This window comes from Pseudomonas sp. NPDC090233, from assembly GCF_044772285.1.
GTDB lineage: Bacteria > Pseudomonadota > Gammaproteobacteria > Pseudomonadales > Pseudomonadaceae > Aquipseudomonas.
The window spans coordinates 1-55,233 of sequence record NZ_JBIVYQ010000003.1 but is presented as its reverse complement, the minus strand read 5'-3'; the positions used below and the strand labels follow the sequence as shown (position 1 = coordinate 55,233).

54 protein-coding genes and 1 tRNA gene (1 of these 55 only partly in view) are annotated in these 55,233 nt (G+C 63.1%); 32 read left to right on the top strand and 23 right to left on the bottom strand.

Annotated elements, in window-relative coordinates:
* On the top strand, positions 1–149 hold the 3' end of the coding sequence (locus ACIQUF_RS08325) for a YdgA family protein (protein WP_403130476.1). Its footprint begins 1,360 nt before the window's first position; only the last 149 of its 1,509 coding nucleotides appear in the window; the start codon falls outside the window, past its left edge; it ends in the stop codon at positions 147–149.
* Between the two features lie 274 nt (positions 150–423).
* A complete protein-coding gene (gene nadA / locus ACIQUF_RS08320) occupies positions 424–1,482 on the top strand; it encodes a quinolinate synthase NadA (RefSeq protein WP_403130473.1) in 1,059 nt (352 codons plus the stop codon).
* Positions 1,483–1,522: 40 nt separating this feature from the next.
* Here nadA and ACIQUF_RS08315 read toward each other — a convergent pair whose 3' ends face one another.
* Positions 1,523–2,959: a M48 family metalloprotease gene (locus ACIQUF_RS08315; RefSeq protein ID WP_403130470.1), complete on the bottom strand. Its 1,437-nt coding sequence runs from the start codon at positions 2,957–2,959 to the stop codon at positions 1,523–1,525.
* Positions 2,960–3,080: 121 nt separating this feature from the next.
* On the opposite strand from ACIQUF_RS08315, the gene ACIQUF_RS08310 reads away from it, so the two are divergent.
* A complete protein-coding gene (locus ACIQUF_RS08310) occupies positions 3,081–3,320 on the top strand; it encodes a sulfurtransferase TusA family protein (protein ID WP_016488641.1) in 240 nt (79 codons plus the stop codon).
* A gap of 21 nt (positions 3,321–3,341) precedes the next feature.
* Complete coding sequence (locus tag ACIQUF_RS08305) at positions 3,342–4,412, top strand: AI-2E family transporter (RefSeq protein WP_403130466.1); 1,071 nt, start codon at positions 3,342–3,344, stop codon at positions 4,410–4,412.
* Between the two features lie 34 nt (positions 4,413–4,446).
* Here ACIQUF_RS08305 and ACIQUF_RS08300 read toward each other — a convergent pair whose 3' ends face one another.
* Positions 4,447–4,920 (bottom strand): peroxiredoxin, encoded by a 474-nt coding sequence (locus ACIQUF_RS08300; RefSeq protein WP_403130465.1) that lies wholly within the window; start codon positions 4,918–4,920, stop codon positions 4,447–4,449.
* Positions 4,921–4,931: 11 nt separating this feature from the next.
* Positions 4,932–5,492, bottom strand: a complete 561-nt coding sequence (locus ACIQUF_RS08295; protein ID WP_400795831.1) for a glycine cleavage system protein R — start codon at positions 5,490–5,492, stop codon at positions 4,932–4,934.
* Between the two features lie 260 nt (positions 5,493–5,752).
* Here ACIQUF_RS08295 and dapA point away from each other — a divergent pair, with 260 nt between their 5' ends.
* From dapA to ACIQUF_RS08270, 5 genes are all read left to right on the top strand, one after another.
* On the top strand, positions 5,753–6,640 hold the full coding sequence (dapA, locus tag ACIQUF_RS08290; RefSeq protein WP_403130463.1) for a 4-hydroxy-tetrahydrodipicolinate synthase: 888 nt from the start codon (positions 5,753–5,755) through the stop codon (positions 6,638–6,640).
* A gap of 17 nt (positions 6,641–6,657) precedes the next feature.
* Complete coding sequence (gene bamC, locus ACIQUF_RS08285) at positions 6,658–7,776, top strand: outer membrane protein assembly factor BamC (RefSeq protein WP_400795825.1); 1,119 nt, start codon at positions 6,658–6,660, stop codon at positions 7,774–7,776.
* Positions 7,777–8,535, top strand: a complete 759-nt coding sequence (locus ACIQUF_RS08280; protein WP_400795822.1) for an MBL fold metallo-hydrolase — start codon at positions 7,777–7,779, stop codon at positions 8,533–8,535.
* A gap of 30 nt (positions 8,536–8,565) precedes the next feature.
* Positions 8,566–9,276 (top strand): phosphoribosylaminoimidazolesuccinocarboxamide synthase, encoded by a 711-nt coding sequence (gene purC, locus ACIQUF_RS08275; protein WP_008097517.1) that lies wholly within the window; start codon positions 8,566–8,568, stop codon positions 9,274–9,276.
* A gap of 92 nt (positions 9,277–9,368) precedes the next feature.
* Positions 9,369–9,458, top strand: a tRNA-Ser gene (locus ACIQUF_RS08270).
* Between the two features lie 53 nt (positions 9,459–9,511).
* On the opposite strand, the gene ACIQUF_RS08265 is transcribed toward ACIQUF_RS08270, so the two are convergent.
* The 3 genes from ACIQUF_RS08265 to ACIQUF_RS08255 form a co-directional block, all read right to left on the bottom strand.
* A complete protein-coding gene (locus ACIQUF_RS08265) occupies positions 9,512–9,718 on the bottom strand; it encodes a hypothetical protein (RefSeq protein WP_403130460.1) in 207 nt (68 codons plus the stop codon).
* Positions 9,719–9,754: 36 nt separating this feature from the next.
* A complete protein-coding gene (locus ACIQUF_RS08260; protein ID WP_403130457.1) occupies positions 9,755–10,048 on the bottom strand; it encodes a DUF3077 domain-containing protein in 294 nt (97 codons plus the stop codon).
* Positions 10,049–10,195: 147 nt separating this feature from the next.
* Positions 10,196–10,459, bottom strand: a complete 264-nt coding sequence (locus ACIQUF_RS08255) for a hypothetical protein (protein ID WP_403130455.1) — start codon at positions 10,457–10,459, stop codon at positions 10,196–10,198.
* 644 nt (positions 10,460–11,103) lie between these two features.
* Between ACIQUF_RS08255 and ACIQUF_RS08250 the strand changes: the two genes are divergently transcribed.
* From ACIQUF_RS08250 to ACIQUF_RS08240, 3 genes are read left to right on the top strand one after another with little or no spacing between them, the layout of a single operon-like run.
* Positions 11,104–11,958, top strand: coding sequence for an SH3 domain-containing protein (locus ACIQUF_RS08250; protein ID WP_403130453.1), 855 nt, complete (start codon positions 11,104–11,106; stop codon positions 11,956–11,958).
* Between the two features lie 8 nt (positions 11,959–11,966).
* Positions 11,967–13,826 carry a hypothetical protein gene (locus tag ACIQUF_RS08245; RefSeq protein ID WP_403130451.1) on the top strand — a complete coding sequence of 620 codons (1,860 nt, stop codon included), beginning with the start codon at positions 11,967–11,969 and terminating at the stop codon, positions 13,824–13,826.
* Between the two features lie 10 nt (positions 13,827–13,836).
* Positions 13,837–15,051, top strand: coding sequence for a hypothetical protein (locus ACIQUF_RS08240; RefSeq protein ID WP_403130449.1), 1,215 nt, complete (start codon positions 13,837–13,839; stop codon positions 15,049–15,051).
* 126 nt (positions 15,052–15,177) lie between these two features.
* Here ACIQUF_RS08240 and ACIQUF_RS08235 read toward each other — a convergent pair whose 3' ends face one another.
* Positions 15,178–16,047: a LysR family transcriptional regulator gene (locus tag ACIQUF_RS08235; protein WP_403130447.1), complete on the bottom strand. Its 870-nt coding sequence runs from the start codon at positions 16,045–16,047 to the stop codon at positions 15,178–15,180.
* Between the two features lie 60 nt (positions 16,048–16,107).
* Complete coding sequence (locus ACIQUF_RS08230; RefSeq protein ID WP_403130444.1) at positions 16,108–17,160, bottom strand: proline racemase family protein; 1,053 nt, start codon at positions 17,158–17,160, stop codon at positions 16,108–16,110.
* 217 nt (positions 17,161–17,377) lie between these two features.
* Between ACIQUF_RS08230 and ACIQUF_RS08225 the strand changes: the two genes are divergently transcribed.
* Both ACIQUF_RS08225 and mqo read left to right on the top strand, forming a co-directional pair.
* Complete coding sequence (locus ACIQUF_RS08225; RefSeq protein WP_008097338.1) at positions 17,378–17,569, top strand: DUF4223 family protein; 192 nt, start codon at positions 17,378–17,380, stop codon at positions 17,567–17,569.
* A gap of 328 nt (positions 17,570–17,897) precedes the next feature.
* Entirely contained in the window at positions 17,898–19,535 is a 1,638-nt protein-coding gene (gene mqo / locus ACIQUF_RS08220; protein WP_403130441.1) for a malate dehydrogenase (quinone), read from the top strand.
* A gap of 116 nt (positions 19,536–19,651) precedes the next feature.
* Here the strand turns inward: mqo and ACIQUF_RS08215 are convergent, their stop codons facing one another.
* The gene (locus tag ACIQUF_RS08215; protein ID WP_403130439.1) at positions 19,652–19,987 is read right to left on the bottom strand and encodes an ArsR/SmtB family transcription factor; all 336 of its coding nucleotides are present in this window, start codon (positions 19,985–19,987) and stop codon (positions 19,652–19,654) included.
* Positions 19,988–20,037: 50 nt separating this feature from the next.
* On the opposite strand from ACIQUF_RS08215, the gene xenA reads away from it, so the two are divergent.
* Complete coding sequence (xenA, locus tag ACIQUF_RS08210; RefSeq protein ID WP_403130436.1) at positions 20,038–21,129, top strand: xenobiotic reductase XenA; 1,092 nt, start codon at positions 20,038–20,040, stop codon at positions 21,127–21,129.
* 25 nt (positions 21,130–21,154) lie between these two features.
* Here xenA and ACIQUF_RS08205 read toward each other — a convergent pair whose 3' ends face one another.
* Positions 21,155–22,252, bottom strand: coding sequence for a P1 family peptidase (locus ACIQUF_RS08205; RefSeq protein WP_403130433.1), 1,098 nt, complete (start codon positions 22,250–22,252; stop codon positions 21,155–21,157).
* Between the two features lie 16 nt (positions 22,253–22,268).
* Complete coding sequence (locus ACIQUF_RS08200) at positions 22,269–23,618, bottom strand: APC family permease (RefSeq protein ID WP_403130431.1); 1,350 nt, start codon at positions 23,616–23,618, stop codon at positions 22,269–22,271.
* 192 nt (positions 23,619–23,810) lie between these two features.
* Between ACIQUF_RS08200 and ACIQUF_RS08195 the strand changes: the two genes are divergently transcribed.
* The gene (locus ACIQUF_RS08195) at positions 23,811–24,611 is read left to right on the top strand and encodes a response regulator transcription factor (RefSeq protein WP_403130428.1); all 801 of its coding nucleotides are present in this window, start codon (positions 23,811–23,813) and stop codon (positions 24,609–24,611) included.
* Positions 24,612–24,700: 89 nt separating this feature from the next.
* Here ACIQUF_RS08195 and ACIQUF_RS08190 read toward each other — a convergent pair whose 3' ends face one another.
* The 5 genes from ACIQUF_RS08190 to ACIQUF_RS08170 all read right to left on the bottom strand — a co-directional run bounded on the left by ACIQUF_RS08190 (position 24,701) and on the right by ACIQUF_RS08170 (position 31,226).
* Positions 24,701–25,945 carry an NAD(P)/FAD-dependent oxidoreductase gene (locus ACIQUF_RS08190; protein ID WP_403130426.1) on the bottom strand — a complete coding sequence of 415 codons (1,245 nt, stop codon included), beginning with the start codon at positions 25,943–25,945 and terminating at the stop codon, positions 24,701–24,703.
* Positions 25,946–25,948: 3 nt separating this feature from the next.
* Positions 25,949–27,526, bottom strand: a complete 1,578-nt coding sequence (locus ACIQUF_RS08185) for an aldehyde dehydrogenase (NADP(+)) (RefSeq protein WP_403130423.1) — start codon at positions 27,524–27,526, stop codon at positions 25,949–25,951.
* Between the two features lie 145 nt (positions 27,527–27,671).
* Positions 27,672–28,619 (bottom strand): dihydrodipicolinate synthase family protein, encoded by a 948-nt coding sequence (locus tag ACIQUF_RS08180; protein ID WP_403130421.1) that lies wholly within the window; start codon positions 28,617–28,619, stop codon positions 27,672–27,674.
* A gap of 41 nt (positions 28,620–28,660) precedes the next feature.
* Positions 28,661–29,587, bottom strand: a complete 927-nt coding sequence (locus ACIQUF_RS08175) for a 4-hydroxyproline epimerase (protein WP_403130418.1) — start codon at positions 29,585–29,587, stop codon at positions 28,661–28,663.
* Between the two features lie 22 nt (positions 29,588–29,609).
* Positions 29,610–31,226: an APC family permease gene (locus tag ACIQUF_RS08170; RefSeq protein WP_403130415.1), complete on the bottom strand. Its 1,617-nt coding sequence runs from the start codon at positions 31,224–31,226 to the stop codon at positions 29,610–29,612.
* Positions 31,227–31,484: 258 nt separating this feature from the next.
* On the opposite strand from ACIQUF_RS08170, the gene ACIQUF_RS08165 reads away from it, so the two are divergent.
* Positions 31,485–32,261 carry a helix-turn-helix domain-containing protein gene (locus ACIQUF_RS08165; protein ID WP_403130412.1) on the top strand — a complete coding sequence of 259 codons (777 nt, stop codon included), beginning with the start codon at positions 31,485–31,487 and terminating at the stop codon, positions 32,259–32,261.
* Here ACIQUF_RS08165 and ACIQUF_RS08160 read toward each other — a convergent pair.
* The 3 genes from ACIQUF_RS08160 to moaA form a co-directional block, all read right to left on the bottom strand.
* Positions 32,249–33,136, bottom strand: a complete 888-nt coding sequence (locus ACIQUF_RS08160; protein WP_403130409.1) for a LysR family transcriptional regulator — start codon at positions 33,134–33,136, stop codon at positions 32,249–32,251. The genes ACIQUF_RS08165 and ACIQUF_RS08160 overlap by 13 nt on opposite strands.
* Positions 33,137–33,233: 97 nt before the next feature.
* On the bottom strand, positions 33,234–34,133 hold the full coding sequence (locus ACIQUF_RS08155; protein ID WP_403130407.1) for a bestrophin family protein: 900 nt from the start codon (positions 34,131–34,133) through the stop codon (positions 33,234–33,236).
* 20 nt (positions 34,134–34,153) lie between these two features.
* Positions 34,154–35,158, bottom strand: a complete 1,005-nt coding sequence (gene moaA, locus ACIQUF_RS08150) for a GTP 3',8-cyclase MoaA (protein WP_403130404.1) — start codon at positions 35,156–35,158, stop codon at positions 34,154–34,156.
* Positions 35,159–35,426: 268 nt separating this feature from the next.
* On the opposite strand from moaA, the gene ACIQUF_RS08145 reads away from it, so the two are divergent.
* Positions 35,427–37,757, top strand: a complete 2,331-nt coding sequence (locus ACIQUF_RS08145) for an FdhF/YdeP family oxidoreductase (protein ID WP_403130402.1) — start codon at positions 35,427–35,429, stop codon at positions 37,755–37,757.
* A gap of 100 nt (positions 37,758–37,857) precedes the next feature.
* Here the strand turns inward: ACIQUF_RS08145 and ACIQUF_RS08140 are convergent, their stop codons facing one another.
* Positions 37,858–38,319 (bottom strand): Lrp/AsnC family transcriptional regulator, encoded by a 462-nt coding sequence (locus ACIQUF_RS08140; protein ID WP_403130399.1) that lies wholly within the window; start codon positions 38,317–38,319, stop codon positions 37,858–37,860.
* 114 nt (positions 38,320–38,433) lie between these two features.
* Between ACIQUF_RS08140 and ACIQUF_RS08135 the strand changes: the two genes are divergently transcribed.
* Positions 38,434–39,618, top strand: coding sequence for a trans-sulfuration enzyme family protein (locus ACIQUF_RS08135; RefSeq protein WP_403130395.1), 1,185 nt, complete (start codon positions 38,434–38,436; stop codon positions 39,616–39,618).
* A 103-nt stretch (positions 39,619–39,721) separates the two neighbouring features.
* Here the strand turns inward: ACIQUF_RS08135 and ACIQUF_RS08130 are convergent, their stop codons facing one another.
* A complete protein-coding gene (locus ACIQUF_RS08130) occupies positions 39,722–39,961 on the bottom strand; it encodes a YdcH family protein (protein WP_403130392.1) in 240 nt (79 codons plus the stop codon).
* 115 nt (positions 39,962–40,076) lie between these two features.
* Between ACIQUF_RS08130 and ACIQUF_RS08125 the strand changes: the two genes are divergently transcribed.
* From ACIQUF_RS08125 to ACIQUF_RS08105, 5 genes are all read left to right on the top strand, one after another.
* Positions 40,077–40,442: a 5-carboxymethyl-2-hydroxymuconate Delta-isomerase gene (locus tag ACIQUF_RS08125; protein WP_403130389.1), complete on the top strand. Its 366-nt coding sequence runs from the start codon at positions 40,077–40,079 to the stop codon at positions 40,440–40,442.
* A 164-nt stretch (positions 40,443–40,606) separates the two neighbouring features.
* Entirely contained in the window at positions 40,607–42,244 is a 1,638-nt protein-coding gene (locus tag ACIQUF_RS08120; protein WP_403130386.1) for a phosphoethanolamine transferase, read from the top strand.
* 105 nt (positions 42,245–42,349) lie between these two features.
* Complete coding sequence (gene rnd / locus ACIQUF_RS08115) at positions 42,350–43,483, top strand: ribonuclease D (protein WP_403130383.1); 1,134 nt, start codon at positions 42,350–42,352, stop codon at positions 43,481–43,483.
* Complete coding sequence (locus tag ACIQUF_RS08110) at positions 43,480–43,773, top strand: YcgL domain-containing protein (RefSeq protein ID WP_403130380.1); 294 nt, start codon at positions 43,480–43,482, stop codon at positions 43,771–43,773. The genes rnd and ACIQUF_RS08110 overlap by 4 nt, the downstream gene beginning before the upstream one ends.
* Before the next feature lie 2 nt (positions 43,774–43,775).
* Complete coding sequence (locus ACIQUF_RS08105; RefSeq protein ID WP_403130376.1) at positions 43,776–44,708, top strand: D-2-hydroxyacid dehydrogenase; 933 nt, start codon at positions 43,776–43,778, stop codon at positions 44,706–44,708.
* Positions 44,709–44,808: 100 nt separating this feature from the next.
* On the opposite strand, the gene ACIQUF_RS08100 is transcribed toward ACIQUF_RS08105, so the two are convergent.
* Entirely contained in the window at positions 44,809–45,402 is a 594-nt protein-coding gene (locus tag ACIQUF_RS08100) for a nitroreductase family protein (RefSeq protein WP_403130374.1), read from the bottom strand.
* Between the two features lie 146 nt (positions 45,403–45,548).
* Between ACIQUF_RS08100 and ACIQUF_RS08095 the strand changes: the two genes are divergently transcribed.
* Positions 45,549–45,998: a YcgN family cysteine cluster protein gene (locus ACIQUF_RS08095; RefSeq protein WP_403130371.1), complete on the top strand. Its 450-nt coding sequence runs from the start codon at positions 45,549–45,551 to the stop codon at positions 45,996–45,998.
* 37 nt (positions 45,999–46,035) lie between these two features.
* The gene (locus tag ACIQUF_RS08090; protein WP_403130368.1) at positions 46,036–47,244 is read left to right on the top strand and encodes a hypothetical protein; all 1,209 of its coding nucleotides are present in this window, start codon (positions 46,036–46,038) and stop codon (positions 47,242–47,244) included.
* A 105-nt stretch (positions 47,245–47,349) separates the two neighbouring features.
* On the opposite strand, the gene ACIQUF_RS08085 is transcribed toward ACIQUF_RS08090, so the two are convergent.
* Entirely contained in the window at positions 47,350–47,691 is a 342-nt protein-coding gene (locus ACIQUF_RS08085) for a DUF2892 domain-containing protein (RefSeq protein WP_403130366.1), read from the bottom strand.
* A 271-nt stretch (positions 47,692–47,962) separates the two neighbouring features.
* Between ACIQUF_RS08085 and gabP the strand changes: the two genes are divergently transcribed.
* From gabP to ACIQUF_RS08055, 6 genes are all read left to right on the top strand, one after another.
* Positions 47,963–49,360, top strand: a complete 1,398-nt coding sequence (gene gabP, locus ACIQUF_RS08080; RefSeq protein ID WP_403130363.1) for a GABA permease — start codon at positions 47,963–47,965, stop codon at positions 49,358–49,360.
* A gap of 284 nt (positions 49,361–49,644) precedes the next feature.
* Entirely contained in the window at positions 49,645–50,361 is a 717-nt protein-coding gene (locus ACIQUF_RS08075; protein ID WP_403130361.1) for a GntR family transcriptional regulator, read from the top strand.
* 61 nt (positions 50,362–50,422) lie between these two features.
* Positions 50,423–51,742 (top strand): NAD(P)/FAD-dependent oxidoreductase, encoded by a 1,320-nt coding sequence (locus ACIQUF_RS08070; RefSeq protein ID WP_403130358.1) that lies wholly within the window; start codon positions 50,423–50,425, stop codon positions 51,740–51,742.
* A gap of 182 nt (positions 51,743–51,924) precedes the next feature.
* Complete coding sequence (locus ACIQUF_RS08065) at positions 51,925–53,253, top strand: MFS transporter (RefSeq protein WP_403130355.1); 1,329 nt, start codon at positions 51,925–51,927, stop codon at positions 53,251–53,253.
* Positions 53,254–53,327: 74 nt separating this feature from the next.
* Positions 53,328–54,221 (top strand): dihydrodipicolinate synthase family protein, encoded by an 894-nt coding sequence (locus ACIQUF_RS08060; RefSeq protein WP_403130351.1) that lies wholly within the window; start codon positions 53,328–53,330, stop codon positions 54,219–54,221.
* A gap of 11 nt (positions 54,222–54,232) precedes the next feature.
* Positions 54,233–55,233, top strand: a 1,001-nt coding sequence (locus tag ACIQUF_RS08055) for an aldehyde dehydrogenase family protein (protein ID WP_403130348.1), incomplete at its 3' end; no start/stop codon positions are given.

Here is a 55,233-nt window from a genome sequence, read left to right as displayed (position 1 = left end):
GTGGCATGGCCACGGTGCAGGGCAATGATGTGGTATCGAGCCTGCACTATGCCGATGGTATGGTCGATTTTAACGGCAAGAAGATGACCGTCGAGCAGTTCGCCATGATCCTCGCGGCGCACTTCGCGGCGATGCAGCCGCAGGGCTGATTCTCCAAGCCTGTGCTGGCCTCTTCGCGGCTAAAGCCGCTCCCACTGAACCCCGCCCTGTGGGAGCGGCTTTAGCCGCGAAGAGGCCAGCACAGGCTCAACAAAAACCGCTTTTGAATTGTCACGATTGTCTGTAGCCTTCGGCGTCCGATAACAATCCGCGCCCGCAGAGGGCCGTGGCGGCATGCCTGCCGTCCGGCACCCTTAGCCGATCTGTCAGGGCCGGGTGATACACTCGATTTGACGCGCACGCGCGCCTGCAGGTCCAGCGATCATGACCCAGATTTCCGAACGCCTGTTGGTTCAGGCCCACCTCGACGCCAAGCAGCCCAACCCGCTGACAGCCGAGCAGGAGGCCGAGTACCGTGCGGCCATCGCTGCCGAGCTCAAGGCACAGAACGCCGTATTGGTTGCCCACTACTACTGTGACCCGGTGATCCAGGCACTGGCCGAAGAAACTGGCGGCTGCGTGTCCGACTCGCTGGAAATGGCCCGTTTCGGCAAGAACCACCCCGCTGAAACGGTAATCGTTGCCGGCGTGCGCTTCATGGGCGAAACCGCCAAGATTCTCACCCCTGAAAAGCGCGTGCTGATGCCGACCCTGGAAGCCACCTGCTCGCTCGACCTGGGTTGCCCGGTCGAAGAGTTCTCGGCCTTCTGCGACCAGCACCCCGAGCGCACAGTGGTGGTCTATGCCAACACCTCGGCGGCGGTCAAAGCCCGCGCCGACTGGGTAGTGACGTCCAGCTGCGCGCTGGAGATCGTCGAAAGCCTGATGGACAACGGCGAGACCATCATCTGGGGGCCTGACCAGCATCTGGGCCGTTACATCCAGAAGCAGACCGGCGCCGACATGCTGCTGTGGGACGGTGCCTGCATCGTTCACGAAGAGTTCAAGTCGCGCCAGTTGGCCGACATGAAGGCGCTGTACCCGGATGCGGCAATTCTGGTGCACCCCGAATCGCCTGAGTCGGTGATCGATCTGGCCGACGCGGTGGGTTCCACCAGTCAGTTGATCAAAGCCGCGCAGACCCTGCCGAACAAGACTTTCATCGTCGCCACTGACCGCGGCATCTTCTACAAGATGCAGCAGTTGTGCCCGGACAAGGAATTCGTCGAAGCGCCGACGGCCGGTAATGGCGCGGCTTGCCGCAGTTGTGCGCACTGCCCGTGGATGGCGATGAATACTCTGGAGCGGGTGTTGGATTGTCTGCGTAATGGGACTAATGAAATCTTTGTGGACCCGGCGCTGGTGCCCAAGGCGATCAAACCGTTGAACCGCATGTTGGACTTTACTCAGGCGGCTCGGCTCAAGTTGTCCGGTAACGCCTGATTTCGCCGGGGCCGCTTTGCGGCCCTTTCGCAGGCATACCCTAGCGCCCCATCATTTCCTGCACCATGCGCCGTTGCTCCATGATCTCACGCTGGCGCTGGTCGATCTGCGACGCCAGCGGGAAGTTGCTCCCCGCTCGGCGCTTGGCGTAATCCAGCTGCTGGATCGCCTGGTCAAAATCCCCCACCAGGGTGAAGTACTCGGCACGCGCTCGGTGCAGGCCGATGGTGTTGCCCGACAAACCGCGCACCTCGGCCATGTCGTACCACACGTCCGGGTCATCCGGCCGGCTTTTGAGCAGGTCGTTGAGCACCTTCTCGGCCTCGGCCGGCTTGTTCTGCTTGACCAGCAAATCGGCGCGCACCTGTTTCAGCGGATAGTTGCCCGGATACAACCCCTGCATGCGCTCAGCCCGCTGCTGCGCATCGGCCAGGCGGTTGTTGGTGATGTCCAGGTCGATCTGCGCCAGGTTATAGGTGATGTCGTTGGGCGCCTTGGCCAGCAGCGGCTTGAGGTTCTCACGCGCTTCGTTCAGTTGGCCGCCTTTGATCTGTGCCAGGGCCAGGCCATAACGCGCGGCATCCAACTTGGGGTCTTCGTCGAGCTGCGCGCGAAAACGCTTGGCTGCCAAGCCCGGAGTACCTTCGTAGGTGAGGGCCACGCGGGCGCGAATAAGCTGGTAGCGCTGGCTATCCTCGACCCCGCCCTTGGGTGCCTGTTCGGCGCGGTTGCGGGTGTCGGCGATACGCGATTCGGTCACCGGGTGAGTCAGCAGGAATTCCGGAGGCTTGGCGTCAAAACGGTACTGGCGCGCCAGGCGCTCGAACATGGTCGGCATGTTGCGAGGGTCGTAACCGGCCTTTTCCAGGTTCTGGATGCCGACGCGGTCGGCTTCCTGCTCGTTCTGCCGCGAGAAGCGCCGTTGCTCCTGGATTGCCGCCGCCTGGGTGCCGGCAATCATGCCGATGCCGGCATCACCGGCACCGCCCGCCGCCAGCACGATACCGGCCAGCAGCGCGGCCATCATCGGCAGTTGCATGCGTTGCTGGGCTTCGACGCCACGGGCGAAGTGGCGCTGGGACAAGTGCGCCAGTTCGTGGGCCAGTACCGAGGCATACTCGCCTTCGGTCTGGGCATTGAGGAACAGCCCGCCGTTGACCCCGACGATGCCGCCGGGGGCGGCGAAGGCGTTGAGTTCGCGGCTGTCGATCAGGATGAATTCCAGGCGCCGGTCCTGCAGCTGGCTGGTTTCGGCCAGGCGATACACAGTGGTCTCGACGTAGTCTTTGAGCTGTGGGTCGTTCAGCTGGTTGACCTGGCCGCGCAGCAGGCTCAGCCAGGCGCGCCCCAGGTCGTGTTCCTGTTTCGGCGAGACGATCGCGGAGCTGGCGTCGCCCAAGGACGGCAGGTCGTCAGCATGGCCGGGGAGGGCCATCAGGCAGGCCAGCGTCAGCAGGGTAGGGCGCAGTAGATTCATGCACGAAGCTCGCGTCGGATCAAAGCCCCTACTGTAGCCCGCTCGCACGTTGGCGACCAGTGGCGGTATCCTAGCGGACCTGTTACCAGACACGTCTGCCCCACGGGCTGGAGAATCTTCGATGAGTGACACCCTGACCTGCGACGCCGAACTCGACGCCAGCGGGCTGAACTGCCCGTTGCCGCTGCTCAAGGCGAAAATGGAGCTCAACCGCCTGGCCAGTGGCGCGGTGCTCAAGGTGATCGCCACCGACGCAGGCTCCCAGCGCGACTTCCGCACTTTTGCCAAGCTGGCCGGTCATACGCTGCTGCAGGAAACGGCCGATGCCGGCACCTATACCTACTGGCTGCGCAAGGCCTGAGCTCCAACCTAAGGATCGTCAATGTTCAAAGTGCTTCGCGACTGGATGCATCGCTACTTCTCCGATGAGGAAGCAGTGGTGCTGGCGGTCCTGCTGTTTCTGGCCTTTACCGCGGTCCTTACCCTCGGCGGCATGCTTGCACCCGTGCTGGCGGGCATGGTGCTGGCCTTTTTGATGCAGGGGCTGGTCAATGCCCTGGAGCGCCTGCGGGTGCCGACGCGGCTGGCGGTGATGCTGGTATTCGCGCTGTTCATGGGCGCGCTGGCGGTGTTCCTGCTGGTGTTGGTGCCGTTGCTCTGGCATCAGCTGATTACCCTGTTCAACGAACTGCCGGGCATGCTTGGCAAGTGGCAGTCGCTGCTGTTGCTGTTGCCGGAGCGCTACCCACACCTGGTCTCGGACGAGCAGGTGCTGCACGCCATCGAGTCGGTGCGCGGCGAGATCGGCAAGTTCGGCCAATGGGCGCTTACGTTCTCTCTGTCGAGCCTGCCGCTATTGGTCAACGCCATGATCTACCTGGTGCTGGTGCCGATCCTGGTGTTCTTCTTCCTGAAGGATCGCGAGCTGATCGGCCGCTGGGTCAGCGGCTACCTGCCGCGCCAGCGCACCCTGCTGAACCGAGTGGGCAGCGAGATGAACCGACAGATCGCCAACTACATTCGTGGCAAGGGCATCGAAATTCTGATCTGTGGGATCGCCACCTATATTGCCTTCATCACCCTGGGGCTCAACTACGCGGCATTGCTGGCGCTGCTGGTGGGCTTGTCGGTGGTGGTGCCGTATGTGGGGGCGGTTGTGGTGACTGTGCCGGTGACGCTGATTGCGCTGTTCCAGTGGGGCTGGGGTGACCAGTTCATCTACCTGATGACGGTGTACGCGATCATTCAGGCGCTGGACGGCAACGTGCTTGTGCCGCTGCTGTTCTCCGAGGCGGTCAGCCTGCATCCGGTGGCGATCATTTGCGCGGTGTTGCTGTTCGGCGGGTTGTGGGGCTTCTGGGGGATCTTCTTCGCGATCCCGCTGGCGACGCTGATCAAGGCGGTGCTGGATGCCTGGCCGCGGCAGGAGCTGAGCGTTTCACCGATGCTCTGATGTGAATGGGGCTGCAAAGCAGCCCCATTCAATCTCAAGCCTTGTTCAGGTCCTGGGCCGCCGCCAACACGGCATCCACATGCCCGGGCACCTTCACTCCGCGCCATTCCTGGCGCAGTACACCGTCCTTGTCGATCAGGAACGTGCTGCGGTCCACGCCCATGTATTCCTTGCCATACAGCTTCTTCAGCTTGATCACGTCGAACAGCTGGCACAGCGCTTCGTCCTTGTCGCTGATCAGCTCGAATGGGAAGCCCTGCTTGGCCTTGAAGTTCTCGTGCGACTTGATGCCGTCACGCGATACCCCGAACACTACGGTGTTGGCCGCTTCGAAGGCCGCATGCTGGTCGCGGAAACCCTGGCCCTCGGTGGTGCAGCCTGGAGTGCTGTCTTTGGGGTAGAAGTACACCACTACTTGGCGGCCCTTGAGCTCGGCCAGGCTGACCGTCTGGCCGCTGGTGGCCTGGGCCTGGAAGTCGGCGACGGGTTGCTGGAGTGCTACGGCCATGGGGGCTTTCCTTATACGGGGTTCTGTGGGCGCCAAGGTTCGATCAGCGCGTCCAGGTTGAGGGCGTCGGCAAAATCGAGGAACTGGTCGCGCAGCCAGCTGATCTGGGTGCCGGCCGGCAGGATCACGGTGAACTGGGCGTTGAGCATGCTGCTGCCGGTCTGCGGCGCCAGGTAGGTGTCGCAGGTCATCGCTTCCAGCTCGACGCGGTGGTCGAGGAAGAACTGGCACAGCTCGTTGATGATGTCCGGGCGATAGGCGGCGCTGACGTAGGCCACATAAGGCAGGGCCTGCGGGCGCACCTCCTGGTCGGCGCTGCGCACCACGTCGAGGGTCAGGCCGTGCTTCTTGCCCAGGCCCGGCAGGGTGGCTTCGAAGCGTGCCAGGGCATCCCAGCTGCCGCCAACCTGCAAGACAAGGGCGCTGGTCTCGCCATGGCGGCTCAGGCGCGAGGTGACGACCGCACAGCGGTTTTCGAAGGCAGCGCGGCTGAGGACGTTGGCCAGCTCCATCGGGTTGGGGCCCAAGGCACTGATGACAAGGAATTGTTCGCGGACGGTGGGGGTGGACATGCAGCATTCCTAAAGCGATGAGCGGTCGGTACAGGACGGGCGAAAGCCTCCTGTCGGCAGGGCCCGGGGCTCGCATGCGAGGACGTGGACGCTGGCCGGGGAGCAAGGTCGACGGCCCGGCGGGCCGCGCTGCACCGATCAAAGGGTCAAGGGTAGCGAAATAAGGCGCCGAGGGGAATGCTCCGCCCGCCTGCTTCGCTTGTGCAAGGCCGATGCCCCCAGTACCATTACCGCTCTCTTTTTCCGGCAGGAGCAGTTACATGATTGCGGGCAGTATGGTGGCATTGGTCACACCCATGGATGCACAAGGGCGTCTTGATTGGGGCAGCCTCGACAAACTTGTAGACTTCCACCTGGAAAATGGCACCCACGCGATCGTCGCTGTCGGCACCACCGGTGAGTCCGCCACCCTGGATGTCGAAGAACACATCCTGGTCATCAAGCACGTGGTCGAGCGCGTCAAGCACAGCGGGAAGCCGATCCCAGTGATCGCCGGCACCGGCGCCAACTCCACCGCCGAAGCCGTGCACCTGACCCAGAACGCCAAGAATGCCGGCGCCGACGCCTGCCTGCTGGTAGTGCCGTACTACAACAAGCCGACCCAGGAAGGCCTGTACCAGCACTTCAAGCACATCGCCGAAGCCGTCGACATCCCGCAGATCCTCTACAACGTACCCGGCCGCACCTCCTGCGACATGCAGGCCGAGACCGTGATCCGCCTGTCGACTGTGCCGAACATCATCGGCATCAAGGAAGCCACCGGCGACCTGGTGCGCGCCAAGGCCATCCTCGATGGCGTCAGCAAAGACTTCATCGTCCTGTCCGGCGATGACCCGACTGCGGTCGAGCTGATCCTGATGGGTGGCAAAGGCAACATCTCCGTCACTGCCAACGTCGCCCCGCGCGAAATGGCCGACCTGTGCGAGGCCGCCCTTGAGGGCAATGCCGAGAAGGCCCGCGCAATCAACGAAAAACTCATGCCGCTGCACAAAGACCTGTTCTGCGAAGCCAACCCGATTCCGGTGAAGTGGGCGCTGGTGGAAATGGGCCTGATGCACAAAGGTATTCGCCTGCCGCTGACCTGGCTGAGCGAAGGCTGTCACGAAAAAGTCCGTACTGCCTTGCGCCAGTCCGGCGTACTGGTTTAATCGAGGAAGTACACCGCATGAAGCGACTGGCTGGTCTTTCCGCGCTCGCCCTGATCATTTCCAGCACCAGTGGGTGTGGCTGGCTGTGGGGCGAGGATGGCTATTTCCGCGACCGCGGCAGCGATTACCTGCAGGCGCACCCAACCGCGCCGATGCAGCTGCCGCCGGACGCCAGCAACGTCAAGCGTCTTGACCCGCTGCTGCCGATCCCGCGCAACGTCGCCGACGACAGCGCCACGGGCGAATTCGAAGTGCCGCGTCCGCAACCCCTGACCGGCGGTGCCGAAGTCAGCGATTTCAGCCTGCAGCGCAGCGGTAACAGCCGTTGGGTGCTGGCCCAGCGTTCGCCTGCCGAAGTCTGGCCGGTGGCGCACCAGTTCTTCGAGGACAACGGTTTCCGTATCGCCGAAGAGCGCCCGCAAACCGGCGAATTCACCACCACCTGGCAGCGTTTCGACGAACTGTCGGCCTCGCTCGGCCAGCGCCTGGCGAGCACCGCCAGCAGCGGCGACAGCGAAGTGCGCGTGCGTGTTCGCATGGAACCCGGCGTGCAGCGCAACACCTCCGAGGTGTACGTCGTCAGCGTCGAGCGCCCGGCCGGCAGCACCGCCGACACGGCATTCCCGTCCACCTCAAGCAACACCGGCGCCGATGCGCTGCTGGTCGACGAAATGCTCGCCAGCATGAATCGCAACGCCGAGAAGGGCGGTTCGGTGTCCCTGCTGGCCGCGCGCGATTTCGATGCGCCAAGCCGCGTCAGCCTGAGTGAAGACGGCAGCGGCAACCCCGTGCTGTTCCTCGGCTCCGACCTGGATCGTGCCTGGTCCGGCGTTGGCCGTGCGCTGGAGCAGGGTGGTGAATGGCGCGTCGAAGACATCAACCGCAGCCTGGGCCTGTACTACATCAACCTGTCGGAAAAGCCTGACGACAAGCAGAACCAGCCTGGCTTCTTCAGCCGCCTGTTCGGCAGCGAGCCGACCAAGGAAGAGCGCGAAGCCCGTGCCGAGCGTTACCAGGTGCGCCTGAGCAAGGTTGGCGAGAGCGTGCAGGTGACGGTCGAGAAAAACATCAACACCGTGGCCCCGGCCGATGTCGCCCGCCGCGTGCTGAGCGCCATTCAGGACCACCTGGGTTAAGTGCGCTTCGCGGTACTCGGAAGCGGCAGCCAGGGAAATGGCACGCTGATCGCTAGCGGTGACACGTTCATCCTGGTCGATTGCGGGTTTTCCCTGCGTGAAACCGAGCGGCGCCTGGCGCTGCTCGGGGTGTCGGCAGCGCAACTGAGCGCCGTGCTGGTCACCCACGAACATGCCGACCACGTGCATGGGGTGGGCTTGCTGTCACGGCGCTACAATGTACCGGTCTACCTCAGCCAAGGGACTTTGCGCGGCCTGCGCAAGCCGGTGGAGGTGGCCGGTTTTCTCGCTTGTGGCGAGCGCCTGCAGATCGGCGCCCTGGAAGTGAGTGCGGCGCGGGTCGAGCACGATGCCTATGAGCCGCTGCAGTACGTCATCAGCGACGGCCGCCGGCGCTTCGGCATGCTCACCGACCTGGGCTCGTACGACGCACTGCTGCTGGAGCGTTACCAGGGCCTGGACGCACTGCTGATCGAAGCCAACCACTGCCGCGATTTGCTGGCACGCGGTCACTACCCGGTTTTCCTGAAGCAGCGGGTAGGTGGCATGCAAGGACATTTGAACAACCACCAGGCCGCGCGCCTGGTGCAAGAGTTGGGCTGGAACAACCTGCAACACCTGGTGCTGGCCCACCTCAGCAGCAAGAACAACCTGCCACATCTGGCCCGCCAGTGCTTCGTCGACACCCTTGGGTGCGACCCGGACTGGCTCCAGGTGGCGAATCAGGAACACGGGCTCGACTGGCGCGAAATCGCCTAGCCCAACCACTCAAGCAAGCGGAGCCCAATCATGGAAAAACGCGAAGAACTCTACCGCGGCAAAGCCAAATCGGTTTACAAGACCGACGACGCCGACCGCTTGATCCTGCTGTTCCGCAACGACACCTCGGCGTTCGACGGCAAGCGCATCGAACAGCTCGACCGCAAAGGCATGGTGAACAACAAGTTCAACGCCTTCATCATGCAGAAACTCGAAGAAGCCGGCGTGCCGACCCAGTTCGACAAGCTGCTGGGCGACAACGAGTGCCTGGTCAAAAAACTGGACATGATCCCGGTCGAGTGCGTAGTGCGTAACTATGCCGCCGGCAGCCTGGTCAAGCGCCTGGGCGTGGAAGAGGGTATCAAGCTCGAACCGTCCACCTTCGAACTGTTCCTGAAGAACGACGAGAAGGGCGACCCGTTCATCAACGAATCCCACGTTGTCGCCTTCGGCTGGGGCACCGCCGAACAGCTGGTCGAGATGAAAAAGCTGTCGCTGAAGGTCAACGAAGTGCTGAACAAGCTGTTCGATGACGCAGGCCTGCTGCTGGTCGATTTCAAGCTGGAGTTCGGCGTATTCCACGGCCAGATCGTCCTGGGCGACGAGTTCAGCCCGGACGGCTGCCGCCTGTGGGACAAGGAAACCCGCAAGAAGATGGACAAGGACCGCTTCCGTCAGGGCCTGGGCGATGTGATCGAAGCCTACGAAGAAGTTGCCAAGCGCCTGGGCGTGCCGCTGTAAGCGGCCTGTTCACGCAAGCGCCTGATACCACGCGATTTTTTTTGAAATAAAGGTTTGCGTTTTCAAAATTCGCTGGTATGATGCGCGGCATTGGAGAGATGCCGGAGTGGTCGAACGGGACGGATTCGAAATCCGTTGTACTGGCAACAGTACCTAGGGTTCAAATCCCTATCTCTCCGCCATACAAGATGAAGCCCCTGGAAGCGAAAGCTTCCGGGGGCTTTTTCGTTGTGGGTTATCCGTCCTGATGTAGGCCTTTGGCCTTCGCCAACTCTCCAAGGGCGATCTTCAGGATCTGAGTATTCTGATCCGCCATTGCTTCTGCGAGAAACACGCTAATCGTTACCGGGTGATCAAGGAATCGGTAGGCTTCAAAAGGCTTGGTGTGAGTCAAATCCAGATCGAGAATTGGCATGTCTTCTGGTTTGGCTGTTTTGCTCATCATCAACTCCTCGATAGTGCCCTGAAGGCGTTAGCCTCAATGGGCCGGCGAATCATGGCCTTTTTGTTTCATCCCTAGCTCCGCATCATCCAGCAGTGCTTTGGCCATGGCGCTCAAATAGTGTGCGGCCCAGATCAGCTTTTCATCCCGCTCCATCACACCGGTCAAGGTCATGTCTCGTACATAGCCCATGAGCTCGGATGCCTGTTCACGGGCGGCTTGGCAGGGGATGCCTGGTTCGATTCGGAATAGCGGTTGGGTCTGGCCTTCTGCTTGGTAGAAGCGGGTTTTGCCAACTGTGGTGTGGTGCTGGGTGTCGTCTGTGGTCATCGTTTTTTCTCCCTGAAATTCTTGTGGCCTGTGCCGGCCTCTTCGCGGGGCAAGCCCGCTCCCACAGGTTGGGGGGGGCGCCGCAGGACCTGTGGGAGCGGGCTTGCCCCGCGAAGAGGCCGGCATGAGCAGCCCATCACTTGAGCCTTAGTGCAACGATCTTGGTTCCGTCGGCAACTGCACTTGGCGCTGCAGCTGCCTCAGCGCTGATTCCACCAGTGCATGGGCAACTTCCATTTCATGGATGACCGCCTGCATTACGATCGAGCTGGGGGAGGTGGGTTTCAATTGCACCGATTGGCGGGCGACAGACAAGGCACAGGTGACGTATTCCGAGGTCTGGACCAGGGTGTCCTGCAATATGTAAGAGGAATCAAAGGAGCTGGGTGGATCGGGGACAATCTTGCGCATACACATCTCCAGGATCAGTGGTGCTGCCGCAAGCTTGCTGTCAAACAAGAGGGTGGCAGCTGTACATGGGTTGACAGACCGAGGATCCCGGAGCAACTCGGCGCACACGAATGTGCCCCATGAACAGCCGCCATAAGCTGTAGATGCGCGCGGGAATGGTATCGGCCTGTCAAAGCCGGTCGTTGATTTGGCAACGACGGACCGAGCCTAGGCCCCAACGCGCGCACTCGCAATGGTTTGGCAGCGCCCGCAGTATGATTCGGAATTGGACTACAAGGAATGGGAAAAAACTGAGTTAAAAGATGTAGGACCTACACCTTCTTCCCGCTTTCAACTCCATTTTTTGCCTTGTATTGCCAATGTAACCATGCGTTACAATGCAGCGGCAAAACGCCACTCTCGTCCGGACCCTCTGCCGTAATGACTACGCGCACTGGACGATGACCTTCTTCTGACATGGATTGGTTGGATGTTCCCCGTCGTACTCGCTCCACGCCCTCAGCTCGCAGGGTGGAGCCGCCCCTCACAGCCTCGACCGCTGCAGCCTGCCATTGGCTGCGGTATGCGTGTGCCTGTCGATCTTTCACAACTCAACCAGGCCTCTGCCCCGGGCAGAGTGACCCAGCGGAAATGGAGTGTTCCACTTGCGTAAGAAATTCGTCGCGTCCCTCCTGGCGGTTGCCATCGCCACGACCACCGCCTGTGCCCAGCTCGGGATCAGCAAAGAGCAGGCGGGCACCGTGATCGGTGGCCTGGCCGGTGTGGCCATCGGCTCGACCATGGGCAGTGGCAACGGCAAGATCGCCGCGGCATTGATCGCCGGTGGTATCGGTGCCTATGTCGGCAACCGCATCGGCCACATGCTCGATGAGAAGGACCAGCAGGCGCTGGCCCTGCGTACCCAGGAAGTGTTGAGCCAGCCGACCGCCGGTGCCCAGCCGGTGACCTGGAAATCCGACCACTCCGGTGCCACGGCGCAGATCACCCCCGGCAAGGAATACACCCAGACCAAGAAGGTCGAGGTCAAGCGCGCGCCGAAGATCCAGGCGGTGCCGTCGATGAAGCTGATCAACGAGCCGTACGTGACCATCAGTGACAACCTCAACGTGCGTGCTGCGCCCAGCCAGAGTGGCGAGAAGGTCGGCAGCCTGAAGAGTCACACCGAGTTTACCGCAGTGGGCTCCACCGGTGACTGGATCCTGGTGGGCCGCAAGGGCGTGACGGTCGGCTACGTGCACAAGAATTACGTCGAGCCCAAGGCGCAAGCCATTGCCAAGCGCGCTGCACCTGCGGTGAACCTGGACGATCTGGACGTCGCTGCGAACAAGGAAACTCAAGGCTTCGACCTCGACTCCTTGCAGTCGCTGCCGACCGAGACCGTCGCCGCCGAGGCCGCGTGCCGCCCGGTCACCGTCAGCCTGAAGTCGCAAAGCGGCCAGACCGAGCAGGAGCAGAACACCTTCTGCAAACAAGCCAATGGCACCTGGGAACTGATCTGAGGACCTCCATGAAAAAACATGCGCTCGCGCTTGCAGTCATCGGCGCTTGCGGTCTGGTACCGCATGCGTTCGGTCACGAGCTGGCCTATTCGAAAAAAGACAACATCAAGGTAGAGGTTCCCGGTGACGCCAGTAACTGGTGCAAGCCGGATGTCGAACTGACCATCACTCGCCCAGCCTGGGATAACCAGCAGTTGCTCTCGGGCCTGCTGACCAAGCTGCCGTTTGTCTTCGCCAAAGATTGCGCCACCGCCAAGGTGACGTGGAAGGCAGTCGATGCAACCGGAAACCTCTACGCCAGTGGCTCGGGCACGGCCTCGAACCTGGGCCTGATAACGCTGGCGGCGGGACCTGCGGCTCCAGCCCCAGCTCCAGCCCCAGCCCCAGCGGCGCCGGCTCAAGCAGAGGCGCCTGCACCCGTAGCGGCGCCAGCGCCGGAACCAGCCCCTGCGCCGGTAGCCGCAGCTGAGCCGGCGAAGGTCGAGCCTGCTCCAGCGCCTGTGGCAGAAGTCGCAGCCGCCCCGGCTCCAGCCGCTGAAGCGCCAGTGCCGGTAGCACCCGCACCTGCTCCGGTAATCCCGGCACCCACCGCAGCCATTGCCGCAGCCGCTACCGGCGACTACGGCCGCTCCTTGGTCCTGCAGAACCCGCAGTTGATGCAAGTGACCGACGGCGCAGGCTGCAAGTGGGTGCTCAGCACCTCGATCATCAGCGACGGCGACACCCTGTCGTTCGGCACCACGCCGGCCATGCCGTGCCCCGCGTCCGGTTTTGGCCAGGGCAGCTTCGAGAAAATCAGCTGGAAGGCCGTCGGCACCTACCGTGGCGATAACTGGAACCGTGTCTACGTCCACCCGAGCGCGCTGGTATTCACCAAAAACCTGGAGGCAGCGGTGAAGGACAAGGCGGTTGCCTACCTCACCCCGCAAGCCGACCAGGCGGCGTTTCTGGTCGGCGAAATCCCCAACCGGAAGATGAAGGTGTACCTGGTGTTCAGCCGCTCCAGCTATGGCGTGTTGAAGCCATTCGGCAGCGACCCGTCCTATGTGGCGGTCACGCCTGACGAGTCGTTCGCGCTGGACGCGGCCACCTACAAGGAAGCCGCGCTGGAGATCTTCGACCTGATCAAGACCACCTCGCCAAGCACCACCGATGTGAACACCCTGTTCATCGTCAAAGACCTGTCGGCGATTTCCAACAACATCTGGGGCAATGACGCGCAGAAGATTGTCCGCAACCGCATCGGTATCAACCGCCAAGGCCTGTTCTTCGATGTGCGCGATGGGGCGAACTGGGCGGTTCAGCGTGAGCAGCAGCGTGTGCGTGAGATGCGTCAGCGCCAACAGGAGCTGGCCCGCACCCACAGCCGCGTGTTGGAGCGTTACGAGGAGCTGCAAGCGGGCATGAGCGAGTTCAAGGGCCGCGAAACCGAAGCTTTGGCGCAGATGGCCGGCATCAAGGTGCGCTTCGCCTCGCCGCTGGCGCTGCAAGACCCATCGTCCTCGGCTGCTGTGTCGCCGATGATGGTGCATGTCACCGGCAAGCAGGGCGACTTCTACACCCTCGACTTCCCGAGCAAGGGCCGCCTGGTCGCGGATGAGGACTACAGCGAAGGCTGGTACGTCGCCCAGGTGGCGAACGCCACGCCGTACTACCCGCTGGAAGACGGCCTGGCGATCACCACCTACCGCGCTTACAGCGCCGGTGAGCCCGAGGCCTGCAAGCAGGAGCGCTGCGCTGACCGCGTGTCGTTCGGCGCGGTGTTGGCCAAGGAATTCCCCAACGCCGACATCGACTTCAGCTGGACCCCCGAGGTCTCCCAACAGTACGTGAACGACTGGAAGAACGCTTCCGCCCAGGTCCAGTGAGGCATACCCGATGATCAAACAGATGAACAAGAAGCAGCTGCTGATTGGCGGTGCCGCCGCAGCGGTGCTGGTGCTGGGCGGCGGCTATGCGATGCTGGCAAGCTCCGGCAAGAAGGCTGCGCTGAGTTACTACGAGCAGTTTAAGGAACGTTACTTCCTTGAGGACGTGCTGTCCGAAGGCGAGGTCTCGTATTCGGCCTTTTCCGGCAACTTGACCGTGGCCGACCCCGAGATCCGCATGGCGACCGCGCAGACCAACGGGGCCATGAATTTCCTGCGCGGCATGATGGGGTCGTTCAACCTCGATCCCGGTGGTTCCGGTGAGTCGGGCCTGGCCAACTGGGCCAAGTACCAGCTCAGCGCTGTCTCTGGCCGAAACGTGGCGGGTGTCTACCTGAAAGCCGACGCGTTGAAGATTGCCCAAAGCGGCGACAGCAAGGCTGGGGAGATCCACATTCAGCTGCTCGGCCTGCAGATGGGTAACCCGTACATCTCCAACAAGGGTGCTGAAGTGGTGCTGGTCTCTGACGTGAACGACGAGATTCAGCCGCGTAGCGAGTTGTTGGCCAATGGTCGGGCCACCGCCTCGGACTTCGCCTGGGGTAGCAACCTGGCCGTGCGCCAGCCGGTGACTGGCGCGTTCCTGGTCAATAGCACCGGTGCTTACGGCACCCAGGTAGACCTGGATTTCACCCTCGAACGCTCCAGCGATGGTGAAGGCACGATGAAGTTCGTGGTGACCCACCGCAACGACGGTTCCAAGGTAGGTGAAATCGTCCGTACGGCTGAGTTCGCCTCGTTGCCTGAACTCGACGACGTCGAGGGCGCGCTGAAAAACGCGTTGAGCGGGTTCATCCTAGGGGCGTATCAGTCTTACGCCGGCCAGGCCGTGCTGACGGGTGCTGTCAGCAATTTTGCGCGGGTGGCCAAGGTCGAGCGTTATGCCGTCACCTACAAGGGTTTCAAACCGTTGAAAGAAGCCTACGGCAGCTACCAGCAGAGCGCACCCAAAGCCAAGTTCGAGGCCTTCTGTGACGAGGTGGGGCTGTCGATGTGGTCCAGCGACTTTGGCGCGAAAGGTAAGAACCACAGCGACTCGGAATGCGCGATCAGCCGCAAGCTGGTGGAAAAAGGCAGTTTCGAGGAGGACTACACGTTCAAGGAAGGCAAGAGCCTGTTCGCCGCGATCTTCGTGAGCAAGGCGTACGAGCTGGAAAGCAATTGATTCGCTGACCACGCCTACTCAGTGGGAGCGGCTTTAGCCGCGAAGCAAGCGACGCGCTGGATGGCACCGGCGTCGCCGGTGTTCGCGGCTAAAGCCGCTCCTACGGGGGCCGGGTGGCTGCTCCATTTAGCTGAAGCACGTGCCCTGCTGGTAGAAGGGGATCGACTTGAGCCCCTCTACAGCCTTCAGTGTTTCCGGCGAACGCTCGCGCAAGGTGGAAAACGCCAGGTAGGTCCGCACGCTGAGTGCCGGCGCCCCGGCCACGGCATGCAGACGCCCGTCGGCCAGCAAGTCCTTGACCATGAACTGCGAAAAATACGCCGAACCACCGTGCTTGAGGATGTACTCAAGCGCGATGGTTTCCTGGGTGATGGACAGCCGATGGCGGCGGGTGCCGGGAAAGGCGTCGTTGTGCTGCTCGCTGAACGAGCGCCCCCAGCTGATGTACACGTAACCTTCGCCATGCCCGTCGAACACCGTACCTGCCTGGGTCGACACCAGTTGCAGCGGCTCTTCGAGAAACGGTTCAAGGATCACATCGGGCCAGTGGTGCGGTTCATAGAGAATCGCCAGGTCCAGCAAGCCTTCGCGCAGTTCGTTCATCAGCAGTATTGAATAATCCGACTGCACCTGGGTGGCGACGCGCGGCTGGTGCTGCTCCATCCAGGCGACCCAGTCGGCGGTGATACTGCCCCAGTGATTCATCGGCAAACCGAGGCTGACGGTGCTGCGCATCTCGTTGGGCAAGGCGACGTCCTGCTGGGCGCGCTCCCATGCGCTGATCACCGAAACCGCATGGCGGTAGAACAGGTTGCCGCCGGAGGTCAACGTGACGCCGTGGCGGCTGCGGCTGAACAGTGGGCGGTTGAGGCGCTCTTCCAGTGCCTTGATCCGTGCGCTGACCGAGGATTGGGTGATGTGCAGGCGTTCAGCGGCCTTGTGGAAGCTGCCGCTGGCGGCCACTTCGATGAAGGCCCGCAGGTGCTCGATGTTCATGGCGTGCGACCTTCGTCAACAGGCGAGCCGGCTGGCCCGACTCGCCGATATTAACGGTACTCAGGCCCAGATGTCGCCGATGGTGAAGCCTTCCGGGAATGGATCCTCATGGTCGAGGACGAGGGTGTTCAGGCCGTAGATCCAGCTACGGCCAGTGATGGTCGGTACCACTGCCTTGTTGCCGCCGACCCTGGTTTCGTCGATCAGGCGGCCTGTGTAGACGTTGCCCAGCAGGCCCTGGTGGCGGAAGTCGCGGTGCAGCGGCAGTTCGCCCTTGGCGTGCAGGGTGGCCATTTTCGCTGAGGTGCCGGTGCCGCACGGGCAGCGGTCCAAAGCGCCGGTCCAGGTGGCCGGGTCGTCCCAGGAGAATTCACCGGAGGCCATGGTCACGGCGTTCTTCCAGTCGGCGTTGGGATCTTCGCTGGGGCCGGACAGCTGGGAAATGGTGATGCCAATGCCGGGGTAGTCGGGGTGGGCGACCGGCAGCTGTTCGATGGCGGCCTGGCGGATCATCGACGACACCCGGGCGATCTCGCCGCCATGTTCGGGTATCAACTGCAGGCCCTTGAATTGACGCACATCGGCAATCACGTAGAACATCCCGCCCCAGCCCACGTCCACGCGCACCTTGCCCAGGTGAGGTACGTCGATCTCGGCGTCGATATGCGCGGCGAAGGCCGGCACGTTCTGGAAGGTGACGGCCTTGACCTTGCCGCCCGCGCATTGCGCCTTGATGCGGATCAGACCGGCCGGGGCTTCCAGCACCAGTTCGGTGAGCGGCTCGCGCATCGGCAGCATGCCCATCTCCAGCAGCACGGTGACCACCGAAATGGTGTTGCCGCCGGACATCACCGGGTACTCGATCTGCTCCATGATGATGTAGCCGGCATCGGCCTCGGGGTGGCTGGGCGGGACGATGATATTGCAGCAGTGCGCCGGGTAGCCGCGCGGTTCGCGCAGCATCAGTTTGCGCAGCTGGTCATCGTTGGCTTCGAGCCACTTCATCTTGGCATGCACGCTGTCGCCGGGGATGTGCGGGATGCCGCCGGTGATGACGCGCATGGGGGTGCCGGCGTGGGTGTCGACGGCGTGAATGGTGCGTTTGAATGACATCGCATCGGCCCTGTCTTGTTGGAATTGAGGCGGGTGTGGGCCGGAGCATAGAGGCAGGCATGGAGGCTGTAAGGCGAAAAATTGCGATCAGGTGATCGGTTTTGCCGATGTCTATTGTGGGGCTACTTATTCGCGCGACTTGGATCCAATGCTTTGGTTGGGTATCATCCCGCCGCCATAAGAATGATGGCTGTTGATTCATTTAAAGGACTGAGTAATGAAAAAGCTGTTCAAGGCCACCGTCGCCGTTGCTGTCGTTTCGGGCGTTGCCCTGCTGTCCGGTTGCACTGGCCAAGTCTACAACCAGCAGAAAAACTGCTCGTACGACTACCTGTTCCATCCTTCGGTTTCCATCTCCAAGGTCATCGGCGGCTGCGGCCCGATCGATAAGCTGCCTCAGCCGCAGTAAGCTTGGCGATCCCCTGATCACGTCGCTTGCGATCTGATCCAAGACCCCCGGTCATGCGAATGCCCGGGGGTTTTTGTTTCCAATGCGTGACAACCTGCCGCTGGGACAACCTGCCGCCTTGCCTCGGGCCGTGCAATTTGTTTGTGCTGGCATTTCATATACAATCCCCGAAACGATTCAGCCATGTCGGTCAATTCGACAAAAGCCTGGGTCGTTTTCTGGTTCTTTAAGCCGCTGAACAATGATCACAACAAGCCTGCGCGGAAGAACACGAAGCACCTGGGCCAGCCACAGGCCCTCTCTCCGTTCTACTGACTGGAATTGATCAATGTTCAAGAAAGCTGGCAAGACCTTGCTGGGTCTGGCTGTCGCTGCAAGCTTCATGCAAGCGCACGCCGCAGAAACCAAGAAAGTCGATGTGCTGCTGGTCGGCGGCGGCATCATGAGCTCCACCCTGGCCGTGTGGCTGCACGAGCTGGAGCCAAGCTGGTCGATGGAAATGGTCGAGCGCCTGGATGGCGTCGCCGAAGAAAGCTCCAACGGCTGGAACAACGCCGGTACTGGCCACTCCGCGCTGGCCGAGCTGAACTACACCCCGGAAGACAAAGACGGCAACGTCAACATCACCAAGGCCATCGAGATCAACGAAGCCTTCCAGATCTCCCGCCAGTTCTGGTCGTGGCAGGTTCGTCAGGGCGTGCTGAAGAACCCGCACTCGTTCATCAACACCACCCCGCACATGAGCTTTGTCTGGGGCGATGACAACATCAAGTTCCTGAAGAAGCGTTACGACGCGCTGCAAGCCAGCCCGCTGTTCCGCCCGATGCAGTACTCCGAGGACCACGCGCAGATCGCCAAGTGGGTCCCGCTTATGATGGAAGGTCGCGACCCGAACCAGAAGCTGGCGGTGACCTGGGCCCCGATCGGCACCGACGTCAACTTCGGCGAGATCACCCGCCAGTTCGTTGGTCACCTGAAGACCCAGAAGAACTTCGACCTGAAGCTCTCCAGCGAAGTCCAGGACATCACCCGCAACAAGGACGGTTCCTGGCACGTCGAGTACAAGAACCTGAAGGACGGTACCGAATCGGCCACCGACGCCAAGTTCCTGTTCATCGGTGCCGGCGGCGGCGCGCTGAAGCTGCTGCAGAAGTCGGGCATTCCTGAAGCCAAGGAATACGCAGGCTTCCCGGTGGGCGGCTCGTTCCTGGTGACCGAGAACCCGACCATCGCCATGCAGCACATGGCCAAGGCCTACGGCATCGCCTCGACCGGCGCGCCACCCATGTCGGTACCGCACCTGGACACCCGCGTGCTGGACGGCAAGCGCGTGATCCTGTTCGGGCCATTCGCCACCTTCTCGACCAAGTTCCTGAAGAACGGTTCGTACCTGGACCTGCTGAGCAGCACCACGATGCACAACGTGTGGCCGATGACCAAGGTCGGTATCGAGCAGTACCCGCTGGTCGAGTACCTCGCTGGCCAGCTGATGCTGTCGGATGACGACCGTTTCGAAGCGCTGCGCACCTACTTCCCGGACGCCAAGAAAGAAGACTGGAAACTGTGGCAGGCCGGTCAGCGCGTGCAGATCATCAAGCGTGACGCAGAGAAGGGCGGCGTGCTCAAGCTGGGCACCGAAGTCGTGGCCTCGCAAGACCGCACCATCGCAGGCCTCTTGGGCGCATCGCCAGGTGCCTCGACCGCCGCGCCGATCATGCTGAACGTGCTGGAAACCGTGTTCAAAGAGAAAGTCGCCACGCCTGAATGGCAAGCCAAGATCAAAGAGATCGTGCCGAGCTACGGCACCAAGCTCAATGATTCGGCGGCAGCCACCCAGCAAGAGTGGAACTACACCGCTGAAATCCTGCAGCTGGAGAAGCCGCCGGTGATCGACCAGAGCGTGGGTACTACCACCGCTGTCAGCAAGCCGGTTGAGAGCAAGCCTGAGAACGACATGGCGCTGTAATTGGCCATTGTTGTGAAAAAGAAAACCACGGGGGTGACCTCGTGGTTTTTTTTTGCCTGTACCGGCCTAATCGCGGCTGAAGCCGCTCCTACAGGCGCGAAGAGGCCGGCAACGATTCAACGCTGGCGCAAGATGCACTCCAGCAACCCAGGAAACCGCGCGTCGAGCATTTCGCTGCGCAGCGAATTCATATGGGTGGTGCCGACATTGCGCGTATGCACCAGCCCCGCATCGCGCAGCACGCGGAAGTGATGGGACATGCTCGACTTCGGCCGGCCACCGTCCAGCTCGCCGCAGCTGGCTTCCGCCACGCCCGCCAGGTGGCGGACGATCTCCAGGCGCACGGGGTCGCTCAAGGCGTACAGCAGGCGCTCGAGAATCAGGTCTTCAGGGTTGGGGTGTTTGTAGGCTCGCATGGTCGCCATGATAACGGGGGTTTCATTAATTGCCATAGTTCGATTATGATCGAACTATCGTATTCAGATGACCCCGGAGTTTTCCCATGTCCGCATTATTCGAACCCTACGTCCTCAAGGACGTTTCGCTGCGCAACCGCATCGCCATTCCGCCGATGTGCCAGTACATGGCCGAGGACGGCATGATCAACGATTGGCACCAGGTGCATTACGCCAGCCTCGCCCGTGGTGGTGCTGGTCTGTTGGTGGTCGAGGCCACCGCCGTGGCGCCGGAAGGGCGCATCACCCCCGGCTGCGCCGGTATCTGGAGCGACGCCCACGCCCAGGCTTTCGTGCCAGTAGTGCAGGCGATCAAGGCCGCAGGCTCGGTGCCGGGTATCCAGATTGCCCACGCCGGTCGCAAGGCCAGCGCCAACCGCCCGTGGGAAGGTGACGACCATATCGCAGCCGACGACGCCCGCGGTTGGAACACTCTCGCCCCGTCCGCCATCGCCTTCGGCGCCCATTTGCCGAAAGTGCCAGGCGAGATGACCCTGGACGACATCGCCCGGGTCAAGCAGGACTTCGTCGATGCCGCCCGCCGTGCGCGGGATGCCGGTTTTGAGTGGATCGAACTGCACTTCGCCCACGGCTACCTGGGCCAGAGCTTCTTCTCCGAGCACTCCAACCAGCGCACCGATGCCTATGGTGGCAGCTTCGAGAACCGCACCCGCTTCCTGCTGGAAACCCTGGCAGCCGTTCGTGAAGTCTGGCCGGAAAACCTGCCTTTGACGGCCCGTTTCGGCGTACTGGAATACGACGGTCGCGACGAGCAGACGCTGGATGAGTCCGTCGAGCTGGCGCGCATGTTCAAGTCGGGTGGCCTGGACCTGTTGAGTGTCAGCGTCGGCTTCACCATCCCTGAAACCAACATCCCGTGGGGTCCGGCGTTCATGGGGCCGATTGCCGAGCGCGTTCGCCGCGAGGCGGGCTTGCCGGTGACGTCGGCGTGGGGCTTTGGTACGCCGCAGTTGGCCGAGGGGGCGCTGAAGGCCAACCAGCTCGACCTGGTATCGGTGGGCCGTGCCCACCTTGCCGATCCGCACTGGCCGTACTTCGCGGCCAAGGAACTGGGCGTGGAAAAAGCCGCCTGGACCTTGCCGGCACCGTATGCGCACTGGCTTGAGCGTTATCGCTGAGTGGTGAAGGCGGGGTCAAGGCGCCTTACGGGCGCCACCCCACCTCACGCAACGCCGCCAGCAACCGCTCGCCACCCAACCCCGGCACCAGCACGCCATCGGCCGTGTGCATATCCTCCCCAGCCAGCATCGCATTGACGATCGCTTCCTCCACCGCCTCTGCTGCCGCCATGAACAGTGGGGTGATGTGGTCGTTGTTGAGCATCTGCACCGCCTGGCTGAACGGCACGCCTTTACGCCCATAGGCCGCCGGTGGCAGCTGTTGATCGGCAGTCGAGAAGGCGACGAACAGATCGCCGCTGGCATCCTCGGTGCCCCCGCCGGTCCGCGCGATGCCAATCGATGCCCGCTGGGCCAGGCGCTGGCATTGATGTGGCAGCAGCGGCGCATCGGTGGCGATGATCACCACGATCGACCCCATGCCTGGCTCCCCGCGTTCGGCAAAGGGTGAAGGGCTGTCGTCTAGCACTCGACCCACCGGGTAACCATCGATTCGCAACTCACGGCGCTGGCCGTGGTTGGCTTGTACCAGCGCACCGACCGTCCAACCTCCCTGCTCGGGCGACAAGCGCCGTGAAGCGGTGCCGATACCGCCCTTGAACTCATGGCAGATCATGCCAGTACCGCCGCCCACCGCGCCCTCGGCTACCGACCCGGGCTCGGCGCGAGCCAGTGCTTGGTTCACCTGCTCAGGCCCCACATGTTGCCCCCAGATATCGTTGAGCAGGCCATCGAAAGTTTCCAGCACCACCGGCATGCACCAGTACACCGACGGGTCGGCCAGGCTGTCGCGCTCGGCGGCGATCAGGGCATCGCGCACCACGCCGACGCTGTGGGTATTGGTGATGGCGATCGGGGTGGTCAGCAGGCCCGCTTCACGGATCCACTCAAGGCCCGTGGCATCGCCATTGCCGTTGAGCACGTGGACGCCAGCGAAGCAGGGCGCCAGGCGGGCCGCTGCCGGGCGTGGCTGGACCACCGTCACCCCGGTGCGTACCTGTTTTCCATCAAGGTCGGCAAGCAAGGTGCTGTGGCCGACACGGACGCCGGGTACATCGGTGATGGCGTTGTAGGTTCCGGGTTGGCCAAGCCCCAGGGTGATGCCAAGTTGACGAGCGCGCATGGTGGCTCCTGTTGAGTCAGAGTTTCTGGAAGGCTGGGCTGAATTTGCCGTAGGTGCTGTAGAGGATCACCGAGACGGCCAGCAGCACGAGGATGATGAGGATGTCGCGAAGCGGCGCGCCAAGCAGGCCGCTGAGTAGCAGGTAGCCCGCGCCGACCACCGCCAGCAGCGCTGGCAGCGGCCACAAAGGCATGCGGTAAGGGTGCTCGCGGTCGCTGCGCAGCACGCGGCTGAACAATCCGCACAGTGCAACGGCCAGGTAGACCATCAGCAGCAACAGCACGGTGAAGGAGGTCATCTCCTCCAGGTTGGAGCTGAAGCTCAGCGCGGCAGAAGGTACGGCCAGGAGCAGGGTGGCCAGCCAGGGCGAGTCCCAGCGCGGATGGATGCGGGTGAACAGGTGGTTCAGCTTCGGCGTCCACAACTGGTCGCGGCCACTGCTGAAAATCACCCGCCCCGACTGAATGACGATGGCGATGATGGCGTTGAACACCGACAGGAAGATGCCGGCGCTGACCAGCCGCGACAGTGTCGGGTTGCCGTGGGCGTTGAGCAGGTAGCCAATCGGATCGCCACTGGCGAGCATATCCTTGAGTGACGGGGCGCCCAGCAGTAGTGCGCATATCGGCACTAGCTCGATCGCCACGACCAGTGCCAGCGACCACACGACCGCGCGATGGATGCTGCGCCCGCGATCTTTCATGTCCTCGGCCAGTACCACGGCTGCTCCAAAGCCGTTGTAAGCGAACAGCGCAGTGCCGATCGAGGCGAATATCAGTGCCCAGGGCGCAGCGGCCAGCAGGCCGTGATCGACGTGCTGGGGCGTGAACAACACGCTCAGAGGCTGGCTTACGTTGCCCAGCCCCAATGCCACGATCACCAGCACGGCCGCGACTTCGCATAGCAGAAACACGCCGGTGACCCAGGCATTCAGGCGGATGTTGAGAATGCCCAGGGCGTAGCTGCCGGCGACGATGGCCAGCGCTACCGCCTGGGTGTCGAATGCAGTGCCGAGCGCATTGTTCAGGTAAGTGGCGGCGCCGGTGGCCAGCACGGGCGGGATGAACAGCAGCGATACCAGCACGGTGAGAAAGGTGGCGTAACCGGCCATGCCGCCGAACACGCGCTTGGCATACACGTACTCGCCACCCGCCGAGCTGTGCGCGCGGCCCAGCTCGGCATAGCACCAGGCGAACATCAGTGCCAGCACGGCGGCCAAGACAAACGCCAGAAAAGCACCGCTGCCCGCCTGGGCAATGGCGAATGGCGCAATGACGAATACCGAACTGGCCGGGGTGACCGCCGAGACGGTGATCGCGACCACGTCGAGCATACCCAGGCTGGGTTTGAGCGCACTGTCGTGCATGTCGTTTTCCTCGAATTGTTATTGGGGGTTGAGGCAGTGACGAAAGAAGGGGCGCACGCTCGATTGGCGCGCTGCATGGGCTGCAATCTAGGCTTGGCCCTGGCGCTGGCCAATTACCCTTTGGGGTTACGCCCCTTGACGCGGGCGCTGTAAAGGCGGGAAATCAGCTCAGCGTTCACGGGAGCCGACACGATGCACAGCGTTTTTCATGAAGTCGGCATGCATGCCAACCTGGGCCGGACCATCGAGCAGATTGGCCAGCCGCGTTTCTGGAAGCAGCTGATCCTGCTGCTGCATCGCTGGCTGCCGTTCGATAACGCGCTGGCGGTGTTTTACCCCTTGAGCGGCACGCCCCTGGTGCAGGAGGAACACGACGCCACGCCGCAGGCAGGCGCGGCGGCGATGGCGTTGTACTTGAGCGGGTTGTACCAGCTCGACCCGTTCTACCTGGCCTGCCAGGACGCGGTGGGCAGTGGCCTGTATCGCCTGGATGAGGTGGCGCCGGACCAGTTTCACCAGAGCGAGTACTACATCAGCTGGTTCCAGGCCAACGTCCTGAATGACGAAGTGCAGTTCATCCTGCAGCTCCCGAGCCAAGGCGCACTGACCCTGTCGCTGGGCCGGGCGCAGGCGTTCGATGCCGAACAGTACGGCGTGCTGGCGATGCTTTGCCCGTGGGTGCTGGCGCTGATGCAGCAGCATTGGCAGGCCGGCCGCAAACCCATGCAGGCGCAGGGCGAGCCGGTCGCGGTTCAGGTGCGCGATGCGCTCAGTCAGTTCGGTGCGGGGGTGTTGTCCGAGCGTGAGCTGGAGATCGCCCGGCTGATCTTGCGGGGGTTTTCGTCAAAGGCCATGGCCGAGCGGCTGGCGATTTCGCCGGAGACGGTCAAGGTGCATCGGCGGCATCTTTACACCAAGCTCGACATCTCGTCGCAGCCGGAGTTGTTTTCGCTGTTTCTGCAGTCGTTGGGGCATGATCCGCAGAATCCTTGATGTCAGTGCGGGCCTCATCGCGGATGAATCCGCTCCTACAGGCGGCGAGCCCGTAGGAGCGGATTCATCCGCGATGAGGCCCGCACAGGCTAGAACCGATCCAACCGATAAGCCCCCATCCCTGAGCTACCCTCAGCCAACCCCCCAACCCATTCCGCCGTCACCGCCGCCTGGGTCAACCCCAAATGCTGATGCCCGAACGCAAGCAGCACCCGCCCATCGCACACCCGGTCGATCACCGGCAACGAATCCGGCAACGAAGGCCTGAACCCCATCCACGGCGTCGCCCCCTCAGCACTCAAATCATGCTGGAACAAGCCCTTGCTCAACCGGTGCAACTGCCACGCCCGCTGCATGCTCGGCGGCGCATCCAGCCCGGCAAACTCCACCGTGCCGGCCAGGCGCAGGCCCTCGGCCATCGGCGTCATGATGAACTTGCGCTCCAGCGAAGTGACGGCGAACGGCAAGCGCTGCTGCTCACCGGGCAGCATCAGGTGATAGCCGCGCTCGGTGTCCAGTGGTACCTGTTTGCCAGTCAGGGAGGCGGTCAACTGTGCGGAGTGCGCGCCACAACTGATGAGCACCTGCCGCGCGTTGAACGTGCCCTGATCGCTGCTCAACTGCACGCCATCCGCACTCAACCGGCCGCCACCGACCTGCGCCTGAACAAAGCGCACGCCACTGGCCCTGGCCGCTTCGAACAATTCACAGACCACCTGGTACGGGTCGATGAAATGCCCGGTACGGGGGAAGAACAGGCCGCCCAGTAGTGACGGGCTCAACTGTGGCGCGGCCATGCGCACCGCGTCGGCTGACCAGAATTCCACCGGCACCGCTTGCTGTTGCATTCGGGCGCGCAATGCCTCCAACACCTCACGCGACTCGGCGCGCTCGAACACCAGCAACGAGCCATCTTCCTTGAACAGGTCGCTACGCCCGATGGAGCCGAGCAGGCGCTGCCAGGCGCCGAGGCTGCCTTCGTTCAGCGCACGGATGCCAGCCACGCTGCGCTGGAACGGCGCTGGGCGCAGGTTGAGCAGCAGCCGGGTGAACCAGGGCAGGGCCTTGGGCAGGTATTTCCAGTCCAGGCGCAGCGGGCCCATCGGGTCCAGCAGCATGCGCGGCAGGCGCTTGAGGATCGACAGGTCGGCGATCGGGAACACCTGCTCGGTGGCCAGGTGCCCGGCGTTGCCGTAGGAGGCGCCGTGGCCTGGAGGCTGGCGGTCGATCAGCAGCACCCGGCGGCCCTGTCGGGCCAGTTGCAGGGCGCAGGCGACGCCGACGATGCCGGCGCCGACCACGGCGATATCGGTTTCAGGGGAGGCATCGCGCATGGTTCAGCGTTCCCGTTGGCCGTCGAGTAAGCGCCGCAATTGCAGCGGGTTGCCCTGTTTCAAGGCTTGCGGCAGCAAGGCATCAGGGAAGTTCTGGTAGCACACCGGGCGCAGGAAACGCAGGATCGCCGCAGTCCCGACCGAGGTGCTGCGGGCGTCGGACGTTGCCGGGAACGGCCCGCCGTGGACCATCCCATCGCACACTTCCACCCCGGTCGGCCAGCCGTTGACCAGAAGGCGACCGGCTTTGCGCTCAAGCGTTGGCAGCAGGCGGCGGGCACTGGCGAGGTCGGCGTCGTCCAGGTGCAGGGTCGCGGTCAGTTGGCCTTCAAGATGTTCGGCGACCTGGCGCACTTGCTCATCGCTGTCACAGACGACTACCAGAGAAGCGGCGCCGAACACCTCGGCCTGCAACGCTGGGTCCGCCAGGAATGCGCTGGCCTGGGTGACGAACAGCTGCGCCTGGCATTGGTTCGGGCCTTGTGAGGGTTGGCCGCTGGCCGCGACCTGGGTATTGGCGTTTTCGGCCAGCGCGCCGACACCGGCTTCATAGGCGCTGAAGATGCCTGGCGTAAGCATGGTCTGCGCCGCCGCCTGGCGTACATGCTCGCTGGCGGCGGCGATGAAGCGATGCAGCGCCGGGCCTTGGCGGGCGATCACCAGGCCGGGGTTGGTGCAGAACTGGCCGGCGCCCTGGGTCAGCGACGCGACGAAGCCTTGTGCCAACGCTTCGCCACGGGCCTGCAACGCCGCGTCGAACAGGAACACCGGGTTGATCGAGCTCATCTCGGCATACACCGGGATCGGTTCTGGCCGCGCCTGGGCCGCCTGGCACAGGGCGATCCCGCCGTTGCGCGAGCCGGTGAAACCAACCGCCTTGATGCGCGGATCGCTGACCAGGGCGATGCCGACTTCGCGGCCTGCGCCGTACAACATCGAGAACACGCCCTCCGATAGGCCGCACAGTTGCACAGCGCGGGCCACGGCCTGGCCGACCAGCTCACTGGTGCCCGGGTGGGCGCCATGCGCCTTGACCACCACCGGGCAACCGGCCGCCAGGGCCGAGGCGGTGTCACCACCGGCCACCGAAAAGGCCAGGGGGAAATTGCTGGCGCCGAACACTGCGACCGGGCCGAGGGCTACCTGGCGTTGGCGCAGGTCGGCGCGGGGCAGTGGCTGGCGTTCCGGCAGTGCATTGTCGACCCGTACATCCAGCCATTCGCCGCTGCGTACCACGCGGGCGAAGGTGCGCAATTGGCCGCAAGTGCGGCCACGCTCGCCCTGGATACGTGCCCTGGGCAGGCCGCTTTCGGCCACGGCGCGGTCGATCAGGGGATCGCCTAACGCTTCGATCTGGTCGGCGATGGTTTCGAGAAACGCGGCGCGTTGCGCCAGCGAGGTTTCGCGGTAGTCGTCGAACGCTGCCCAGGCCAGTGCGCAGGCTTGGGCCACGTGTTCGGCGGTGCCGCCGGCATAGGCGGGTTCGAGGGCCTGGTTGGTGGCCGGGTCGATGGCGCGGATCGCTTCGCGGCTGCCGGTCACGGCGCGCTGGCCGATCAGCAGGTTGCCTGTCAGGGTCATGGAGCCTCCTTCAAAATCTGGTCTAGTACCTACCCTGTGGGAGCGGCTTCAGCCGCGAACACCGGCAAAGCCGGTGCCATCCACCGCGTCGTTGGCTTCGCGGCTAAAGCCGCTCCCACAGGGAATTTGCAGTCCTTGCCCTGGATCAGGCGACGTTCTGCTCAGCCGACCAGCTCGCATACCAGGTGCGGAACAGCGCGTACTGCTGCTCGGCGTAGTTGCGCTGGGCGTCGCTGAGCGCGTCGGTTTCGTTGAAGTGCAGGCTGTACTCAGTGTCACCGTTGAGCACCATCAGGTGCTTGTAGTACAGCACCAGGTCGCAACCTTCATCGAACGACGACAGCACCGCCAGCGCCGACTCCAGTTCACGCGCCAGGCGCCGGGCCTTGGCGTCGCCCTTGGCGGCCTGCTTGCTCAGGCTCACCAACTGCAGCACTTCACGCGGCAAGGCGTTGCCGATACCGGTGATGGCACCGGTGGCGTTGCAGTTGACGAAGCCATGCACCACCTGGGTATCGACGCCGACCATCAGGGTCACGTCGTCGTCCTTGGAGGTGATGTGCTCGGCGGCGTAGCGCAGCTCGGCGCCGCCGCCGAACTCCTTGAAGCCGATCAGGTTCGGGTACTCGCGGCGCAGTTCGAAGAACAGGTCGGCGCGGGTGGCGAAGCCGTAGTACGGGCTGTTGTAGATCACCGCCGGCAACTTCGGTGCGGCCTGCAGAATGGCTGCGAAGTGGTGCTTCTGGGCGCTCAATGAGGCGCCGCGCGACAGCACGCGAGGGATGACCATCAGGCCGGCGGCACCGACCTTGGCCGCGTGGGCGGCGTGGGCGACTGCTTCACGGGTATTCACCGCACCGGTGCCGACGATGGTCGGGATGCCGGCGGCCACCAGGCGCGCCACGCCTTCCTGGCGCTCGGCCTCGGTCAGCAGCGGCCAGTCGCCCATCGAGCCGCAGTACACCACCGCGCTCATGCCGGCATCGATCAGCTCGCGGCCCTTGCGCACCAGGGCGTCGAAGTCCGGCTTGCGTTCGGCGGTGCATGGGGTCATCAGGGCGGGCATGGTGCCGGTGAAGATGTTGTGGGTCATTGTTGTCACTCCTGGCGGTATTCAGTTGGGAAAGCGCGGGGTCAGATGCCCCAGGCAAAAGGATCTTGTTCGTCGATCAACAGGGTGCTGTCGGCAGTCATGTAGGCGCGGCCGGTGATGAACGGGCGAATACGCTCGCCCTCACGCTCGTAACGGCCATGGAACTGGCTGCCGGTGATGCTCGCCTGGACCCAGGTCTGGCCCTCGGCGAGCTTGCCGTCGGCGGCCAGGCAGGCCAGCTTGGCGCTGGTGCCGGTGCCGCAGGGCGAGCGGTCGTAGGCCTTGCCGGGGCACATGACGAAGTTGCGACTGTCGGCATGAGGGTCGTCGGCGAACAGCTCGACATGGTCGATGGGGGCGCCGTTTTCACCGGTAATGCCCTGGGCTTCCAGGGCCTTGAGCATGGCCCAGGTGTACTCGGTCAGGGCTTCGCGGTTATCCAGCGCGATGCGCTGGCCATGCTCGGCCACCAGGAAGAACCAGTTGCCACCCCAGGCGATGTCGCCGTGCACCACGCCGTGGCCTGGCACCTCGACCGGCACGTGCTGGCGGTAGCGGTAGGACGGCACGTTGCCGACCGTGACCGCGCCATCGTCATGCAGGGTGGCGCTGACCTGGCCAACCGGCGTGTCGATCAGGTGCTCGCCAGGCTCGATCAGGCCCAGGTGCCGCAGCGAGGCGACCAGGCCGATGGTGCCGTGGCCGCACATGTTCAGGTAGCCGGCGTTGTTGAAGAAGATCACCCCGCAAGTGGCACCTGGCGATACCGGCGGGCAGTGCAGCGCGCCGACCAGTACATCGTTGCCGCGTGGCTCCAGCAGGCATGCGCGGCGCCACGGGTCGTGCAGCTCGCGCAGTTCGTCGCGCTGCTCGGCCATGCTGCGGCCGTGCAGTTGCGGGAAGCCTTCGAACACCAGGCGGGTCGGTTCGCCGCCGGTATGCGAGTCGATGACGTGAACGTGTTTCATGGTCATGTCCATTCAGTAAGGGTCAGGAGGCGACGGCAGCAGGGCGCTGGTCGCTGAAGGTGGCGTCGGCGGCTTCGCTTTCGTCCTCGCCTTCCAGGCGCACCAGGTGAGCCGGCACGCCAGTCGCGGCGCCCCAGTAGTAGATGCCCAGGGCACAAAGGGCGACGACCACGGTGTCGAGCGGGTGGCCGATGACGCCCAGGCCGCCGAAGCTGCCGAGCCAGGAGAGCAGGATGGTCACCGCGTAGAAGCCGATCAGCCAGGCGGACGAGCGCACCTGCTGGCCCAGTGACAAGTGTTCGGTCGGAACGAAGCGGCGGCACAGCAGGTACAGCACGAACATCACGATCTGCAGGGCCAGCAGCCACGACACGGTTTTCCAGCCAGACCAGTAGACGATCAGCGCAGCGATGATGAACGACAGCGGGCCGAGTACAGCCATGCCCTTGACCCGGAACGGGCGCGGCATGTCCGGGGCATTGCGGCGCAGGGCGGCGACGGTGACCGGCGCCACGGCGTAGCTCAGCACCAGCGCCGCCGAGACCACGTTGATCAGCGCTTCCCAGGACGGGAACGGCAGGGTCCAGAACACCGACAGAGCAAAGGTCAACCACAGCGCCGGGCGCGGAATGCCGGACTGTTCATCGATGCGGGTGAAGTACTTGAAGAAGGTGCCGGTCTGCGCCCAGCCATAGACCACGCGCGGGGTGGCGTTCATGTAGATGTTGCCGCAGCCGCTGGGCGAGATCACAGCGTCGGCCACCACCAGGTAGGCCAGCCAGCCCACGCCCAGGGCCAGGGCGATGTCGCGGTAAGGCAGGGCCAGTTCCTTGGTCACCGCAGCCCAGCCGTTGCTGAGCATTTCGGTCGGCACGCTGCCGAGGAAGGCCAGCTGCAGCAGCGCATAGATCGCGGTGGACAGCAGCACCGAAAGGATCAGCGCGATGGGGATGGTGCGTTGCGGGTTCTTCACTTCGCTGGCCACCGAGATGATCGGCGTCAGGCCCAGGTAGGCGAAGATGATGCCACCGGCCGACACCGCCATTTCCACGCCAGACATGCCGAACGGGGCGAAGCCCTGAACCTCGAAGTTCTCCGGTTTGAAGAAGGTGAACAGCACACCGATGACCAGCAACGGCACGATGAACTTGAACACGCTGACCAGGTTGTTGGCCTTGGCGAAGGTCTTCACGCTGCGGTAGTTGAGCAGGAAGAACAGCCCCAGCAGGGCGAACTGCACCAGCCAGCCGAGCACCGTCGGGTCACTGGAGCCGGCCTTGGTCAGCCCGGGGAACCACGCGGCGGCGTACTGGCGCGAGGCGACCACTTCGATTGCGATCAGACTGGAGAAGGCGATCAGGGTGATGAAGCCCATCAGGTAGCCGAGCAACGGGCCGTGCGAGTACACCGGGTAGCGCACCACGCCACCGGCGCGGGGCAACGCGGCGCCGAGCTCGCAGTAGACGATGCCCAGTAGCAGCACGGCGAAACCGCCGAGGAACCAGGAGAGGATGCCGGCCGGCCCGGCGATGGCCGATACGTGGCTGGCGGCGAACAGCCAGCCGGAGCCGAAGATGGCGCCGAGGCCGATGAAGGTGAGGTCGAGCAACGACAGCTGTTTCTTGAATTTGCCTGACATGGGTGCGCCTTTTTGTAGGTTTTGGATAGGCAGGTCTGATGTCACGTGATGCGGCTTTTCGGGCCGCGCTCTTGTAGGGATTGGGCGGCTTGCGTGGGGCATAGAGTGGACCGATCGAGGCGACGGTTCTTGATGGTTTTCTGCAGGGGAGATGACGAAATCGGCACAGTTGCAGAAATCGGTGGCGGCTTGCTGGGTATCCTGGATAGGCTGAAGGCCCTGTTGTAAATGGGCTGCAGCCTCAACAGAGAGATCGAGATGACCCAAGACCCACTGTCGATCCTGTCCAATTCCCTCGACCAGCACCGCCCCGCCACGCTGGAAGCGCTGCTGGCCGGGGTATCCCTGCTACTGCCCATCCTTGACGCCATCCCCAACGCCGCCATCTTCATCAAGGACCCTGACGCCCGCTACGTGCTGGCCAATACCACGCTGGTCCAACGCTGCGGCCTCAAGCGCCTGCAGCCATTACTGGGCAAGACCAGCGCCGAGGTCTTTCCGGTGCAACTTGGCCCCGGCTATACAGAGCAGGACCGCCGCGTGCTCAAGGAGGGTCTGGTCCTCGAAGACCAGCTGGAACTACACCTGTACGGCAGCCGCGAACCGGGCTGGTGCCTGACGCACAAGCGCCCTCTGCGCAATCCGGCGGGGGAGATCATCGGCCTGGTGGGCATTTCGGTCGACCTGCAGTCAGCCGCCGACACACATCCCGCCTATCAGCGCCTGGCCGCCGTGGACGAGCACATTCGCCGGCATTTTCACCAGCCGATCAGCCTGGGCGAATTGACCCGCATCGCCGGGATTTCCGTGGCGCAACTGGAGCGTTACTGCAAGCGCGTGTTCCACCTCACGCCCCGGCAGATGATCCACAAGGCGCGGCTGGAGCACGCCCACCGCTTGCTACACAGCGAATTGCCGATCACCGAGGTGGCGATGCAGTGCGGCTACACCGACCACAGCGCCTTCAGCCGCCAGTTCAAACAGCTGACTGGCTTCACGCCCCGGCAGTATCGCCAGGCGACTCAGCTGGACTGAAACAGCAATTTCGCTTCGTCGAAACACTGCTCGGCAATCGCCGAACGCGGCTCGCTGCGGCGCAGCAGCAGGCCGACAGGGCTGTGGATGCTGGCGTCTGCGATTGGGATGATACGCATGTGATCGCTCAAGTCCTCCAGCCCGCAACCGAGCGGCATGATCGCGCAGCACACGCCGGTGTTGATCGCCTGAACCAGCTGGAAGCTGGAGTCGCTTTCCAGCACGGCATTGGGCTCCAGGCTGCGGCTGCGGAAGCTCAGGTCCAGGGACTGCCGGTAGTGCATGCCTTTGCTCAGCAGGCCCAGGGGGATGTCGGCGAGGTCTTCCCAGCGCAGGGTCTCGGCCTCGAATTGGAAGTGCCGGGTATCGTGCAGCAGGCCCATGGTGGTGGTGCCCAGCTCGATCACTTCGAAGAAGTTGGCATTGACCTGGTCGAGGTAGCAGATACCAAGGTCGAGCTGGTTGCGGCTCAGGCCATCCATGATCTGCTCGGTGCTGTGCGAGCTGAGCTGGAATTGCAGCTCGGGGTATTTTTCGCGCAGCGGCAGCAGCAATTGCATCGGGTTGAAACTGGCCAGCGGCACGGTGCCCAGGCGCAGGCTGCCGACCACCTGGCCCCGGCAGCTGGCGGCCTCGGCCTGCAGGCCATCGTGGGCGGCGAGCAGGGTGCGGGCCCAGGCCAGGATGCGCTCGCCGGCTTCGGTAAAGCCCTCGAAACGCTGGCCACGCTTGACCAGCACCAGGTCCAGTTCGTCCTCCAGGTTGCGCAGGCGCATGGACAGGGTCGGCTGGGTGATATGGCACAGCGCCGCAGCCTGGCCGAAGTGGCGGGTCTGGTCGAGGGCGATGAGGAACTTGAGCTGCTTGATGTCCATGGGAGTGCCTGGCGTCTGGGTAAGGTGACCTTAACCAAGTCGGCGATAGATGTCATCGATCAGTCGGTACATAGTATCGATCGGACACTGCAGGCCTTCAGCTCAATACATGCTCCACCGGCAGCAATGCCGGTGGCAGCGGCTGCACCCCCAGCGCCGCCAGCACATCCCGCTCTACCGTGCGCACCATTGCATCGGTCGGCAAGTCGTTCTCATCCCGCCCGAACGGGTCTTCCAATTCGTTTCCGATCGCATCCAGGCCGAAGAAGGTGTAGCCGACGATTGTGGTGAACAGCGGCGCCAACCATCCTAGCGGTTCGGCCAGGGCGAACGGCAACAGCAGGCAGAAGATGTAGATGGTGCGGTGCAGCAGCAGGGTGTAGGGGAACGGCAGCGGTGTGCCCTTGATCCGCTCGCAAGTGGCCTGCACCTCCGTCAGCCCGACCAGACGCTGCTCCAGCAGGCTGTAGCGCCAGTCACTGATCTGTTGCTGTGCGGCCAGGCGCGAACACTGAGCGCCCAGCTCACGCAAAATCCCGTCGCAGACATTGTGCGGGCTGATCGCAACTGGGCTGGCCAGCCAAGGGCGGGCCGCCGCCAGATCATCTTCATTGCGCAGCCGTGCGTTCAGCGCATGGGCAAAACCGCACAGGTTGCGCAGCAGCTCGGCTCGCAACTGTTCGTCGGCGATCACCACACTCTCACGCACGAACGAGCGGGTCTCGATGATCAGTTTGCCCCAGGCCTTGCGCCCCTCCCACCAGCGGTCGTAGCAGGCGTTGTTGCGAAAGCTCATGAAAATCGACAGCGACAGGCCGAGCAGGGTGAAGGGTGTGGCGCTGACCGGGTAGAAAAACGCCGGATAGTGGCGCTCGACCAGTACGATCAGCGCGGCCAGCAAGGTGACCATCAGGCAGCGCAAGGCGATGCGCTTGACGATCGAACCCTTGAGGGTGAACAGCACGCGCAGCACATCGGGGCGGGAGTGGACGATCATGGAGGTCCAGAGGCGGCCGATCAGCCGCCGGTCATGTTCATGAAACGCAGGATCTGCACGTCGCCACCTACTTCGAAGTGATGGCGGTAAGGCTTGAGGTGCAGCGAGGCGCGGATGGCTTTTTCCAGCCGCTCGGCATCGCCCGGGTGGGCGCGCAGCACCTGCTTGAGGTCCATCGAGTGTTCGTTGCCCAGGCACAGCAGCAGGCGGCCTTCGACGGTCAGGCGCACGCGATTGCAGGTGGCGCAGAAGTTGTGGCTGTGGGGCGAGATGAAGCCAACGCGGGTGTTGGGCGCTTCGGCCAGGCGCCAGTAGCGGGCCGGGCCTTGCGACGATTCGGTCGATTCGACCAGGGTGAACTGCTCGGCCAGGCGCGCGCGCACTTCGTCACTGGAGCAGAACGACTCGCCGCGCTCATGTTCGCTGATTACGCCCAGCGGCATTTCTTCGATGAAGGTGATGTCCAGCTCGCGGTCGATGGCAAAGCGCACCAGGTCGACCAGCTCGTGGTCGTTGCGGCCCTTGAGCACCACGCAGTTGAGCTTGATGCGCTGGAAACCGGCGCGGCGGGCGGCGTCGATGCCGGCGATCACCTGGGCGAGGTCGCCGGTGCGGGTCAGCTGCTTGAAGCGCTCGGTGTCGAGGCTGTCGAGGCTGATGTTCAGGCGCGAAAGCCCAGCGTCGAACAGCGGCTGGGCCAGGCGGCCGAGTTGTGAGCCATTGCTGGTCATGCACAGTTCGCGCAGGCCGGGCAGGGCGGCGATGCGCCCGCACAGCTCGACGATGCCCTGGCGCACCAGCGGTTCGCCACCGGTGAGGCGGATCTTGCGAGTCCCCAGGGCGACGAAGCGCTCGGCCACCTGGAACAGTTCTTCGAGGCTGAGGATCTGCTGGCGCGGCAGGAACTGCATGTCTTCGGCCATACAGTAGACGCAACGGAAGTCGCAGCGGTCCGTGACCGACATCCGCAGGTAGTCGATTTTGCGATTGAAGCCGTCGATCAGGGCCCGGCTGTTCTGTTCCACGTTCGCGCTCGGCAGAGGGAGGAATACAAGGTTCAAGCTATAACCTGCGCCGCCCCCCGTCAAATTGCTTTCCCCGACTGTTTGATCAATCTCCTCTATCAAGGCTGCAGGCTTTGTATCCCAAGGCCCTGGCAGCGTGATCGAAACGGCTTATCACGCTGTAAGACATTTCGATTGGACGGCTCTATGCCGGCATCCATAGGCTGGAAATAAGCACCGGACGACACGATCCGCTGCATTTTTCGATGCCCGCGTGAGGATTGACCGCATGAGCCAGGACCAACACATCAGGGACTACAAGGGGCCTGCCGCCGGCTGGGGCGCGCTGAAAAGCGTGACCAAGAGCTGGCTGGGCAGCGAAAATGCCTTCAAGAACCTGCGGGCCATGCTCAAGACCAACCAGAACGGCGGTTTCGACTGCCCGGGCTGCGCCTGGGGCGAGTCGCCGGAAAGCGACATGGTCAAGTTCTGCGAAAACGGCGCCAAGGCGGTGAACTGGGAAGCCACCGGCCGCTCGGTGGACCCGGCATTCTTCGCCAAGTACAGCGTCAGCGCGCTCAAGGACCAGACTGATTACTGGCTCGAATACCAGGGTCGCCTCACCCACCCGATGCGCTACGACGCGGCCACCGACCACTACGTCGAAACCACCTGGCAAGAGGCGTTCGAGCTGATCGCCAAGCACCTGCGGGCGCTGGAATCGCCCGATCAGGCCGAGTTCTACACCTCGGGCCGGGCCAGCAACGAAGCGGCGTTCCTCTACCAGCTGTTCGTCCGCGCCTATGGCACCAACAATTTCCCCGACTGCTCGAACATGTGCCACGAAGCCAGTGGTGTGGGCATGTCGCAAACCCTCGGGGTGGGCAAGGGCACCGTGGTGTTCCATGACCTGGAGCTGGCCGACGCGATCTTCGTCATTGGTCAGAACCCCGGCACCAACCACCCGCGCATGCTCGAACCGCTGCGCGAGGCGGTCAAGCGCGGCGCCCAGGTGGTGTGTTTCAACCCGCTCAAGGAGCGCGGCCTGGAGCGCTTTCAGCATCCGCAGCACCCGCTGGAGATGCTCAGCAACGGCTCCGAACCCACCACCAATGCCTATTTTCGTCCAGCCCTGGGCGGCGACATGGCGGCCATACGCGGCATGGCCAAGTTCCTCCTGCAGTGGGAGCGCGAGGCCCAGGCCAAGGGTGAGCCTGCCGTGTTCGACCACGCCTTCATCGCCGAGCACACCAGCGGCGTCGATGACTACCTGGCGGCAGTGGACGCCACCTCCTGGGAGCATATCGTCGAGCAGTCGGGCCTGACCCTGGCTGAGATCGAACTGGCCGCGCGCATGTACCGCAAGGCCGAACGGGTGATCATGTGCTGGGCCATGGGCGTCACCCAGCACCGCCATTCGGTGCCGACCGTGCAGGAAATCGTCAACCTGCAGCTGCTGCGCGGCAACGTCGGCAAACCCGGCGCCGGCCTGTCGCCGGTGCGCGGCCACAGCAACGTGCAGGGCGACCGCACGATGGGCATCGACGAGAAGCCCAAGGCCGCGCTGCTCGACGCCCTGGAAAAACGCTTCCACTTCCGCGCCCCACGCGCCCACGGGCACAACGCGGTGCTGGCGATCCAGGCCATGGAAGAGCAACGCGCCAAGGTGTTCATCGCGCTCGGCGGCAACTTCGCCCAGGCCACCCCGGACACGCCACGCACCCACGCGGCGCTGCGCAATTGCGCGCTGACCGTGCAGATTTCCACCAAGCTCAACCGCTCGCACCTGGTCACTGGCCGCGACGCGCTGATCCTGCCCTGCCTGGGCCGTACCGAAATCGACCTGCAGGCCGGCGGGCCACAAGGCGTTACCGTGGAAGACACCTTCAGCATGGTGCACATTTCCCACGGCCAGCTGCGCCCGCGTTCGCCGCACATGCGCTCGGAGCCGTGGATCATCGCCGGCATGGCCAAGGCCACCCTGGGCAACCAGCCGATCGACTGGGAATACGCCGTGGCCGATTACGGCCGCATTCGCAGCATGATCGCCGACGTCATCCCGGGCTTTGCCGACTTCAACCAGCGCCTGGAGCAGCCGGGAGGTTTCCACCTGGGCAACAGCGCAGCCGAGCGCAACTGGCGCACGGCAACCGGCAAGGCGCGTTTCTGTGCCAGCCAGCTGCCCGAGCAGTTGGTAAACGCACAGGTGCTGGCGCGGGGCGACAAGCCGGACCTGATCCTGCAGACAATGCGTTCTCATGACCAGTACAACACCACGTTGTATGGGCTGGATGACCGCTACCGAGGGGTGTTCGGGTTGCGTGAAGTGGTGTTCGTCAGCGAGGCGGACATCAGCCGGCTGGGCTTCGAACCGGGTGAGCAGGTGGACCTGGTGTCGCTGTGGGAGGACGGTGTGGAGCGGCGGGTGTCGGGGTTCAGGCTGGTGGCGTATGACATTCCGGATGGGCAGGCGGCGGCCTACTATCCGGAGACCAATCCGCTAGTGCCGCTGGAGAGTTATGGCGAGGGGACGTATACGCCGACGTCGAAGTTTGTGGCGATTCGATTGGAGAAGGCCAAGGCGGGGAACCGGATTGCGGCGGTGCTGGCGGCGGATTGATGGGTTGACTGGGCTGGCCCTTCGCGGATGAATCCGCTCCTACGGGGATCGCAATTTCCCCTGTAGGAGCGGATTCATCCGCGATGAGGGCACCACCGATTCAGGATCGGTGCACGGGAAACGCCGTGGTGTATTTCATCTGCTCCATGGCAAAACTGGAGGTGATGTTGGACAACCCATCGGTGCTGTTGATCAGCTTCTTGTAGAACCGGTCATAGGCCGCGATATCACCCACCACCACGCGCAGCATGTAATCCCAATCCCCGGACATGCGGTAGAACTCCATCACTTCCTCGAAGCCCTTCACCGTCGTGGCAAACTGCTCCAGCCAGGCGCTGTCGTGGCGCTGGGTCTTGAGTTGGACGAACACCGTCAGCCCCAGCCCCAGGCGCTCGGGGTCGAGCAGGGCGACACGGCCGAGTATGTAGCCGTCTTCTTCCAGGCGCTTGACCCGCTTCCAGCACGGCGTGGTGGACAGGTTGACGGCTTCGGCCAGGTCCTTCAGCGATATCGACGCGTCGCGCTGGAGCAGGGTGAGAATGTGCTGGTCGAAGCTGTCCATATCGGTCACGGCTGGCTGAGAAAAATATTCGCCAGATTACCCCAGCGGTAGAAAAAAATCCCGAAGCGCCAGCCCTTGTCGTTTGTGCGATAGTTGCCTACTTAACATCTGCCAATGGGCCCGACCATGTCCGACAAGCCGCGCAACTTCGCCACCCGAATCATCCACGCCGGCGAGCAGTTCAGCGTCGCCGACAACGCGATCTTTCCGCCAATCTACACCGCCAGCTCTTACATCAAGCGCAGCCTCGACGACCACCCCGATTACGCCTACAGCCGCGTCGGCAACCCGACCCGGCATGCCTACGAAAGCTGCGTAGCGGCGCTGGAAGAGGGTGTCGGCGCGGTGGCCTGTGCCTCGGGTGTCAACGCTACGGCCACGGTGCTGGAGCTGCTGCCCAAGGACGCCCATGTGGTGGTGATGAACGGTGTCTACGGTGGCACCTTCCGCATCCTCGAAGACTATCGCGGGCACACCTCGGGCCTGACCACCACCTACGTCGACCTCAACGACATCGAGGCGGTGGCGGCGGCGATCAAGCCCGAGACCCAGCTGATCTGGATCGAGTCGCCGACCAACCCGCTGCTGCATTTGGTCGACATCAAGGCAGTCTGCGACCTGGCGAGGGCCCGCGGCATCCTCACCTGCATCGACAACACCTTCTGTTCCCCCTGGAACCAGCGGCCAATCACCTTGGGCGTGGACCTGGTGATGCACTCGGCCAGCAAATACATCGGCGGCCATTCCGACCTGACCGGCGGTGTGGTGGTGGCGGCCAGCGAGGCGCTGTACAAGCGCCTGCGCAAGATCAGCATGGCCGTGGGGGCAATCCAGGGGCCGTTCGATTGCTACCTGGCCCTGCGCGGCCTGAAGACCCTCGACGTGCGCATGGAACGCCAATGCGCCAATGCCCTGCAGGTGGCGCGTTTTCTCGAAAGCCACCCGCAGATCGAGCAGGTGTTCTATCCAGGGCTGGAGAGCCACCCGCAACATGCACTGTGCAAGCGCCAGATGCGGGCGGGCGGAGCGGTAGTGGCGATGAAGGTCAAGGGCGGCGACCGCGCGGCGCTCAACCGCCTGGTCGAGGCTTTGCGCATCTTTGTCCTGGCGGATTCGCTGGGCGGGGTGGAGAGCATGATCAACCACTCCTGGAGCATGTCGCACAACTCCCTGAGCCCGGAGCAGAAGGGCGAGATGGGGATCAGTGAGAACCTGCTGCGGCTGTCGATCGGGATCGAGGATTGCCAGGACCTGATCGAGGACCTGGAGGGGGCGTTGAAGGCTGCGGCTGCTGTGTGAGGGCTGCTGGCCTCTTCGCGCCTGAAGCCGCTCCTACAGGGGGGTGTGTAGAACCTGTAGGAGCGGCTTCAGCCGCGAAGAGGCCGGTGGGTTCAGCACAAAATCATGAAGATTTCGGCGGATGAATAATTCGCTCGATCTTGTCCTTGATCAACAGGCGCTCCTTGCGCAGGCGGTTGACGGTGTCGTCGTTGGTGCCATTGCCTTCGGCGGCAACCACCTCCTTGTCCTTGGCGTTGTATTCCTTGTGCAACGCATGCAGCGTCTGGTCCTTGTCAATGAGTGCCTGGAATGCGTCAGCGGTAACGTGCAAGTCAGCGAGCAGATCATGCGGAACTGGCATTTCTTCACCTCTGTCAGGGTTGTCGTTAAGGTCCTGACCTTTGAGGATAGCCGCCTTTGCGCGGGTGGGGGACTGGGGTAGGCTGTCGGTCTCTCCAACGCCTGGAACCTGTGCCATGCCTCACCTGAACCTGGAATACAGCGACAACCTGCGCGCGCTCAATGTCGACGTACTGCTGCTGCGCCTGAACCACGCCCTGTTCGGCAGCGGTCAGTTCGCCGACGAAGCGGACATCAAGAGCCGCGCTCAGGCGTTCAGCCATTACCGAGTGGGTACCGCGCCCGGTGACCGGGCGTTTGCCCATGTGCGCCTGGCCATCCTCAACGGGCGCTCCCACGAGGTGAAGCGGCAGTTGTCAGAAAGCCTGCTTGCAGTGCTGCGTGAAGCCGTGCCGCAGCAGGAGGGCATGGACCTGCAGTTGTGTGTGGAAGTGCTGGACATCGATCGCGAGCCCTACGCCAAGCTCCATCTGCCAGCCTGAACGGCGGCTGAATGAACGTTATTTAATGGATGAAAGACGCCACTTCACGGATTCGTTGGCGTCTTTTTCACGAAAAATTGATGGTGCGCTTTCTAGAGTTTCGACAACTTTCCCTGGGTGCCTGATGCCCGGGAGCTGATACTAACTCTGGATTAACAATACCCATGCTCACCTTCAAATCCCTGCGGACTGAATGGGTCACGCTGCTGGCCAGCGTTTACCTGTTGATCGGTTTCAACGTGTTCCTCTGGGAACACCTGCAGCAGGTGGTACCCTCCGGTTTGCCTGGGCTGTGGTTGATCCTGGCATTTGCTGCGCTGATGTTGTTCGCGTTCAATCTGGTGTTGACGCTGTTTGCTTTCCGCTATGTGTTGAAACCCCTGCTAATCGTGTTGTTCATGAGTGGTGCGGGCGTTGCGTACTTCATGAATCAATACGGTGTGCTTATTGATGCCGGCATGTTTCGTAATATGGCCGAAACCAATGTTGCGGAAGTTCGCGATCTGCTCTCTTTCAAGTTTGCCGCTTATTTGTTATTGCTGGGTGTAGTGCCGTCACTGTTACTGTGGAAAGCCCCCATTGCCTATCGTGCCTGGCACCGTGAAATCTTCGGCAAGCTTGTCGTTAGCGGCGCTTGTGTGGTGGCACTGGGCTCGGTGGCCCTGGTCAACTACCAAGGCCTGTCGTCGCTGTTTCGCAACCACCACGAACTGCGCCTGATGCTCACGCCCAGCAATATCGTCGGTGCTTCCATCAGTTATGCCAGCGAGCGTGTCGGTACTGCCGCCAGACCCTTCCAGCCTTACGGCACCGATGCTCGGCGCGATCCTGCCTGGCAGCAGCATGAGCGCAAATCGCTGACCGTACTGGTCGTCGGTGAAAGCGCGCGGGCAGACCACTTCGGCGTGCTCGGCTATGGCCGTGATACCACTCCTAACCTGGCCAGGCAGCAAGGGCTGCTGGCGTTCTCCGATGTGCGCTCCTGTGGGACCGAAACGGCTGTATCGGTGCCATGCATGTTCTCCGGCATGCCGCGCAAGGACTACGACGCCCGTGTGGCCAAGAGCCGCGAAGGGCTGCTGGATATCCTCCAGCGGGCGGGCCTGGCCGTGCAGTGGCGCGACAACCAGTCAGGCTGCAAGGGCACCTGCGACCGGGTGCAGTTCGTCGATGTCAGCAACCTGAAAGACCCGGCGCTGTGCGCCAACGGCGAATGTCACGACGAGATCCTGTTGCAGGGCCTGGGCGAGCTGCTCGATCACCTCGACAAGGACACCGTGCTGGTGCTGCACCAGATGGGCAGCCACGGCCCCGAGTATTTCAAGCGCTACCCGAGTGGCAGCGAGCGCTTCACCCCGGTGTGCCAGAGCAACGCCCTGAACCAGTGCAGCGAACAGCAGATCATCAATGGCTATGACAACACCCTGGCCTATACCGACAAGGTGCTGGCGAGTTTGATCGACACGCTGCGCAGCAAGCAGGACAAGGTCGACACGGCGATGATCTACCTGTCCGACCACGGCGAGTCGCTGGGTGAATACAACCTGTTCCTGCACGGCACCCCTTACGCCATCGCGCCTGACCAGCAAAAACACGTGCCGCTGCTGACCTGGTTCTCCGACAGCTACAAGGCGGATTTCGGCCTCGACACCGACTGCCTGGCCAAACTCAGCGATGCGCCACTGTCGCAGGACAACCTGTTCCACTCCATGCTCGGCCTGCTGCAGGTGCACACCCAGGTCTACCAGCAGTCGCTGGACCTGTTCGCCAGTTGCCGCCCGTGGCTGGCGGCCAAGCGCTGAGCGATTAATCTCTTTGTAATATCCTGAGAGGCGCGGCGGTCGCCAGGTTTCACCCGCAGCGCCCGCGCCGTATATACTGCGCGCCAATGTTTGTGGGAGAGCCTCGTGGCCATCGAAATACACTGGATCCGTGACGACCAGACCCTGGCCGAACTCTGCCAGAAGTGGCGCAAGCTGCCCTTCGTGGCGCTCGACACCGAATTCATGCGGGTCGACACCTTTTACCCGAAAGCCGGCCTGATCCAGATTGGCGACGGCGAGCGGGCTTTCCTCATCGACCCGTTGCTGATCAACGACTGGCAGCCGCTGGGTGAACTGCTCGAAGACGCTGGCGTGGTCAAAGTGCTGCACGCCTGCAGCGAAGACCTCGAGGTGCTGCTGCGCCTGACCGGCAAGCTGCCGCAACCGCTGTTCGATACGCAGCTGGCTGCCGGTTACCTGAACCTGGGCTTCTCGATGGGTTATTCGCGCCTGGTTCAAGAGGTGCTGGGCCTGGAGCTGCCCAAGGGCGAAACCCGCTCCGACTGGCTGCAGCGCCCGCTGTCGGAGACCCAGGTCAGCTACGCCGCCGAGGATGCCGTGCATCTGGCCGAGCTGTTCGCAGCCCTGCGCCCACGGCTGTCCGACGACAAGTACGCCTGGGTGTTGGAAGACGGCGCCGAACTGGTGGCGGCGCTGCGCCGCGAAGTCGACCCGCAGACGCTGTACCGCGACGTCAAGCTGGCCTGGAAGTTGCGCCCTCAGCAACTGGCCGTGCTGCGCGAGTTGTGCGCCTGGCGCGAGCGTGAGGCCCGCAGCCGCGATGTACCGCGCAACCGCATTCTCAAGGAACACTCGCTGTGGCCTATGGCCAAGAGCCAGCCGGACAACTTGTCGGCGCTGGCCAAAATCGAAGAAATGCACCCGCGCACCATCCGTCAGGATGGCGCCACGCTGCTCGAACTGATCAAAAAAGCCGCCAACGAGCCGTCCGAGCAATGGCCGGCGACCCTGCCCGAGCCGTTGCCGATCGAAGCCGCCGGCATCCTCAAGCGCCTGCGCGCCATCGGCCAGGCCGAAGGTGAGCGCCTTGGCATCGCCCCGGAGCTGATGCTGCGCAAGAAAGCCCTGGAAGCCCTTCTCAAAAGCGGCTACCCCAACGGCCCCTATCAATTGCCCGATTCGCTGCGCGGCTGGCGCCGTGAGCGGATGGGCCAGGCCCTGCTGGATGACCTGGCAGGTGCCGGAGAGACCCGATGAAACGTATTTGCTCTATCTACAAGAGCCCACGCAAGAACGAAATGTACCTTTACGTGCTCAAGGCCGAAGGCCTGGAGCGTGTGCCCGAGGCGCTGCTGCCGTTCTTCGGCAAGCCCGTGCACGCCTTCGACCTGGTGCTGACCCCCGAGCGCCAACTGGCCCGCGAAGACATCACCAAGGTGCTGGAAAACCTGGAAAACCAGGGCTACCACCTGCAGATGCCGCCAGCCGAAGACGAGTACATCGAGCACCTGCCCGAAGAGCTGCTGCGCCGTAACGATCCGGTCTGACCATGCGTGTATTGATCGCTGAGCACGACCATGCTCGCTACGCCGAGCTGTTGCGCGAAGCCGCGCCACAGCTGGAAGTCTTCACCAGCGGCGACTCCGCCGAACTGGCCTCGCAGGCCCCGCAGTGCCCGGTCTGGCTGGGCCAGCCGGACCTGCTGGCGAGTTTGCTGCGCCAGGGCCACAAGCCGGCCTGGATGCAGTCGACCTGGGCTGGCATCACGCCGTTGCTGGCAGAGGGTTTGCCGCGTGATTACCGGCTGACCCGTGCGGTCGGCATCTTCGGCCAGGTGATGGCCGAGTACATGCTCACCTACATGCTGGGGCATGAGCGCGAGGTGCTGTCGCGCCTGGTCAGCCAGGTCGAGCGCCGTTGGGACGACCGCCCGGGGCGTACGCTCGAAGGGCGCAAGGTGCTGATCGTGGGTACTGGCGATATCGGCCAGCGCGTGGCCGAGTTCCTCCTGCCGTTTGGCGTGATGCTGTACGGCATCGCTAGCACGGCGCGCGAGCAGGTACCGTTCATTGAAGTGGGCGGGTTGGCGGATTTGCCGCGGTTGGTCGGGCAGGTCGATTACGTGCTCAACTTGCTGCCGGATACGCCGGCGACCCATGACATTTACAACGCTGCACTGTTCAAGTGTTTCCAGCCCAGTGCACTGTTCATCAATGCCGGGCGCGGGGCGGCGGTGGTCGATGCCGACCTGGTCGAGGCACTGAAGGAGGGGCATCTGGCGGGTGCGGTGATCGATGTGTGTCGGCAGGAGCCGCTGCCGCAGCGTCATCCGTTCTGGACGGCCTGGGGGTTGTTGTTGACCGGGCACAGCTCGGCGCCCACTTCGCCGGCGGCAATGGTGCGGTTGTTTGTCGAGAATGTGCAGGCGTACCAGGCGGGGCAGGGGTTGCGTGGGGAAGTGGATTTCGCCAAGGGTTACTGATGGGTGAGCCTGTGCTGGCCTCATCGCGGATGAATCCGCTCCTACAGGATTCGTAGGAGCGGATTCATCCGCGATGAGGCCAGAACAGGCAATGCCAGATTTAAAGGCTGAAATCCCCCTCAGCCGCCAGCTCGCTCAGCGGCCGGCGCGGGCTTGGCACTTCACGCGCCTGCAGGCCCTCGTCCAGGCTCGCCTTGTCGCCCAATTTACCGATCGCCACCATGGCATGCAGCTCATAGCCTTCCGGCACCTTCAGCTCGCTGCGTGCCAGTTCCTTGTCGAACCCGGCCATGCCGTGGGTATGCCAGCCGCTGATGCTCGCCTGCAACGCCAGATGCCCCCAGGCGGAACCGGTGTCGAAGGTGTGCCACAACGCCGGCTTTTCTTCACTGGCGCCCGGCGCGGCAAAGGTGGTCTTGGAAATCACCAGCACCAGCGCCGAAGCCTGTTGCGCCCAGCTGCGGTTGAAGGGCACCAGCAGGTTCAGGTAGCGCTCCCAGTTCGGCGTGTCGCGGCGGGCATAGAGGAAGCGCCACGGCTGCGAGTTGTAGGCCGACGGCGCCCAGCGTGCGGCTTCGAGGAAGCTCAGCAGGGTTTCTTCGCTGATCGGCTCGGCAGTGAAGGCCCGTGGCGACCAGCGGTTGATGAACTGTTCGTTGATGGCGTAATCGGCAATGCGGGGGGTGGCGCTCATGGCTGCTCCTGCAACGGGCGGGGAAAGACCGCACGCTACTGCGTCCGCTCGGTACTGACAAGCGGTCTGGCGTTGCGCAAGGCCAGGCTCTAGACTGGCGCCGCCGCGCGCCGCGGCCTACGAGATGACTGCAGGAAACCCGTGTGATGATCGCTGAAAGCGCGCCGTTCTGGCGGCGCAAGACCCTCGAACAACTCGACCCGCAAGAGTGGGAGTCGCTGTGTGACGGCTGCGGCCTGTGCTGCCTGCAAAAGCTCGAGGACGAGGAAGACAACAGCGTCTATTACACGCGCATCGCCTGCAAACTGCTGGATATGAACACCTGCCAGTGCAGCGACTACCCCAACCGCTTCGCCGAAGTGCCCGACTGCATCCAGCTCACCCCAGGCAAGGCCGACCAGTTCAAGTGGCTGCCGAGCACCTGCGGCTATCGCCTGGTCAGTGAGGGCAAGGACCTGCCGGCCTGGCATCACCTAGTCTGCGGTGATCGCCAGCAGGTCCATGAACAGCGCATTTCCCAGTCGGGGCGTATGCTCAGGGAGCAGGATGTGGATGAAGACGACTGGGAAGACCACCTGATCTTTCGCGCCAGCTGAGCGGCGCAGCTCGTCTCTGGGAACAAGGAGTTTCGCTATGCGTTGCCAGCTGTTGCTGCTTCTGGGCCTCATGGCCTGTACGCCGGCCTGGGCGAAAAAGGTCGATCTCGACTATCAAGTGCGCCTGTTGCCCGCCAATGGCCAGGCCGAAGTGCGCATGACCCTGGCTGATGGCAGCGCTGTGCGCAGTCTCGACTTCGACCTGGGCAAGGCGGGGGCCTACAGTGGTTTTCAGGCTGACGGCCAGTGGCAGCTTAAAGGCGAGCGCGGCGTTTGGCGCCCGGCGGCGGGCAAGACCAGCCTCAGCTACCGGGTCAATCTGGACCAGAAACTGCGTAGCGGCGCCTATTCCTCGCGCATCACGCCCCACTGGGCGCTGTTTCTCGGCGATCAGCTGATACCGCCGGCACGCCTCGATCAACAGGACGGCACCGAACTGGTGGCGCGCCTCTCGGTCGACCTGCCCGAGGGCTGGAAGAGCATCGAAACCTCCTGGCCGCGAGTCGGCAATAACAAATTCCGTATCGACAACGTTTCGCGCCTGTTCGACCGTCCCACCGGCTGGATGCTTGCCGGTGACCTCGGTAGCCGTCGTGCACGCCTTGGCGAGACCGAGGTGACCGTAGCGGCCCCCGTGGGGCAGGGCATGCGCCGGATGGACAGCCTGACCTTGCTGACCTTCGTCTGGCCGCACCTGCAGGCCGTGTTCCCGCGCAACCCGCCCAAGCTGCTGCTGGTCGGTGCCCGCGACGGCATGTGGCGCGGGGCGATGTCGGCGCATGGATCGCTGTACCTGCACAGCGGCAGGCCGATGATCAGCGAGAGTGGCAGCAGCCCGTTGCTGCGCGAGCTGGTTCAGCTGTTTGCACAGATTCGCGTCAGTGCCGACAGCGACTGGCTCGGCCAGAGCCTGACCGATTATTACGCCAACGAGCTGCTGCGCCGCGCCGGGGGCGTGAGCGATGACCGCTACCAGGTGTGGCAGGCGCGTTTGCAGAAGCAGGGGGCCAAGGTCACGCAGCTGCGCGGTGAACATGCCAGCGCTGCGCAGGTGGCGCGCGGTGTGTTGCTGTTGCAGGCGTTGGACACGGAAATCCGCATTCATACCCAGGCCAAGCGCTCGTTGGATGATGTGACCCAGGCGTTGATGCGCTTGCCGAAGGTGAGTACTGAAGAGTTCGTGCAGATCAGCGAGAGCGTGCTGGGGCGGCGGTCCGAGGTGTTGCAGAGCAAGGCCCTGCGCTGAAATTTTTGTTGTCAGTACTGACCTCTTCGCGGCTAAAGCCGCTCCCACGGGTGGTGTACTTGTGGGAGCGGCTTTAGCCGCGAAGAGGCCAGCATGGTTAACCCATCAACTACCGGCCAACGGATCCTTCCCCGTCACCGTAACCCCTCGCATCGCCGAATCTGCACTGCGCTTGAGCGCCTCCAGCTCCCCGGCACTGCGCTCGATATCCGCGCGCAACCGGTGATACTCCTGACGATGCTGCAGGAACCAGGCCTTGGCCCCGCAATGCCCGCTGACCCCGCGCGCCACCGCAACGCCGCCTACCACCATCTGCAGCAGCCCGATCAGGCCGCCGTGGCGCAGCCCCTTGGTGAACATCAGCGCCCCGCCGGCCAAGGAACCAACCCGCTCCAGGCCATGGACATTGTGTTCTGCCGAGGCCGAACTGGAATGAATATCGAGCATGACAAACCCTCCCTGCGAAATGTAAGCAAGTGACCGGTCATTTGCCGTAGCCGTTCAGTCGGCATGCCGAGCGGTTCACCAAGGCGCGGCGATGGCTCTGCAATGCGCCTTTTAACTTGGCCAATGTCAGGTCTGGTAAAGTGCATGGCGGACTGGGGCAACTGGCCAGGCCCATCGCGCATTAACTTGACCAGGCGCGAAGCTCATCCACGCTGGGTTTCGATCCAGGAGCTTCACGTCCCCCTCCACAAAAACAAAAGCAGGGATCAGGATGACAACGACAAGCGCGAGTGGCGCCGGCAATCAGCTGGCGCAAGGCTTCAAGCAACGCCATGTGACCATGCTTTCCATTGCCGGGGTGATCGGTGCCGGGCTGTTCATCGGCTCTGGCCACGCCATCGCCGCCGCTGGTCCCTCGGCCATCGTCGCCTATGCACTAGCCGGGGCGCTGGTGGTGCTGGTGATGCGCATGCTTGGCGAAATGGCAGTCGCCAGCCCCGACACCGGCTCCTTCTCCACTTATGCCGACCGCGCCATCGGGCGTTGGGCAGGATTCACCGTCGGCTGGCTGTACTGGTGGTTCTGGGTGCTGGTGATCCCCATCGAAGCCATCGCCGCTGGCGTGGTCCTCAACAACTGGTTCCCGCACATCGATGCCTGGTTCTTCGCCCTGAGCATGACCGTGCTGCTGACCGCCACCAACCTGTTCAGCGTGGCCAAGTACGGCGAGTTCGAATTCTGGTTCGCCATGCTCAAGGTGATCGCCATCGTCGCCTTCATCGTCCTTGGTGCTGCGGCATTGGCTGGGGTGTTGCCGGGGCGTGAGGTCAGCGGCCTGCCGCGCCTGTTGGAGCAGCAGGGCGGCTTCATGCCCAATGGCTGGACGGCGATCATCGGCGCATTGCTGACCACCATGTTCAGCTACCTGGGCACCGAAGCGGTGACCATCGCGGCTTCAGAGTCCAAAGACCCGGCGCGCAACATCGCCAAGGCCACCCGCTCGGTGATCTGGCGGATCAGCGTCTTCTACCTGCTGTCGATCTTCGTGATCATCTCGGTAGTACCGTGGAACGACCCGCTGCTGCCGGTGCAGGGCTCGTACCAGCGCGCGCTGGAAATCATGCACATTCCCTATGCCAAGTTCCTGGTGGACATGGTGGTATTGGTGGCAGTGGCCAGCTGCCTGAACTCGTCGATCTACATCTCGTCGCGGATGCTCTACTCGCTGAGCAAGCGTGGCGATGCCCCAGGCTTCATCCAGCGTACCTCCAAGGTTGGCGTGCCGCGCGCAGCGGTGATCGGCAGCACTCTGATCGGCGCCCTGGCCACCATCGTCAATTACTTCGCACCGGCTGAGGTGTTCGCCTTCCTGCTGGCAAGCTCCGGTTCGATTGCCTTGCTGGTGTACCTGGCGATTGCCTGCTCGCAGCTGCGCATGCGCGCCATCTTGCAGCGGCAGAACGTCGAGATCGCCTTCCGGATGTGGCTGTACCCGTGGCTGACCTACGCGGTGATCGGCTTCATCGTGTTCGCCCTGGGGACCATGTTCGTGATGCCGCAACATCGTATGGAGGTGTCGCTGACCTTGGCCCTGGCAGTGGTGATCCTGGTGCTGGGCGTAATCAGCGGCCGGCGCCATGAGCGGCGAGAGGCCCTGGCGGCTGCCTGACTTCGCGCGGTGACGGGATGAAAGCCACCTTCTGCAGGTGGCTTTTTTCGTTGGGGCTCAATAGGTTCTGCATTTTTGTCTTGTCTGGATAATTACCTGTCCGGTTTGGCAATGCAGTCTCAAGGGTGTTTAATCTCACCTCTGTAACCCGCTCAAGCCCTTTAAATCAGGGGCTTTTAGAGATTTCGCCGTTCATCGAAAATGCTGTAGACACATTGTCTAACAGTGCCATATAGTCGTTATACAAATAGTAGACAAAGTCTATGACAACAAAGAAGGCCGCCATGAAAGCCACCGTTGAATCCATCACCGCAGAGGTGCCGCAGGACCGCAAGGCCGTCCTCGCCGAAGCGTTGCGCCGCCGGATCCTCAGCATGGAGCTGGCCCCAGGCGCGGTGGTGGACGAACTGGCCCTGTGCGACGAGTTCGGCCTGTCGCGCCCCCCGGTCCGTGAGCTGCTGCGCCAAATCGCCGCCGAAGGCTACATCGAGCTGGAAGCCAACCGCGCACCGCGCGTGGCCGCGATGAACCACGAATCGCTGCACAGCTTCTATGTCGCCGCACCGCTCATCTACGTCGCCACCACTCAGCTGGCGGCCACCTACGCCACCGAAGCCGAAATCGAAGTGCTCAAGGCCATCCAGGCGCAGTTCCGCCAGGCCATCGAAGAGCGCGACGTGGAAAACCGCGTGCTCTACAACGACGCCTTCCACCTGGAAATCGGCAAGATGGCGCACAACGAATACCTCATGCCTACCCTGCGTCGAATCCTCATCGACCACACACGGCTGGGCAAGATCTTCTATCGCCATCCCACCACCGATGACATGCAACGCGATCTGGAGCTTGCCTGCGAGCAGCACGAGCAGATCATCGTCGCCATCGAACAGCGCGATCCACAAACCGCCGGCAGGGTGGTGCGCGAGCACATGGAGCTGTCGCGCAGGCGCATGGCCGAGTACGCCGCACCGCAAGCGCTGGATGTACCGATTCAGATATGAGTTCCACCGGTTGCGCCGTTGGCGCTGACCGCTCGTCAACAACAAGATCCAGGTTAGTGACATGACAAGAATAAGTTCGTTACCTGCCGATGATGCCACCTGTGGTTGGTATCACCTGAGCAAACCCCGCACGCCCCGGCCGGCACACAGCGGCCACAGCCAGGCACGCTGGGTGGTGGTCGGCGCCGGCTTCACCGGGCTGGCCGCAGCACGCCAGCTGGCGACGAACTTTCCGGACGACGAGATCGTACTGATCGAGGCCCAGGAGGTCGGTTATGGCACCTCCGGGCGCAACGCCGGTTTTGCCATCGACCTGCCCCACGACATCGGCGCCGAGGACTACATCGGCGACATCGGTATCGCCAAGACCGTACTCAAGCTCAACCTTGGCGGCCAGTCGTACCTCAAGGAACTGATCGAGCGCTATGACATCGAGTGCCAGTTCCGCCACTGCGGCAAGTACCAGGCAGCCATTGAAGACCGTGGCATCGCCGTGCTGGATGCCTACCGCCGTGGCCTGGACAAACTTGGCCAGCCCTATGAAGTGATCGAAGGCCGCGACCTGCCGGAGCACATCGGCACGCACTTCTACCGCAAGGGCCTGTTCACCCCCGGCACGGCGCTGCTGCAGCCCTCGGCGCTGGTGAAGGGGCTGGCCGACAGCCTGCCGAGCAACGTTTCGCTCTACGAAAACACCCCCATTACCGACGTCGACTACGGCGACAAGGTGGTGCTGCGCCACGCCAACGGTTCGATCACCGCCGACAAGCTGGTGCTCACCACCAACGCCTTCGGCATGAGCTTCGGTTTCCTCAAGGGCCGCATGCTGCCCGTCTTCACCTACGGCAGCATCACCCGCCCGCTGACCGAGGAAGAACAGGCACGCCTGGGCGGCAAGCCATACTGGGGCGTGATCCCGGCAGACCCGTTCGGCACCACCATGCGCCGCACGGTCGACAACCGCCTGCTGATCCGCAACAGCTTCAGCTACAACCCCGATGGGCGCAGCAACCGCAAATACCTCGACCGTTTCGTTCAGCGCCACCGCGATTCCTTTGCCCGGCGCTTCCCGATGTTGCCGGGTGTTGAATTCGAATATACCTGGGGCGGTGCATTGGCACTTTCGCGCAACCACATGGGCTTCTTCGGCAAGTTGGCGCCCAATGTTGTCGGCGCATTGTGTTGCAACGGTTTGGGCGTTACCCGTGGCACGGTCACCGGCAAGTTGCTGGCCGACTGGTTGGCCGGTGACAAGAACGAACTTATCGAATTTCTGCTCAATGCCCCCGGGCCTTGTGCGAATCCACCGCAGCCCTTGGTATCCCTGGGCTTGAACGCCAACCTGATGTGGGGGCAAATGCGCGCTGGTAAGGAAAGCTGACGCTTAACCAAGTTAGGCCATTGAATTTTTAACGCCGGCCCTGTTTGGCCGGTACGGGCTCGCTTTGCCCGAAATTGATGATCGAGATGCGCTATCCGGTCACCCGGGGCTGAAGACGTTTTCAGTTTCGCGGACGCGCTCGCCTTGAAAACGTGCATGTAAATGAAGTGGTAGGAACAACAATGACAAGTCCGAATATTTCGATTGAAGATGTACCGATCAACCGCTTTCACCAATTGCTGACCTTGCGTTCCGGTGGCGGCTCGTTCGTCGACGGCTACGTGCTGAGTATCATCGGCGTGGCCATGGTGCAGATGTCCGCAGGTCTGGGCCTGACCAGTTTCTGGCAGGGCATGATCGCCGCTTCGGCGCTGATCGGCATTTTCTTTGGTGGCTTCTTCGGCGGTTGGCTGACCGACCGCTTCGGCCGCAAACGGGTGTTCTTCGTCGGCCCGACCTTGTTCATCGTCGCCTCGGTCGCGCAGTTCTGGGTGGAGTCGGCGCTGGCCCTGTTCCTGCTGCGTTTTTCCATCGGCATCGCGGTGGGCATCGAATACCCGGTGGCGACTTCGCTGCTGGTCGAGTTCCTGCCCAAGAAAAACCGCGGCCCACGCCTGGCCACCCTGACCGTGCTTTGGTTTGCCGGTGCCGCCACCGCTTACATGATCGGTGAAGCCATCCTGCGCCACGGCGGAGACGATGCCTGGCGCCTGGTGCTGGCCAGCGCCGCCGTGATCGGTGCATTGCTGTTCGCCATTCGCCTGGGCACGCCCGAATCGCCGCGTTGGTTGATCAGCAAGGGCCGCTCGGCTGAAGCGGAACAGGTGATCAAAGACGTGTACGGCAACGACTTCTCCCTGCGCAACCTGCCCGAGGAGCCAAAGTCCCGCAAGCTGTCGTTCCTCAGCCTGCTGCACTCCGGCTACGGCAAACGCATGCTGTTCGTCACCATGTTCTGGACCTGCTCGGTGATCCCGGTGTTCGCCGTCTACGCCTTCGCCCCCAAGGTGCTGGGCGCGCTCAACCTCAAGGGTGACTGGGCCTCGATCGGTTCGGTGGCGATCACCTGCCTGTTCGTGGTCGGCTGCATCATCGGCACCCGCCTGCTCAATACCATCGGTCGGCGCACCACGCTGCTGCACAGCTTCTTCTGGTCGGGGCTGGCGCTGCTGGGCCTGGGCGCTTTCAGCAGTGGCAACGAGATGCTCATCCTGGTGCTGTTCGGTGCCTATGCTTTGTTCATCGGTGGTGCCCAGGTGCTGCAGCTGGTTTACCCCAACGAGCTGTTCCCCACTGAAATCCGTGCTGGCGCCGTGGGCGTGGGCACTTCCATGTCGCGGGTCGGTGCTGCGGTCGGTACCTGGCTGGTACCCATTGCCCTCGACAGCTATGGCATCGGCGCAACCATGTATGCCGCCGCCGCCGTCACCTTCGTCGGCCTGGCCTTCTCGATCGCCCTGGCCCCTGAGACCCGTTCGCTGAACCTGCAACAGGCCGCTTCGCTGGGCTGAACCCCTACAACGTGCCGCTGCCTCGATCCGCGGCGGCCTTTTACAACACTGATCAACGCACTGGAGAAACTACCGTGAAATTCGAAGGCATCTACACCCCGGCAATCACTCCGCTGGCTGCGGACGGCTCGATCGACAAGGCAGCATTTGCCGAGGTCCTCGAATACCTGGTCGAATCGAAAATCCACGGCGTGATCATCGGTGGTTCCACCGGTGAGTATTACGCGCACACCACCCAGGAGCGCATCGAGCTGGCCGCCCAGGCCAAGGACGTGCTCAATGGCCGCCTGCCATTGATCGTCGGCACCGGTGGCATCCGCACCGAAGACGCCGTGGCGTTCGCCCAGCACGCCAAGGAAATCAAGGCCGACGCGCTGCTGGTGGGTACCCCGCCGTACGCGCTGCCGACCCAGCAGGAAATCGCCCAGCACGTCAAAGCCGTCGACGCCGCCGCTGGCCTGCCGATCATGCTCTATAACTACCCAGGCCGCATGAGCGTGAGCATGGGCGAGGAATTCTTCGATGCCGTGGCTGATGTGAAGAACATCGTCGCCATCAAGGAAAGCTCCGGCGACATGGCCCAGCTGCACCGCCTGGCCATCCAGCGCCCGAACATCCAGCTGTCGTGCGGCTGGGACGACCAGGCTTTGGAATTCTTCGCCTGGGGCGCCCAGAGCTGGGTCTGCGCCGGTTCCAACTTCATCCCGCGCGAGCACGTGGCCCTGTATGAGGCCTGTGTGATCGAGAAGAACTTCGACAAGGGCCGCAAGATCATGAGCGCGATGATGCCGCTGATGGACTTCCTCGAAGGTGGCAAGTTCGTCCAGTCGATCAAGTACGGCGTGGCCCTCAATGGCCTGAGCACCGGTGGCGTGCGCAAGCCGCTGTCCGAGCTGGACGCCGCCGAGAAAGAAGAACTGCAGCGCGTGGTCAGCACCCTGAAGGCCACCATCGCCCAGATCAAATAAGGAGCACGCAAATGGCTGATTTGCTGAGCAAGGAACAATACGCGGCCATCGCCGCCGACCTGCAACTGCGCACCAAGGCATTCATTGACGGTGAATTCCGCGATGCCATTTCGGGGCGCACCTTCGTCACCACCAACCCGGCTACCGGCAAGCAGCTGGCTGAGGTCGCCGCCTGTGACGTCGACGACGTCAACGTCGCCGTCGCCGCAGCCAAGCGCGTGTTCGAAGCGGGCACCTGGTCGAAGATGCAGCCGAACGACCGCAAGCACGTGCTGCAGAAGTTCGCCCAACTGCTGGAAGACAACGCCCACGAGCTGGCGGTGCTGGAAGCCCTGGACAGCGGCAAGCCGGTCAGCGAGTGCCAGAACGTCGACGTGCCGGAAACCATCCACACCATCCGCTGGCACGCCGAGCTGATCGACAAGATCTACGACGCCACTGCCCCGACCGGCAACGCTGCCGTGACCATGGTCGTGCGCGAAGCCATCGGCGTGGTCGGCCTGGTGCTGCCGTGGAACTTCCCGCTGCTGATGCTGGCCTGGAAGATTGCCCCGTCGCTGGCCGCCGGTTGCTCGATCGTGGTCAAGCCGGCCAAGGAAACCACCCTCAGCGCCTTGCGCGTGGCGGAACTGGCCCACGAAGCCGGTATCCCGGCGGGTGTGTTCAACCTGGTACCTGGCGGTGGCCGTGAAGTGGGCGAAGCCATTGGCCGCCACATGGACATCCCGATGGTCAGCTTCACTGGCTCCACCGACACCGGCCGTCTGTTCCTGAAGTACGCCGCCGAATCCAACCTCAAGCGCATCGTGCTGGAGCTGGGTGGCAAAAACCCGGCCGTGGTCATGAACGACTGCGAAGACTTGAACGAAGTGGCCGAGTTCGTCACGGCCGGTGCGTTCTGGAACATGGGCGAGAACTGCTCGGCGTCCTCGCGCCTGATCGTCCACAAGGACGTCAAGGACGAGCTGCTGAGCCTGATCGCCAAGCACCTGAAGGACTGGAAACTGGGCGA

What these genes read in the sequence shown, in the direction of transcription:
- ACIQUF_RS08200 (WP_403130431.1), bottom strand. Translation starts at nt 23,618, where the DNA reads ATGCACGACAGTGCGCTCAAACCCAGCCTGGGTATGCTCGACGTGGTC.
- ACIQUF_RS08225 (WP_008097338.1), top strand. Translation starts at nt 17,378, where the DNA reads ATGAAAAAGCTGTTCAAGGCCACCGTCGCCGTTGCTGTCGTTTCGGGC.
- ACIQUF_RS08130 (WP_403130392.1), bottom strand. Translation starts at nt 39,961, where the DNA reads ATGCCAGTTCCGCATGATCTGCTCGCTGACTTGCACGTTACCGCTGAC.
- ACIQUF_RS08110 (WP_403130380.1), top strand. Translation starts at nt 43,480, where the DNA reads ATGAAACGTATTTGCTCTATCTACAAGAGCCCACGCAAGAACGAAATG.
- ACIQUF_RS08070 (WP_403130358.1), top strand. Translation starts at nt 50,423, where the DNA reads ATGACAAGAATAAGTTCGTTACCTGCCGATGATGCCACCTGTGGTTGG.
- ACIQUF_RS08235 (WP_403130447.1), bottom strand. Translation starts at nt 16,047, where the DNA reads ATGAACATCGAGCACCTGCGGGCCTTCATCGAAGTGGCCGCCAGCGGC.
- ACIQUF_RS08075 (WP_403130361.1), top strand. Translation starts at nt 49,645, where the DNA reads ATGAAAGCCACCGTTGAATCCATCACCGCAGAGGTGCCGCAGGACCGC.
- ACIQUF_RS08085 (WP_403130366.1), bottom strand. Translation starts at nt 47,691, where the DNA reads ATGCTCGATATTCATTCCAGTTCGGCCTCGGCAGAACACAATGTCCAT.
- ACIQUF_RS08195 (WP_403130428.1), top strand. Translation starts at nt 23,811, where the DNA reads ATGCACAGCGTTTTTCATGAAGTCGGCATGCATGCCAACCTGGGCCGG.
- purC (WP_008097517.1), top strand. Translation starts at nt 8,566, where the DNA reads ATGGAAAAACGCGAAGAACTCTACCGCGGCAAAGCCAAATCGGTTTAC.
- ACIQUF_RS08180 (WP_403130421.1), bottom strand. Translation starts at nt 28,619, where the DNA reads ATGACCCACAACATCTTCACCGGCACCATGCCCGCCCTGATGACCCCA.
- ACIQUF_RS08105 (WP_403130376.1), top strand. Translation starts at nt 43,776, where the DNA reads ATGCGTGTATTGATCGCTGAGCACGACCATGCTCGCTACGCCGAGCTG.
- ACIQUF_RS08170 (WP_403130415.1), bottom strand. Translation starts at nt 31,226, where the DNA reads ATGTCAGGCAAATTCAAGAAACAGCTGTCGTTGCTCGACCTCACCTTC.
- ACIQUF_RS08230 (WP_403130444.1), bottom strand. Translation starts at nt 17,160, where the DNA reads ATGTCATTCAAACGCACCATTCACGCCGTCGACACCCACGCCGGCACC.
- ACIQUF_RS08265 (WP_403130460.1), bottom strand. Translation starts at nt 9,718, where the DNA reads ATGAGCAAAACAGCCAAACCAGAAGACATGCCAATTCTCGATCTGGAT.
- ACIQUF_RS08095 (WP_403130371.1), top strand. Translation starts at nt 45,549, where the DNA reads ATGATCGCTGAAAGCGCGCCGTTCTGGCGGCGCAAGACCCTCGAACAA.
- ACIQUF_RS08125 (WP_403130389.1), top strand. Translation starts at nt 40,077, where the DNA reads ATGCCTCACCTGAACCTGGAATACAGCGACAACCTGCGCGCGCTCAAT.
- ACIQUF_RS08205 (WP_403130433.1), bottom strand. Translation starts at nt 22,252, where the DNA reads ATGCGCGCTCGTCAACTTGGCATCACCCTGGGGCTTGGCCAACCCGGA.
- ACIQUF_RS08145 (WP_403130402.1), top strand. Translation starts at nt 35,427, where the DNA reads ATGAGCCAGGACCAACACATCAGGGACTACAAGGGGCCTGCCGCCGGC.
- gabP (WP_403130363.1), top strand. Translation starts at nt 47,963, where the DNA reads ATGACAACGACAAGCGCGAGTGGCGCCGGCAATCAGCTGGCGCAAGGC.
- ACIQUF_RS08175 (WP_403130418.1), bottom strand. Translation starts at nt 29,587, where the DNA reads ATGAAACACGTTCACGTCATCGACTCGCATACCGGCGGCGAACCGACC.
- ACIQUF_RS08300 (WP_403130465.1), bottom strand. Translation starts at nt 4,920, where the DNA reads ATGGCCGTAGCACTCCAGCAACCCGTCGCCGACTTCCAGGCCCAGGCC.
- dapA (WP_403130463.1), top strand. Translation starts at nt 5,753, where the DNA reads ATGATTGCGGGCAGTATGGTGGCATTGGTCACACCCATGGATGCACAA.
- ACIQUF_RS08310 (WP_016488641.1), top strand. Translation starts at nt 3,081, where the DNA reads ATGAGTGACACCCTGACCTGCGACGCCGAACTCGACGCCAGCGGGCTG.
- ACIQUF_RS08090 (WP_403130368.1), top strand. Translation starts at nt 46,036, where the DNA reads ATGCGTTGCCAGCTGTTGCTGCTTCTGGGCCTCATGGCCTGTACGCCG.
- ACIQUF_RS08255 (WP_403130455.1), bottom strand. Translation starts at nt 10,459, where the DNA reads ATGCGCAAGATTGTCCCCGATCCACCCAGCTCCTTTGATTCCTCTTAC.
- ACIQUF_RS08185 (WP_403130423.1), bottom strand. Translation starts at nt 27,526, where the DNA reads ATGACCCTGACAGGCAACCTGCTGATCGGCCAGCGCGCCGTGACCGGC.
- ACIQUF_RS08140 (WP_403130399.1), bottom strand. Translation starts at nt 38,319, where the DNA reads ATGGACAGCTTCGACCAGCACATTCTCACCCTGCTCCAGCGCGACGCG.
- bamC (WP_400795825.1), top strand. Translation starts at nt 6,658, where the DNA reads ATGAAGCGACTGGCTGGTCTTTCCGCGCTCGCCCTGATCATTTCCAGC.
- ACIQUF_RS08100 (WP_403130374.1), bottom strand. Translation starts at nt 45,402, where the DNA reads ATGAGCGCCACCCCCCGCATTGCCGATTACGCCATCAACGAACAGTTC.
- nadA (WP_403130473.1), top strand. Translation starts at nt 424, where the DNA reads ATGACCCAGATTTCCGAACGCCTGTTGGTTCAGGCCCACCTCGACGCC.
- ACIQUF_RS08215 (WP_403130439.1), bottom strand. Translation starts at nt 19,987, where the DNA reads ATGGCAATTAATGAAACCCCCGTTATCATGGCGACCATGCGAGCCTAC.
- ACIQUF_RS08190 (WP_403130426.1), bottom strand. Translation starts at nt 25,945, where the DNA reads ATGCGCGATGCCTCCCCTGAAACCGATATCGCCGTGGTCGGCGCCGGC.
- ACIQUF_RS08135 (WP_403130395.1), top strand. Translation starts at nt 38,434, where the DNA reads ATGGGCCCGACCATGTCCGACAAGCCGCGCAACTTCGCCACCCGAATC.
- ACIQUF_RS08260 (WP_403130457.1), bottom strand. Translation starts at nt 10,048, where the DNA reads ATGACCACAGACGACACCCAGCACCACACCACAGTTGGCAAAACCCGC.
- ACIQUF_RS08065 (WP_403130355.1), top strand. Translation starts at nt 51,925, where the DNA reads ATGACAAGTCCGAATATTTCGATTGAAGATGTACCGATCAACCGCTTT.
- ACIQUF_RS08245 (WP_403130451.1), top strand. Translation starts at nt 11,967, where the DNA reads ATGAAAAAACATGCGCTCGCGCTTGCAGTCATCGGCGCTTGCGGTCTG.
- ACIQUF_RS08305 (WP_403130466.1), top strand. Translation starts at nt 3,342, where the DNA reads ATGTTCAAAGTGCTTCGCGACTGGATGCATCGCTACTTCTCCGATGAG.
- xenA (WP_403130436.1), top strand. Translation starts at nt 20,038, where the DNA reads ATGTCCGCATTATTCGAACCCTACGTCCTCAAGGACGTTTCGCTGCGC.
- mqo (WP_403130441.1), top strand. Translation starts at nt 17,898, where the DNA reads ATGTTCAAGAAAGCTGGCAAGACCTTGCTGGGTCTGGCTGTCGCTGCA.
- ACIQUF_RS08160 (WP_403130409.1), bottom strand. Translation starts at nt 33,136, where the DNA reads ATGGACATCAAGCAGCTCAAGTTCCTCATCGCCCTCGACCAGACCCGC.
- ACIQUF_RS08240 (WP_403130449.1), top strand. Translation starts at nt 13,837, where the DNA reads ATGATCAAACAGATGAACAAGAAGCAGCTGCTGATTGGCGGTGCCGCC.
- ACIQUF_RS08155 (WP_403130407.1), bottom strand. Translation starts at nt 34,133, where the DNA reads ATGATCGTCCACTCCCGCCCCGATGTGCTGCGCGTGCTGTTCACCCTC.
- ACIQUF_RS08120 (WP_403130386.1), top strand. Translation starts at nt 40,607, where the DNA reads ATGCTCACCTTCAAATCCCTGCGGACTGAATGGGTCACGCTGCTGGCC.
- ACIQUF_RS08315 (WP_403130470.1), bottom strand. Translation starts at nt 2,959, where the DNA reads ATGAATCTACTGCGCCCTACCCTGCTGACGCTGGCCTGCCTGATGGCC.
- ACIQUF_RS08165 (WP_403130412.1), top strand. Translation starts at nt 31,485, where the DNA reads ATGACCCAAGACCCACTGTCGATCCTGTCCAATTCCCTCGACCAGCAC.
- ACIQUF_RS08295 (WP_400795831.1), bottom strand. Translation starts at nt 5,492, where the DNA reads ATGTCCACCCCCACCGTCCGCGAACAATTCCTTGTCATCAGTGCCTTG.